Here is a 57,671-nt window from a genome sequence, read left to right as displayed (position 1 = left end):
GAGACGCTTCAAGTTGTTTCTCGATGCCAAATGGGAACGATGCTCGTCAAAAATGAGCGAATTTTATGGGACAACAGCGCGAATAAATTTTTTGATTTTTTAGCATGTGGGTTACCAGTGGTGCTGAATTATCAAGGGTGGCAAAAGCAAGCTTTAGAAGAGTGTGGAGCGGGCAAAGGGTTTTCTCATGAAGAAGTGGATGCATACTGTACGTATGTGGTGAGTTTAGCCGCGGATCAGCGCAGTTGGGAGCAGGCACATCAAGCATCAAAAAAGTTAGCAGAAAAATATGACATAGATCGAATCGCCAATCGTATTTGGCGAGTTATTATGAATACGAGGAGTGTTCCAGTTGAAACGTTGGATTGATATTTATTTTGCTACTGTATTACTCATTCTTACAGGCCCGATTATTTTGATAGGTGGTACTATTTTTTACGTTTTATATAAAGAAAAGCCATTCTATATTAGTCAACGCGCAGGGAAAGAAGGATATCCCTTTACAATTTATAAATTGAAATCGATGCGTACGCAATATGATAGAGATGGGCAACTACTTCCAGATGCAGAGCGTTTGACGAAGTACGGTAGCTTAATTCGCAAACTAAGTATCGATGAGTTACCGCAATTGCTTAATATTTTAAAAGGTGAGATGAGCTTTATCGGACCGAGGCCGCTACTCTTAGAATACAATGCACTGTATACAGAGGAGCAAAGAAAGCGTCTGACCGTTTTACCAGGTATTACTGGTTTGGCACAAGTCAAGGGAAGAAATAGCCTTAGTTGGGAAGAAAAATTTATCTTTGATTGCCATTACGTATACCACCAATCGCTTTTGCTCGATTTGAAAATAGCGATATTAACGATTTACAAAGTAGTACAACGAGACGGTATCTCACAGGAGAGCCAAGCAACAATGTCTAAGTTCACAGGATTGACGCCTTAAAATGAAAGGAAAGTAGAGATGAATCAAATCCCCTTAGCAGTCCCCCATATGAGTGGAAACGAACAAAAATACATTCAGCAAGCTTTCGATACGAATTGGATTGCACCACTTGGACCGAATGTTGATCAATTTGAAGCAAATTTAGCGACATATACTGGCGCGAAAGATGTTGCCGTGACAAATTCTGGAACGAGTGCGATTCACTTAGCGCTCACCCTTTTAAACGTACAAAACGGCGATACGGTTTTCTGCTCCACATTCACGTTCATCGCGAGCATTAATCCAGCGCTATACCTTGGTGCGAAACCGGTCTTCATTGATTCTGAAATGGATACGTGGGGGATGAGCCCAATCGCGTTAGCCAAAGCATTAAAAGACGCAGCAGCTAAAAATAAACTTCCAAAAGCGATTATCGTCGTACACCTCTATGGCCAAAGCTGCAAAATGGACGAGATTATGGCACTTGCGAATCGTTATAGCATCCCGGTGATTGAGGATGCTGCAGAATCCTTAGGCTCCACGTATAAAGGGCGCCAACTAGGAACGATTGGAACATTTGGCATCTACTCTTTTAATGGCAATAAAATCATCACAACGTCTGGTGGTGGAGCTCTCGTGTCAAACGATGCTAAACAGATTGAAAAAGCGCGTTATCTGGCTTCACAAGCAAAAGAGGCTGCACCGTACTATTCCCATAGCGAAGTCGGTTTCAATTATCGCTTAAGCAATGTATTAGCTGGAATTGGTATCGCGCAACTAGATGTTTTAGACGAGCGAATAGCGAAGAAGCGAGCGATATTTGATGCATATGAAACCACATTTAAAAACAATGCAGCACTCACTTTCTTATCAGAGTGGCAGGAAACATTCAATAATCGCTGGTTAACCACAGTTTTATTAGAGGATATTTTACCAGAAAAAATAATAGAAAAATTGGCGGAAAAAGGTATCGAAAGCAGGCGCTTATGGAAGCCGATGCACACACAAGAACTATTTCAAGACGCCACGTATTATAGCGAAAATAAAGAAGGAAGCAATGCCGATATACTATTTCAGAAAGGGATTTGTTTACCATCTGGAACACAAATGACGCATACTCAAATAGCACTTGTTTGTCAGGTGTTAGGGCAAATCTGCAAGTGAATATTTCTGGTCAGGGCCGTGCTTATACAGATGGTCTTACATACAAAGAAAGTTAAATCTGTGACTTTGGAAGGTTATCAGGTTTTTATATAGATAGATAGTAAAAAGGAGGAGAAGTATGAAAAAAATAGCTAGAATACTAATCATCTTAGTTTTACTTATGGGAAGCGTTCCAAATATATCCAAAGCTGTAACGTCTACACATGCGGTAGTGAATACAAGCATTATAGAAGATACATCAGTGAACACGATTAGCGTTCCGATAAAAAAAGCACCTCGAGAAAAGAAATTGGATTTAGTCATTGTGCAAGATTTATCGGGAAGTTTCCGCGATACTTACCCTAACGTGGCGAGTAAGTTAAAAGAAGCCATCGATTTAATGAGCCCAGTGATTGACCGCTCGCAGTTCATTGGCTACACATCAATCAAGAGTAGCGATACAGGATTACCACTATATAGCGACCCAAAAACAATTTTGGAAGCGCAAAACGAAGGGCAGTATAATGAGTTTTTTAATGTTATCTATAAAAATGAAATGACGCATTCGCTTACGGATACAAAAGCAACGATTGATAATGTAACGTCGAAGCAATTGTATGGTAATGGGACGCCTACAGCTTATGGGATTCAAGAAGCATTAGAAGATTACCAAACGAATAATCAAGTTAAAGAAGCGGAACGTGAAACGCTATTTCTTGTTGTGACCGACGGATTTCCGAATGGTGACATAAAAGGAGAAGCATTGACACCGAGTATATCGATGGCACAGCTTCTAGGTCCAACAACAGGTATTAACGCAGCACTAAGTAATATTACATCTGCAGGGTACTTATCTTCTTTTGGATTATGGCAGAATAAAGCTTCGCTAGAAAGTGAATGGGGTACAAGTCTATACAACAATTACAACAATTATATCAACACGAATGTACCGAATTTTGTTTCCCGAAATGAGTTTTTTTTCAATATGAATAGTGACGATAATTCCATTGGAGAGTTTTCGTCCGCAGTGAAAGACATTATTCAAACAAACCTGAATGACCAATTGAGTATCTCAGAAAAAGTAAGTGTGGGGCAAACATATGTTACTAGTAGCGCGAAAGTAAAGAATAGCGCTGGGGAAATAGTAGCTATCCCATCGCCATACCAAGAACCAACATTCGCCAACCAAAATTTAACGTGGAATTTAGATGCTTTGCCAGAAGGGGATTACACAGTCACTTTTGATGTTACTGGAAAAATTCCAGTAAGTAGTACACCTAGTATTACAGCACAAGGTATGACGCTTTCAGAGGGTGCCTTTTTTGATCCAATTCAAACGGTGAAGCCAATAGCTACAGACACAAATTTTAACAATTTAACGTCGGAAATTAAGGTAATAGCAAATGATGTAGACACGAGTAAACCAGGTGTATATCATGTGACTTATGACGTAATGGGAGAACTTCCTGCTAACAATAATAAAGCTATCTCACTCATAGATTCAGGCGAAATTACGTACAGAGGTACTTTGTTAAAAACTTTAGAAAAATTAGATTTCACGCCAAGCGTAACTGCAAGAATTGCCACAAAGACAATTAAGATTACCGTGACCAGCAGGCCGACGATTACAGCGGTAGATAAGAAAATTTATGTGGGAGATGCGTACGATGCTAGAAAAGACGTCCGAGCAAACGATGCATCTGATGGAGACATTACTGGTGATATTGAAATTATCAAAAATGATGTGGACAACACGAAACCGGGCGTATATGATGTGACGTATAAAGTAACAAATAGCGTAGGAGAAAGCACGACGAAAACCATCCAAGTAACAGTTCTAAGTAAACCAGTCATTGAAGCGATAGATCATACAATTTACGTAGGAGACGCATTCGATCCAATGGCAGAAGTTAGCGCGAGGGATGCAAAAGATGGAGATATCACCGACAAAATAGAAATTTTAAAAAGCGGAGTAAATACAAATAAACCAGGCATGTACAAAATAACATATAAAGTAATAAATAGCATTGGGGAAAGTGCTGTCGTTACAGTCAAAGTAACTGTGCTTAAAAAAGTAGATCTAGAGAAAACGATAACGCCAAAAAAAATCGTAAAGTCAATACCACCAGTTAAATTAACAAAGCCAGTTTTTGAAGTGACGGGAAATTCGGTAGAAAAAGTTCCATCTATTGAGCGAGCCTACGAAAAAATCAGCATGGAATCAGAGAGCAGACTACCGAGAACCGGAGATAGCAACGGCTTATCAGTATTAGTTGGTCTTGGATTTGTAGTATGTACAGCATTATTTTTAAGGAGACGAAATCAATAAGTAATTACAAATAGACCGATAGAAAGCATATGTTCAATATGTAATCCATCGGTTTTTTTGTAGTTGTGAGTGAGTTATGATTATATTAATTGTGGATGGCCCGAGCGAGTACTCTGTTACACGTAAACGATGATACTTTTATTATCGGAAATATCGCACCAGAAACGTATGCATGTGATATCACGCAATGAGATCTTGCTGAATATTAACTAATTTATTTCTTAGCGCAGAAATACGCGCTGTGCGAAAAAATCATTTTATGGAAAAAGTGATTGATACAGAAAAAATATCTGAAATGGGGAATTATTTAATGCCCAATCCTGTGCTCTGTATAATATCAATTATCCCTTCTTATCCGACAACAACAACGCCAACCGCAACTTTAGCGAAAAATCCGCATGCGTAATCGGATGATCGAGCAACGCCGCACACTTCGCAATCCTATACTTCACCGTATTCCGATGAATATACAACTGTTTCGCCGTCTCCGTAATCTCGCACTGACAACTCAAATACACCTGCAACGTCCGCCGCAACTCCTGATGCATCTCATTTTGTGGGTAGGCCAGCGTCTTCAATGTGAACAAACAAAAATGCTGAATCTGCTCCACTGGAATAAACTGCATCAACTCCATAATTCCCTTCGACTCATAAAAATGCACAAACGAGTGATAGTGGTCCTTCTCACTTTGCCGATACGTATCCACAGCCTCCATATAAGAATAATGAATCGAAGCCGTCTCATACACCTCATTGCCCGCCGCAAACGAAATCGAAATCGGGAACAACCGATCAAGCGCCGTCTGAATCGCAGTCAACCGCTCCTTCAATTCCGCCTCATGCTGCTGCAACAAAATAATAAACTTATCCTCCGTCGGGTGCGGAAATATCAACGCGTTCTCAAAATTCCGATGCAATTCCCGCTCCAACCACTCATACGTCAGCGAATAAATCTCTTCCTGCAACGTCAAATTCTTCAGCGCCATCGAACTCTCATCAATTCCCGCGACCAAACACCGATAATAATCCGACGGCAACAACCCGTAACCCTTCCCATAATCCAGCAAGTTCCGCGTATATTCCGCGTCATCCTCACCCTTTTGCAACAACTTCGTGAAAAATTTCCCACGCAATGTTCGGTTACCTTCCGCCAATTTCTGATTCTTATAAATCGTAAACGAAATAATCGTGTTCGCCTGCTCAATCGCCAGTTGCGAGAACGGATACGGAATCTGATCCGCCTTCAAAATCACCAGAAAATAAGGATAGTACGTCGTCACTTTCACCGGGAAAACCGAAATCAGCAGCGTATCATCTTCCAGCAAAAACGTCATTTCACTCGAAAGCTCAGGCGTCTTTTTCAGTTTCTCGTGAATATCATCCAGCGTCGTCGCATAACTCGGCTGTTTAAAATGCTGCGTGCTCGCGACAACCTCCAAAAACGGATTAATCAACACCACCGGACGCTTCAAAATCCCACCCAAATTCTGAATCAGCGACTGCAGCGACGCGCCTTTAATCATCATTTTTGAAAATTTCTGCTGAATATCAATCGCATAATGGAACTTCTCCGTTTGATGATCCCAAATATAAGACAACAACTGGTGCGAAATCGTGCCCAGCGTCACCGTAAGTGGAATCCGCAAAATCGGAAACTTCAACCGGTTCGCCGTCTCGATCACCATCGGATCCAATTTATCAATAAAACGCCCCAACTTAATCCCAAGCCCAGCAGCCGGCAAACGATGCAAATCTTCAATCAATTTACAAAGCGCTTCCGGATCATTCTGAAAAGCCATCGCAGTCGTGAGCAAAAACGTATTTTTGGGCAGATAAGCAACAATATCAGGCGTCTCCGAAATCTCAATCGTATCGACCATATTCTCCAAATCGGCCTCCGCATTTATCACTTCAATATTAGAAAACCTTGGCGTTAGTAGCAGTTCAGACATCGTTGTCATTGTAAAAACCCCTTCCATTGGCAGGACGAACAAGCATCGGGCCACACCAAAGTTTAGTCCTCTCAATTGTACTATAGAAATGCTCTGTTTGTCGTTAGAAAATATTGTCTACTATGTACAAAACGACCATCTCTTTTCGTGCTAGTTGGCTAATGTTTCCCGTTTAGAATTATCTTAAAATAAAAGCATAAGCATAGCTATTGTGGCGGTCGGTCAATGGAGAGTGTATGATGAATTCCCAAGTAATGTTGTGAATAAATGTACATAAACGACCAACCGCTCTTTTTTAATAACGAAGGAGGAACATAATATGGTAAAAGAACTGCAAGCATCGATCCGAACAATCATGACTCCAGGCCCGGTAGAGGCCGAACCACGCGTATTAAGAGCAATGAGCACGCCAATTTTAGGGCAATACGATCCAGAATTTTTCGCGATGATGAACGACGTAACGAATCTTTTAAAAATGCCATTCCAAACAGAAAACGAATGGGCGCTCGCCGTTGATGGCACAGCCCGCGCAGGACTCGAAGCAGCCGTTTGTGGCATCATCGAACCCGGCGACAAAGTACTCGTACCATCATTTGGCCGTTTTGGCTTTTTAATGGCAGAACTCGCGCAACGTGCAGGCGCGCAAGTCAAAATCGTCGAGCAAGAATGGGGCACAATTTTTGATCCGAAAACGGTTATTGACGAAATCAAAGCCTACAATCCAAAAATGCTGATCATGGTTCACGGCGAAACATCCACGGGCCAAATGCAAGACTTGAAGGAAATCGGGTTATTCTGTAAGGAAAACGACGTCCTATTCATGGTTGATGCGGTCGCAACATTCACCGGCGCTGACTTCCAAACCGACGCGTGGGGAGTAGACATCGCGGTTGCTGGAACACAGAAATGCCTCAGCGTCCCAACCGGAATGGCACCCGTAACCTACAACGCAAAAGTCGAGAAAATCCTCGCATCCCGTTACCAAGTCGAACTTGGCCTAACAAAAGACGTCCGAAATGACCGCTTCATTTCGAGCAACTACCTAGACCTTAGCCAAATTCAACAATACTGGGGACCAAAACATATCAATCACCATACCGAAATGACATCGATGATTTACGCGCTACGTGAAGGTTTGCGAATCGTTCACGAAGAAGGTCTAGAAAACCGTTTTGCCCGTCACCGCAAACACGAAAAAGCGATGATGACAGGTCTTAACGCGATGGGCTTGACGCTATTCGGCGACATGTCTAGCAAAATGCCGACTGTAACCTGCGTGAATATCCCCGAAGGCCTTGACGGAGAAGCTGTTCGCGCGACACTACTCCACCATTACGGCGTCGAAATCGCGAGCTCATTCGGTTCCCTTGCCGGCAAGATTTGGCGCATCGGAAACATGGGCTTCAGCAGCCGCAAAGAGAACGTCCTGCATACACTGAACGCGCTAGAAGCCTCGATCACATTCCACGGCGGCAAAATCGCAAAAGGCGAAGCAGCACAAGCCGCGTTGAAATTTTATAGCGAGAATTAAATACGAAGACGAATCCCTGCTTGCGAGAGTGGGGATTTTTACATTGGAGGGATAAACCGTTATAATAAAGGGAGTTAGGAGGGTGAGTCGAATCATGAATAGAACGCTGTCAAAGGAGTATTTGCAGGATGTGCTAGTTCGCTTAGCCCATCACTCTAGCGCGATAGAAGGAAATACTATTTCGCTTGGAAGAACAGATGCCAATCAGTATAGCACTGGTGAAAGAGATTCACGCCAATCTTGCCGACAAACTACAATACGATAGAGGCGAATTCAAAACTGGTGAGAACGCTATTTTAGGCGCTGATTTTCAAACAGCCAGTCCAACAGAAACCCCCATCCTAATGCAACAATGGGTGTATAATCTTAATTATAGGCTAGAGCAGGACTCGCTAGATGAGAAATTGCGAGCCGTTGCGGAGAGTCATATTGACTTTGAACGCGTTCATCCATTTAGCGATGGAAATGGCAGAACCGGCCGAATGCTCATGAATTATGCACTACTTGAAAATGACTTCCCACCATTAATCATACGAGTAGATGAACGCGCGCAATACATACAATATTTAGCGACACAGGATTCAGAGGCATTTTTCCGATTTGTAAAAGATAAATTGGAAGAAGAGAAAGAGCGTGCCAAACGTTTTCAGAATAGTGAAGACCAAAAAATACCGCGTAACAAAAATAGAAACGCAGACTGATTATCAAAAAATCAATCGACGTTTCTATTTTTTTAGTCCAATGCATCCAAAAGCAACATCAATATAATAAAACACATACCTGCAATCAGCACGATTTTAAACGGAGAAATCTGCTTGGCGGCGGGTTTATCCGTTTTTGTTTCCGTCTGGACTTGAGGCGGATCTGGTTGCGGCATCGATTTTTGAATAATGGGTTGCTGCACACGCTTAGGGACCACAACCGCCTCCTGCACATATTGATCGATGATTTCACTAGGGTCACCTAGCAAAGCGATGGCGTCAGCTTCTGAAATCCTGTTCTCTAAGCTTACCGCAATGTGTTCATCCAAATCTTTGATAATACTGGCACGCTCGTCTTCCGGCAGAGAACGCAGACCGTGATGTAGCGTTTCAAAAAAATCTGATCTATTCATTTGGGTTGATCTCCTTTCGTAAAGCTGCGATACTTGCCGTGAATTCATCCCATTCTTGCAATGTCTCTTTCAAAAAAATCCGACCTTGATGCGTGATGTGATAATATTTCCGCTGTGGCCCAGTTGGCGATTCCACTGTGTATGTCGCGCAATAACCTTCTTTCACAAGCCGACGCAAAAGCGGATACAGCGTACTTTCCGTGATGGGTATATGTTTTTTTATTTGTTGCGTTAAATCATAGCCATAAAAATCATCCGTCTGCAAAATGTAAAGCACACACATGTCTAGCGCACCTTTTCGAAACTGTGTCGTTACGCTCATATTCGGCCTCCAATAAATCATAATTTAGCTACCTCAAGTATAACAGCAACGCACCAAAAATAAAACAGACTCTGCGAAAATACACAGAACCTGCTAAAAAATCCTTATTGAACGGTTTCTTTCGCGTTTTGAAGTACGAACGCGCCTTCATGTGTATCGCGAACACCGTTTTCTTTGTCATAAATCACGGAACCGCGAAGTACCGTTGCCACGACTTGTGCGCCGATTGTGCGACCGATATATGGGCTGACTTTGTGACGATACTCCAAGTCTTCAGCGGCAAGCGTATACGGTGCATTTGGCTGGATCAACGCGAAATCGGCGTCTTTACCAATCGCGATGTGGCCTTTGTCCGCTAACTTATAAAGATCTGCTGGATTCGAGGCGATCAGTTTTGCGAATTGTGTTAGCTCCATACCACGCTTTTGAACCGCTTCATCGAACATGATGTCGACGTTATTTTGCAAGCCGGAAATGCCGCCCCAAGCTGTGAATGCATTGCCGATTTTCATGTCTGGTGGGCAAGGTGAGTGATCCGAAGTTACGAAATCAATTTCTCCCGCGAAAAGTTTCTCCCAAAGGCGATCTTGGTTGGCTTTATCTCGTAATGGTGGGGCACATTTCGCTGTCGTGCCAATCGTTTCGAACTGTTCTTCGTCAATCGCGAAGTAATGCGTACAAGATTCGCACGTCACTTTTTGGCCTTCGTTGCGAGCACGAGTGACTTCTTCCACGCCTTCTGGAGTACTCAAGTGGCAAATATGGATTTGGCAACCAGCGATTTTAGCAAGATAAATGGCGCGGCGTACAGCTTCCACTTCTGTGAAAACAGGGCGTGATGCGACGTAATCTTTCGCGGATGTTTTGCCTTCTGCTTGTGCGACTTTGCCTAATTCATCGCATATTAACGCATTTTCAGCGTGGATTGCTAGAATTTTATCCATTTTCGCGATTTTTTGCATGCCGGCGAAGAACGAATAATCATCCACGTTACGGAAATCATTGTCGACACCATCGAAGCCACACGTTGCTAGGAAACACTTGTAAGCCGCAACGCCATCTTCATTTAGCTCATTTAGACGGTCTAAGTTATGGGGAACAAGTCCACCAAAAAGCGCTACATCGACGCTAAGTTTACCTTTTGCCGCGTCAAATTTAAGATTTAGAGATTCACGGTCAATCGTTGCGGGTAATTGGTTCAGCGGCATTTCGATGAAGGACGTCACGCCACCCTTTGCAGCAGCTTTTGTGCCAGTTTCGTAGCCTTCCCATTCCGTACGGCCAGGCTCAGAAATGTGCACGTGTGCGTCAACCATACCTGGTGAAACAACGAGCCCGCTTGCATCGATGACTTCTTTCGCCTCGCCAAGATCCGCGCCAATTGCCACGATTTTTCCATTCGTTACCGCCACATCTGTCACTACCGCTTCCGTGTCTAAAATCACTTTTCCATTTTTGATAATTAAATCATAACTCATTTCCTTCAACTCCTATTTTTTTAATCTGAACTTCTGTATTTTCGTCATAAAACGATGGATTTTTCTTGCGGTGAAGCGAGGCAAACAGGGCATAAGCGCCGAACGCAACGATCACACCGACGAACCATGAAAGTCTGGAAACTGGCTCTAAAACTGGGATAAACTTACCGCTCAGCGATATAATCACGGCAACAATCGTCACCACAAACGCGAGCGAATTAAAACCATTCTTATAGTAAGAAAATTGACCGGGTTCTGTGTAGAGGCTATCCAAGTTGATTTGTCGGCGCATAATAATGAAATAATGTGCTAGCATCACGCCGATAACCGGACCAAGAATCCCACCGATAATATCGAGGAATAAATAAATACTCGCCTGATTCTCCATCAATTTCCACGGACAAATCAGAACACTAATAATACTCGCAATCATAACCCCATGTTTATACGTCAACTTCTTCGGAAAAATCGCAGCAATCTGATATCCCGCCGGAATAATATTCCCCGTCGCATTCGTCGAAATCGTCGTCATCAAAATAACCAAGACGGCGAAAATCGAGGCAAACAAGCTATCCCATTTTTGCACAATATCAAGCACATTCCAAGTCTCCGTCCCGTAATGAATGCTCGCGCCCGCCAAAATACAAACACTGGCTATGGCGAATAAAACATAAGCTACCGCGAGGCCGAACGTTTGCCCAGTCGCCTGCGCTTTAAAACTTTTCGCGTTTTGCGTGAAATCCGATGCGCTGACAGCAGGCGCCGCCCAAACCGCGACAACCGCGTTAATCACGACAAGGAATAGGAAAATAGAGTTTCCACCAGTTTGGACGTTAGCAGGCACGTAATTCACAATGTTGCCAAAGCCCGCCAAATAAATCGCCCAAATCGCCATCCCGCCAAACACGATGTAAATACACGGATTAAGAATCGCGGTAAACTTGTTCAAAACGCCGCCCCCGCCAAATCCAATCGCCACATTGACCGCCCAGAAAAGCAAGAAAGCAATCAAACCAGGAATCGTAATCCCCAAAATACTGACGCCTCCGCCAATCTCCAAAAAGCTCGGCCAAATTTTTCCGATTAAAATCAAAAAGGCGAGCGATCCCGCATAGCACTGCAAGCCAAACCACATAATCGCTGCGACGCAACCTCTTAAAATGCCTGGGAAGAGCGCGCCACGAACGCCGTAAGAAGCCCGCAAAATCATCGCGAAAGGTACGCCATATTTTGAACCAGCAGCCCCATTTAACACCATGACCGCGGCGATAATAAAGGCGCTTACAATAATAGCTGCCATGATACTAACCGTTGACAATCCGAGTATTAGAAACCCACCGACCGCCACATAGTTAGGAACGTTATGTACAGAACCCATCCACAATGTGAAATAGTTAAACGTACCCCATGTCCGTTTGTTCTCTGTTTTAGGCAGTAGATCATCGCTATACCCGCGAGATCGATATTTCTCTAGTTGCGCATTATCCACCTGAACCATACCATTTTTTCCTCCTTCATTTATAAAATAATGCTTAAAAATAAGCGAAAAGCCGAACTGAGTTTGTGAAAGAAAGCGCTTTAAATTAATTGTTGTAAGAAGACGCTTTCTCCTAATATGTTAAATATAGCACGCCCCGAAATGTATTTCCTTAGACGTTTTACATAAACTTTTGAAATGGTTTGTCTGTTTCGAACAAAGTGAAAAGGTGCACAAAATAAGGCGTTAACGGTAGGGAATTTCGCGAATAAATGCTAGAATGAAAGAGTAGGAAAAGCTGCTTGATTTTATGAGGAGAGTGAGAATAGTGGCTAATTATATTAACGAGAAACGTCGCCAAATTGACTTTGATCCATATACATTGCCCATCATCGCCTTACCCGAAGTAATCGCGACGTCTTTTGATCCGATTGGAAAAACGCCAATCATGATTCGTATTGCTGATAAAGATAAAGCGTTTGCGCCGATAAAAGACCCAGGAAAGTATCAAGGGATTCTAGAGATTCAGTTCAATGATATCAATGAAGAAGACGATTATTGGGGACTCAGCAAGAAAGAATCCGATGAAATGCTTCTTTTCAATAAGAAACATGCCGCGATTATTCACGATTTTGTTGACCAATTTGACGATATCAGCCAAATTGTTGTGCACTGTAATGCCGGTGTGAGCAGAAGTAGCGCGGTCGCGATGCAGCTCGCGGAGTACACGAACGACTTGGATACGTACGCCAAACTACGCGAAATCAAGCGATACCTCCCAAATACGCGCGTTCTCGCCATCATGCGCGGGGAAGAATTTTAACGTAATTTTTTTGGCAAAATCTGCGCCATAACCCTGCCCGTCATGTTATAATGTAGAGAAATGATTGGAGGGGTTTTTTCGTGGGACGACAAGCTGATCTGCTAGCGATGCAACCAATCGCGATGCAACTGTTCATCAAAAGTATTCTGACAGACCGATTGGCGCATGGTTATTTGCTAGAAGGCGCGCGTGGAACTGGTAAGAAACGCACTGCCAAATGGCTTTCCCAGACCCGTTTTTGCTTGGAGAAAAGTAATGACGAGTTGGCTTGTGGGACGTGCAATAATTGTCTGCGAATCGAAAACGATAACCACCCTGACGTTCATTGGCTAGAACCAGATGGCAACAGTATCAAAATTGATCAAGTACGGGAATTGAAGCAGGAACTGTCTAAGCGCGGTATGGAGTCGGATCGCAAGGTTTTGATTATCGACAGCGCGGATAAAATGACGGTGCAATCTGCCAATTCTTTGCTTAAATTTATAGAAGAACCGGATGGCGGCATGTTAATTTTATTCTTGACCGCGAATCCACAGCAAATCTTGCCAACAATCCAATCGCGGCTACAACCGGTGAGCTTTCGAGCTTTGCCGTTCGAGGCCTTTGTTAGCGATTTGATAGCGCAAGGCATTTTAGAGCAGAAAGCCCGTGTATTGGCGAGTGTCGCTGGAAATGCGGAACAAGCCGCTACTTGGAACGAGGATGAATGGTTTGCCGAAGCGCGCAACGTGACGGTGAAGCTCTATGAAGGATTGCATCATCAAGGTGTGGATCCCATTTTGCTTATTCAAGAATCATGGATGCCCGTTTTCAAGGATAAAACACAGCTGCATTTAGGCCTAGAGTTGTTGCTATTACTCTATCGCGACCGCTTACATTTATCGCTAAACGACGATTATCGTCCAATCTGCATGGAGCAAGCATCGATGTTAAAGCAGGATATATTGCGGAAATCACTCACAGATACGACTGCTGAAATGGAAATCATACTTGGAGCTAAGCGCAAACTAGATTCCAACATGAATACCCAGCTACTAATGGAGCAACTCGTATTGAAAATTCAAGGGAGGTAGTCCAATTGCCAAAAGTTGTAGGCGTTCGTTTTAAGGAAGCCGGTAAAATATATTATTTTTCGCCTGAGAAACTCAAAATTGTCGAGGGTCAAGGCGTGATTGTCGAAAATGCACAAGGAATTGAGTTCGGAAAAGCGGTTATCGCACCGCGCGAAGTCGATGAAGAGGATGTTGTTATGCCTCTAAAACGAGTGCTACGTGTTGCGACAGACGCAGATTATAAATGTGTCGAAGAAAATGCGGCCTCTTGTCAGCGCGCATTTTTACTCTGTGACGAGAAAATTCAAGAACACAAAATCGAGATGAATCTAGTCGACGTCGATTATACATTTGATCGCAATAAAATCATCTTTTACTTTACCGCAGAAGGGCGCGTCGATTTCCGCGAACTCGTGAAAGATTTAGCGTCGATTTTCCGTACGCGGATTGAATTACGCCAAATCGGTGTCCGCGATGAAGCGAAATTGCTCGGCGGAATTGGCCCGTGTGGCCGGATGCTGTGTTGCTCGACCTTTTTAGGTGATTTTGAACCAGTTTCAATCAAGATGGCAAAAGACCAGAATTTATCGCTCAATCCGACGAAGATTTCTGGACTTTGCGGTCGTTTAATGTGTTGTTTGAAATATGAGAATGATGAATACGAAACAGCGAAGAAAGAAATGCCTGATGTCGGTCAACATGTTGTGACACCTGATGGCAAGGCACGTGTAGTGGGCATTAACCTACTCGGTCGAATTATGCAAGTCAGACTACCAGATCAAGACGCGGTCATTGAATATGCATTAGAAGAATTACGCCCCTTTAATGCTTTTTCAAAAGAACCCGCGAAGTCCTGAGGTGAGCCCATATGGATAAAAAAGCACTTTTTGACTCAGTCAGCAATATGGAAGAACAAATCGGCGAGTTATACCAACAACTTGGCGACCTGAAGCAAAATCTAGGCGATATGTTGGAAGAAAACAACCGTCTGAACCTAGAAAACGAACATTTGCGTCGCCGTTTGGAAGAACTCGACGGCAAGCAACATGTGAGCACAATCCCCGCCGAAAAAGAGTTGGGCGCGATGGCTCCAGCTCGCAAAGAAGCGATGCGCCAGATGATAGAAGTTGGCGAAGGGTATGATAATTTAGTCAAACTGTATAAAGAAGGTTTCCATATTTGCAACGTGCATTTCGGAAGCCCGCGCGGAAACGATGAAGATTGTCTTTTCTGTATGTCGTTATTGAATAAGAAATAAAACGCGGCTTTCTCTTTCGTAGAGAGAGCCATTTTTTTAGGGAGAGGTTTGGATGTTAGTTGGAGATGAGAGGCTAGATCATTTATTGGCGGAGAACTTGCGAATTATTCAGAGTCCGTCTGTATTTTCTTTTTCGCTAGATGCAGTATTGCTCGCAAGATTTAGCTACATACCTTATCAAAAGGGTGGGCGGATTATTGATTTGTGTAGCGGCAATGGCATTATTCCGTTGTTGATTAGCTCGAGAACAAAAGTGCCAATTATTGGTATAGAGATTCAGGAACGATTGGCGGATATGGCGCGGCGTAGCATTGAATACAACGAACTCGAGAATCAGATTGAAATTTTGCAACAAGATTTACGTGAGGTTGTGCCGATTCTTGGAAAAGGAAAAAATAGCTTCGTCATCTGCAATCCGCCGTATTTTGCGCTTGAATCGACCAGCATCAAAAATGAAAATGAACATTTGCGAATTGCGCGTCATGAAGTACATTGCACGTTGCGCGATACGATTCAAGTCTCGGCGGATTTGCTAAAACAGGGCGGCAAGGCGAGTTTTGTTCATCGTCCAGAGCGCCTGCTGGAAATCATTGATATCATGCGGGAATATGGTTTGGAACCGAAACGCGTCCAGTTTGTGCATCCGCGTTTGGAACGAGAAGCGAATACGATTCTAATCGAGGGCATGAAAGGCGCGAAGCCAGGCGTGAAATATTTGCCGCCAATCATCGTGCAAAATGCAGACGGCGAGTACACGAAACAAGTGAGGGAGTTGCTTTATGGCGAAGAGTGACACGCATTATTTCTACGTATTGGCATGCAAAGATGGCTCCTATTATGGCGGCTACACCACCGATGTGGCGCGTCGCGAAGCCGAACATAACGCTGGGATTCGCTGCAAATACACCCGAAATCGACGCCCAGTTCGAGTCATCCATTCCGAATGCTTCGAGACGCGATCCGAGGCAACGAAAGCCGAAGCCGCTTTTAAGAAACTAGTACGCAAAGATAAGGATCACTATTTACGAGAAAAGAAGGAGGGCGACACACTATGAAAAGCCAGAAAAGCTTTGCAGAATCAGGTGACGCGAAGGGCACGTTATACTTAGTCCCAACACCGATTGGCAACCTAGAAGACATGACGATGCGCGCGATTCGAATTTTGCAAGAAGCGGATTTAATCGCGGCGGAAGACACGCGAAACACGATCAAGCTACTCAACCATTTCGATATACATACAAAAATGGTGAGCTATCACGAACATAACAAAACGACCCGCCAAGAGGAGCTCATCGAAAAATTGGAGGCAGGAACCACGATTGCCGTCGTGAGCGATGCAGGCATGCCGTCGATATCCGACCCAGGCTACGAATTGGTAGGCGCCGCGATTGAAGCTGGAATCACCGTTGTGCCACTACCAGGCGCGAATGCAGCGCTTACCGCCCTCATCGCATCAGGCCTCGCGCCACAACCGTTCTTCTTTTACGGTTTCTTGCCGCGAAGCAACAAAGACCGCGAAGAAGCATTGAACCAGCTGAATCTTCGCGAAGAAACGTGGATCATTTACGAATCGCCACACCGCTTGAAAGAAGTTTTAAAAGTGATGAACAAAATACTCGGAAGCACCCGCAAAATTGTATTATGTCGCGAATTGACGAAGAAGTACGAAGAATTTTTACGTGGAACGGTGGAAGAAGCGCTAGAATGGGCAAAAGAAACCGAAATCCGCGGTGAATTTTGCGTCATCGTAGAAGGAAATGAAGGCGCACCGAGCGAGGACGAAGAAATTTGGTGGGCGACAATACCAATCAAGGAACATGTCGAAAAAGTCATGGACGAAGAATCGGTCTCCTCCAAGGAAGCGATCAAACAAGTCATGAAAACCCGCCAACTCCCAAAACGCGAAGTTTACCAAGCCTATCACGAATTATAATAAACTGGACTCGTCATCACGCGGGTCTTTTTTTGGTATAATAACGGTAATAGAAAAGGAGGAATTCGATATGACGAAACTGCCCAATATTGGCAAACCAGCAACAAACGCTTTGGAATTATTAGAGATAACAACACTCGAACAAGTCGCGGCACACGACGAAAAAACGCTATTAAAAATACACGGCGTCGGACCAAAAGCAATTGGAATTTTAAAAGAAGCACTGGCAGATCGAGGCTTAGCATTCAATGAAACATCAACAGAAAGCACAACGTCCGGCGTAGACTTCGCGGTATTCTGCGACTTCAACTGCGACAACGCACCAAAAAAACGCATCATCCGAGACTACCTTATAGCATCCGCGTCAGGCGACAGAACAGCACTCGAAAACGTATTAGAAGCATCGTTCGTGTGGACAGTACCAGGCGAATTCCAAATCAAAGGCCGAGACGAATTCATCGCAGAACTAATCGCGAACCTCCAAGAAGTCAGCGCACTCGAAGTCCAATCCCTGCTAAGCCACGGCAAAGAAGGCTCCGCTCACGGAACCGTCACAAACAAAAAAGGCAAACACGTCTACTTCTCCGACATCTTCACCTTCCAAAGCAACAAACCAGACGCCAAAATCTCCAAACTAACCTCATTCGTGGTGATAGAAAAGTAAGCTATGATCTATTAAGTCTTTAAGTCTTTAAGTCTTTAAGTTTTTATCTTTTTGCGTATCATCTACACCCTGCTTTAAACAAATGCGAACGCTTGCCGCCGATTTACTAGTAAGTAGGCTCAACCCCAAGAAAGGAACGAATACTCACTCGTTCGTACTCATATTGAGGCTCTAATTCAGCAAAGTACGCTTCATAAGAGCCACAACAAAAAAGCATCCTATTTGAGGCTAGCAAGCTTTCAAATAGGATACTTTCTTTAATTGTAGTCTTAGATATCATCGCCGAATTGACGACGGATGTCAGCTACTAATTTCTCAGCTCCATCACGGCTAAGTGTTAATTTACCGTCAACAACTTGTTTGTTTTGATCGGAAAATTCACCAGTGATGTCACAAAGGTTGCTAGCTGTATATTTCTTTAGGATAATTTCATCTTCATTGATGTAAATTTCTAAAGCATCTTTAACAGCAACGCCTAGGTTACGACGGATTTCAACTGGGATTACGATACGTCCTAGTTCGTCAATTTTTCTTACCATACCTGTAGATTTCATATTCTTACCTCCTAACTCTTTGGTCTATTACCTATAATACCAAGAATTTCCTAGAAAAGCTAGACGAAAATATCAATAAATACAAAAAAAATGATTATCGTTTCAAAAAAAGGGTATAAACCTAGTTGGGGCGCTATTTGTGATATAAAAGTTCTACAATTGCAAATTTTGCTTCTTTAGCTTAGATGGATGATTTTACAGATTTGAGAGGAGTTTTTTGATGGATATTTTAATTGCGCTCATTCCAGCAGTGATGTGGGGGATAATGCCACTCATTGTTTCAAAAATTGGTGGGAAGCCATATCAACAAACGCTCGGGGTAACGTTCGGTGCGCTTATTTTTGCGATTGGGATGTATTTCCATTCTACGCCACAATTTACCGTCACGATTTTATTGGTGAGCTTTGTATCGGGGATTTTCTGGACCGTTGGGCAACTGAACCAATTCCGCGCATTTACGCATATTGGTGTTTCCAAAGCGATGCCGCTATCAACCGGGATGCAACTCGTTGGGACTTCGCTGTTTGGTGTATTCGTATTTCAAGAATGGGGAACGACGGCAAAACTAGTACTTGGATTTTCGGCGTTATTCTTCATTATCGTCGGGATTTCGCTAACATCCTATCAGCAGCATAAATCGAAAGGCAGCAATATGAAGCAAGGCATGGTCGCGCTTATTGTTTCTTCGCTTGGCTACGTCGCCTATGTTGTCATTCTAAAAGCATTCGATATCAGCGGTTGGGAAGCGATTCTACCGCAGGCTGTTGGGATGGTCGTCGCGGCTGTTGTGTTCTCGTTTAAAGATCGCAAAACCTTCTTTTTAAAAGAAACATGGCTCAGCATTATTCCAGGTTTAATTTGGAGTATCGGGAATTTAGCGTTACTTATTTCTAACACGGTGATTGGCGTCGCGATTAGCTTTTCACTTTCGCAAATGGGCGTCGTCATTTCAACGCTAGGCGGAATTCTCCTTCTAGGCGAGAAAAAAACGAAACGCGAACTTATCTTAGTTATCATCGGAATTATTCTAGTCAGTGCCGGTGGTTTCATGATTGGTCTCACAAAATAGTGAAATTTGGCAGTACGGGATAACATTCTGTGCTGTCTTTTTCAAATTTTTCGGGCTTGCGGTATTTTGTTTTGCGTAGAAAATGATATAATAGAAGGTAATTGTGAATTTAACACCGGAAAAACTGATTTTCGGCAGAGGAATGGGAGAGGATTAGATTGCCAAAAGAGAATAATACATTTTATATTACGACTCCGATTTATTATCCAAGTGGAAAGGCTCATATTGGGCATGCTTATACAACGGTTGCAGGAGACGCAATGGCGCGTTACAAGCGTTTACGAGGATTCGACGTTTTCTATTTAACGGGAACAGACGAACACGGCCAAAAAATCCAACAAAAAGCCGAGGAACAAAATATTTCACCGCAAAGCTATGTGGACGATATCGCGGCAGGATTCCGAGATTTATGGGAGAAACTCGAGATTACCAACACGGATTTTATTCGGACGACAGAACCGCGTCATAAAGACGGCGTCGCGAAAATTTTTCAACAACTGCTGGATCAAGGCGATATTTATCTTGGGCAATATGAAGGTTGGTATTCCGTTTCAGATGAAGAATATTTCACAGAAACCCAACTAGAAGAAGTGTACCGCGACGAAAATGGCAAAGTTATTGGCGGAAAAGCACCGAGCGGCAATGAAGTCGAGCTCGTGAAAGAAGAATCGTATTTCTTCCGCATGAGTAAGTACGCCGATCGTTTGCTCGCTTACTATAATGACAATCCAGAATTCATCCTACCAGAATCGCGCAAAAACGAGATGATTAACAATTTCATCAAACCAGGCTTAGAAGATTTGGCTGTTTCCAGAACGACTTTTGATTGGGGAATTAAGGTTCCAGGAGACGCGAAACATGTTGTTTATGTGTGGATTGATGCGCTTTCTAACTACATAACCGCGCTTGGCTATGGTTCAGAAGACGATGCGAATTTCAACAAATACTGGCCGGCAGACGTGCATATCATCGGAAAAGAGATTGTGCGCTTCCATACGATTTATTGGCCGATTATCCTGATGGCGCTTGATTTACCGCTACCTAAGAAAATTTTCGGGCACGGTTGGATTCTAATGAAAGACGGCAAAATGTCGAAATCTAAAGGTAACGTTGTCGATCCATACATGCTGATTGACCGCTATGGCTTGGATGCGCTGCGTTATTACCTTCTACGCGAAGTTCCATTCGGATCTGACGGCTTATTCACGCCAGAAGATTTTGTCGATCGCGTCAACTATGATTTAGCAAATGATCTAGGCAACCTACTAAACCGAACTGTTGCGATGATAAATAAATATTTTGACGGTGAAATTCCAGCTTATCAAGGCAATGTAACACCTTTTGACGGCGAATTAGAGGTTTTTAAAGATAATGTTTTGAAAGAATATGAAACAAACATGGAAACGATGCAATTTTCAGTGGTCCTTTCTCAACTATGGACATTTGTCAGCCGCACGAATAAATACATCGATGAAACAGCGCCATGGGTTCTAGCAAAAGAAGAAGCGAACCGCGGGGAACTAGCAAGTGTTATGACCCACCTAGCTGAGAATTTGCGAATCATCGCGGTGATGTTGAAACCATTCTTAACGCAATGTCCAGAAGGTATTTTCACGCAACTAGGCATTACGGACGAATCGCTAAAAGACTGGGCATCGATCACAGGATACGGCAAAATTCCAGCAGGCACAAAAGTAGTCGCAAAAGGCACACCAATATTTCCTCGTCTCGACGCAGCGGAAGAAGTAGCCTATATCCAAGACCAAATGAAAGCAACAGCCCCAACGCCAGTAGCAGAAGAACCAACCGTTGTTGCGCTTGAAACACCAGAAATCGGCATTGAAGACTTCGACAAAATCGATTTACGCGTCGGAGAGGTAAAGCAAGTCGAGAAAGTCAAAAAAGCTGACAAACTACTGTGCTTCCAATTAGACCTAGGCGAAGGAAAACTGCGCCAAGTTCTATCAGGTATCGCAGAATTCTATGAACCAGAAGAACTCCTCGGCAAAAAAGTAATTGTCGTCGCGAATTTAAAACCAGTCAAATTACGCGGTTTAATGAGCGAAGGCATGATTCTATCCGGCGAAAAAGATGGCAAACTACAAATCATCGAAGCAAGCAGCGCCCTTCCAAACGGTGCAAAAGTGAAATAATAACAACGAGGTGGGTTTCCTAGGAACTCACCTCACTTTTTTCGAATCTTACTTAGCGAATAAACAAGCACCAGCAACATACGATGTTATTAAAAAGGTAGATTAAACGACTAAAAAAACGACTTTCTTCTATAGTAATACGACACATTCACAAAATAGGAAAAGCAGTTGTATTATTATATAGAAGAAAGCTGACATTCACGCGTTAAAAATAAAGAAATGAGGGATAAAAATGCTTTTTGATACACATGTGCACTTAAATGATGACGCATTTAACGAAGATCTTGAAGAGGTTATCACACGTGCCAAGGAAAATGATGTTTCGCGCATGGCGGTCGTCGGTTTTAATGAAGAAACAATCAATCGCGCGCTGGAACTTGCCGATAAATATGATTTTATTTACCTCATTGTCGGATGGCACCCAACAGACGCAATCACTTTTACTCCAGAAAAACTAGAATGGTTACGCGAACTAGCCAAAAATCCGAAAGTTGTCGCGCTCGGCGAAATGGGATTGGATTATCATTGGGATACGTCACCAAAAGAAACTCAGTTTGAGGTCTTCCGTCAGCAAATCAGATTAGCAAAAGAAGTACAACTTCCAATCGTGATTCATAATCGGGAAGCAACAGAAGATGTCGTTCGTATTTTGCAAGAAGAAAACGCGTCAGAAGTTGGCGGAATCATGCACTGTTTTGGCGAAACCGTAGAGGTAATGGAAGCGTGTTTAGCAATGAATTTCTACATCTCATTCGGCGGCACAGTTACCTTTAAAAACGCAAAATTACCAAAAATTGCAGCAGAATCTGTACCGTTAGACAAGATTTTAATCGAAACTGACGCTCCATATCTCGCTCCGCACCCAAATCGCGGTAAAAGAAATGAACCGAGTTACGTCAAGCTTGTTGCCGAAAAGGTCGCAGAATTAAAAGAACTGAAATATGAGGAAATCGCCCGCTACACAACAGAAAATGCAAATAGGCTATTCCGATTAAGCTGATTTTCGTCATCAAACTGTAACAATACCTGAACTCTGTAACGGAATCTTAAGCAAGCGAAAAATAAAATTTAAGAAATCTTTAAAAACCCGCGCTATTATGCCTACGACTAGAGGCTGAATTCCCTGAAATATAACTGACACATTAGACACGGAATGTAATGAAAAGGTTTTACAATGGCTCTATACCAACGATAAAGTCATTGCATTTGGTCTAGACACCTATTTTTGATAATTCGTTGACAGTTCTTTCGTCCCCCGTATATAATCACAACAGAAGTTAGAAAGGGGAGAAATACATGACCATGGAAACTAGCAGTAACGCAAGCCAGAAATCAAAATGGCGTTTACCAATTATGATTGGCGCGTTTGTTATTGTCATAGCTTTGGTTTTTTATTTCGTTTTCGAGGGAACTAAAAACGATATCACGATTGTAAAAGCAGGCGAGGTTACAAAAGTTAGCACGCACGCAAAAACAGTTGGAGAAGTATTAAATGACGAAGGTGTAAAAATTGGAAAACATGACGAATTGTCTTATTCCAAAAATACAGCTGTAAAAGACGGAATGAAGATTGCTTACATTCCAGCGAAACAAGTGACAATTAATGACGAAGGTAAAGAAGCAAGTGTATGGACAACAAAAGATACAGTTGCCGAAGTACTGAAGGATGAAAATATTACGACACGTCCGCAAGATGCTTTAAACGTTTCATTGAATGACAAAGTAACAGCAAACATGGAAGTTAAAATCGACCGCGCTGTCGCTCTAGCTATTCAAAATGGACCGAAAAAAGAAGTCACGTGGACAACAAAAGACACAGTAGCAGATTTATTAGCAGAGAAGAAAATTAAATTAGACGCTCACGATAAAGTATTGCCAGCAAAAACGGCGAAACTTACTCCAAATATGACGGTTGTTGTTACATATGTAGACAAGAAAACCGACGAAAAGAAATCTAAAGTCGCTTTCAAAACCGTAGTAAAAGAAGATGCTTCCCTTGAAAAAGGAGAAGAAAAAGTAGTACAACCAGGGAAGGCTGGCGAGAAAGTAGCCAAGTATGATGTTGTTATCGAGAACGGTAAAGAAAAACAACGCAAACTCCTTGCAGAACAAGTAACAGCAAAACCAGAAGATAAAATCATTGTTCGTGGTACAAAAGAAGAGCCAGTGGTAACTGCAATCAGCAATGCCCCAGCTAAATCTTCTAAAAAAGCTACAACATCGAGTGCATCATCTTCTAACAGTAGCGCTTCCAAAGTAAGCAGTAAACCATCATCAGGCGGTAAAACGTTCACGATGGAATCAACAGCGTATTCAGGTGGCGGTACAACGGCGACAGGTATTAACTTAACAGCAAACCCAGGTTTAAAAGTAGTTGCGGTAGATCCAAGCGTGATTCCATTAGGCTCTAGAGTCTACGTATCAGGTTACGGAGAAGCAATTGCAGGAGATACTGGTGGCGCGATTAAAGGCAATATCGTAGACGTTTATTTTGCAGACGAAAGCCAATGTTACACATGGGGACGCCGTCAAGTTACGGTAACCATTTTAGATTAAGAATTCATACAAAGCAGGAAGCATACCAGAAATGGTGTTCTTCCTGCTTTTTTTGCGGGTTCTGCTTTTTCGAATTTTATGGTATGATAGAAGAACTGATTAAGAGAAGGGACGTTTTGTATGGAGAAGTTAGTGATTCATGAAGTCATTGTTGTCGAGGGGCGAGACGATACAACCGCAATACACCGCGCAGTGGACGCAGACACAATCGAAACGAACGGCTCGGCCTTGTCCGCTATGACCATTGAAAAAATCCGCCATGCAAAAGAAAAACGCGGCGTGATTATACTGACCGATCCCGACTTTCCAGGTGAAAAAATTCGAAAGCAAATCGATGCAGCAGTTCCAGGATGCCATCACGCTTTCATTAAACGCAGTGACGCATTGCCGAAATATGGCCGTGGTTTAGGAGTAGAACATGCGACACCAGAAATTATCCGCGAGGCGCTGGAGCATTTCCATACAAGCGATGAACGCGTCCAGACGAGCGAAATCGATTATGACCGACTTGTGATACTCGGCTTGATGGGCGGAGCGGGTGCCAAAGCGAAACGACAAAAGCTAGGAGAAATCCTTAAAATAGGTTATACGAATGGCAAACAATTGCAAGCGAGACTACGCATGTTTGGCATTACGAGTGAACAATTCGAAGCCGCATGGGGCGAAGTAGTACAGGAGGAGACGAATGAGTAAAGATATCGCAACACCAGGCCGCACAAAAGAAATCCTTAAAAAATATGATTTTCTATTCAAGAAAAGCCTAGGTCAAAACTTCTTGATTGATAGCAATATTTTGAGACGAATCACGGAGACGGCAGAACTGGATAAGGAAACGGACGTTATTGAGATTGGACCAGGTATTGGCGCGCTTACGGAGCATCTAGCGCGTACATCGAAGCGCGTATTGGCTTTTGAGATTGACCAACGCTTGATGTCGATTTTGCCAGATACGCTCGCTGCTTACGACAATGTAGAGGTCGTGAACGAAGACATTTTGAAAGTGGATGTTGGGGTGATGATTACGGAAAAGCTTCCAGATCGGACGAATCCTGTGAAGGTGGTCGCGAACTTGCCATACTATGTAACAACACCGATTATTTTGCAATTGCTTCACGAGGATTTGCCAGTGTCCAGCATGACTTTTATGCTCCAAAAGGAAGTCGCGGATCGTATTTCAGCAAAACCGAGTACGAAGGCGTATGGAAGCTTGTCGATCGCGATACAGTACTACATGGAGGCCGAGCTTTCCTTTATCGTGCCGAAAACGGTATTTATGCCTCAGCCGAATGTCGACTCAGCGATTATTCACTTGAAACGCCGCTCAGAGCCACCAGCACAAGTGAATGATGAAACCTTCTTCTTCGATATCACGCGCTCAGCATTTGCGCAACGTCGGAAAACATTATGGAACAATTTAGTGAACCGCTTCCCAGAATTGAAGCCACAAAAAGAAGAATTAGAGACCGAACTCGCGGCAATTGGCATCGATGTAAAACGACGTGGTGAAACGCTTAACATCCCTGAATTTGCGACTTTAAGTAATTTTCTTGACAATTTCATGAGAAAATAGCGAAAAAATGATAAAAAGCTGATCTTAGTGGTTGACACAGAGGCATTTCGCTGTTAAAATATTTGTTTATTGATTTTCAGCCCCCGTTGTGCTATAATGGAATTTAGTGAGGTGGGGGTACAAAATGTCAAAAACTATTGCAAGCATCAAACAAAATCTTGAATCCAGACTTGGAACAAGACTAACTTTGAAAGCTAACGGCGGACGTAAGAAAACAATCGAGCGTTGTGGCGTTTTAGCTGAAACTTATCCAGCTGTTTTTGTTGTTGAATTAGATCAAGACGAGAACAATTTCGAAAGAGTATCCTATAGTTATACGGACATTTTAACAGACACTGTGGAATTAGACTTTACAGATGATGTAAGTAAAGAATTAGCACTTTAATCACTAATATCTCAAGACCAGCCAACTTTGGCTGGTTTTTTGATTGTCTGTGGATGTTGAGCCTATAACGGATAAATCGGCGACAAGCGCTCGATTTGTGTAAAGCAGAATGTACGTATTACGCGAAAAAAGAATGATTGGCGTTATCTGGTCACATCTTGAGTAAGCTTCGAAATGGATCTAGTCTTCCTGTTTTTACAGTATGCTCAGAAGTCTTTTCGAGTTTGGAGTACATATTTAGGCTTTGCTATGGTAGAATAAACAAAGAAGATTTGAGGAGCTGTGACCAAATTTGAAGTCAGGCAAAATCACCTACTTTATTACTTTGGGGTGAACGATGGATGTTCCCTGAGAAAGGCTGTAGAAATGATGAAAATAAATGTGAAAGCACCTGCGAAAATTAATTTGTCATTGGATGCGCTATATAAGAGAAAAGATAATTATCATGAGCTTGAAATGGTGATGACGACTATTGACTTGGCGGATCGTCTGCAGTTAGTTTTGTTGGAGAAGGATGTCATCAAACTGGATGTGAAGGCGCACTTTATTCCGGATGATAAGCGGAATCTGGTGTATCAGGCGGCGGCGCTTTTGAAGGAGCGCTTTTCAGTGAAGCAGGGCGTAGCGATAACGCTCGATAAGAGTATTCCAGTTGCGGCTGGGCTTGCGGGTGGTAGTAGTGACGCGGCTGCAGCGCTCAAGGGGTTGAACCAACTGTGGGATTTGCAGTTGACGCTTGAGGAGCTTGCGGACTTAGGTGCTGAACTGGGATCGGATATCCCGTTTTGTTTGTACGGTGGAACGGCGCTTGCGACTGGTCGTGGGGAGATTATTGAGCCACTTCCGATGATGCCGAATTGCTGGATTGTGTTAGCCAAGCCTTCGATTAGTGTTTCGACGCCTGGCGTTTACCGTGATTTGCGTGTTGGCGAAGTGGAGCACCCGAATACGGCTGGAATGGTGCAGGCGATTCGAGATGGCAGTTTTGAAGGGATTTGTGATAATATTGGGAACGTGCTGGAGACGGTGACGCTCGCGAAACATCCAGAAGTGAAGCGAATCAAAGAGAAGATGCTGGAGTTTGGCGCAGATACGGCTTTAATGAGTGGTAGCGGGCCGACAGTGTTTGCCCTTGTAAAACAGTACTCTCGAGCGAAACGCGTCTATAACGGCTTGCGTGGCTTCTGTGAGGAAGTGTACTTAGTTAGACCTTGGCAAGAAGAAAAATGATAAAGGAGTCGTGAAGTGATGAAAGTTATTTTTAATGCGGATGATTTTGGTTTGTCAAAAGGTGTCGTTTACGGAATTTTGGAAGCGTATAAACATGGTGTTGTAAAATCGACCACGATGCTCGCGAATTCACCGGCGTTCGATTTAGGCGCTGAGGTAGCGAAAGAAAATCCGGGACTCGATATCGGGGCGCATTTGACGCTGACGTTTGGTAGCCCGATTTTGAAGGATGTTCCGAGTCTTACTGCTGAATCCGGGAAGTTCCTCGCGCAAGACGTGTTGAGAAGTTCTGCGGATGCGATTGATTTTGATGAAGTAGAGCGTGAGTTCACGGCCCAAATCGAAAAAATTCTCGCAGCCGGCATTACCATCTCCCATTTTGATACGCATCATTTAATCGAACCTATCGTTTTACCTGTGTTGCAAAAATTAGCGAAAAAGTACCAAGTTGGATTGCGTCGTTCTGTGCATGATGCGGACTATACTGGCATTCCGACCACGGATCGTTTTTCTGATCAATTTTATGCGGATGGGATTACGGCGGATGTTGTCAAGCAGGTCGTGAAGGCGCATGAGAAGGACACGGAGACATTGGAATTTATGTGTCACCCAGCGTTTATCGATGAAACATTGCTCAGCTTGACATCGTACACGGATTACCGAATCAAAGAGCTGACTTTCCTAACATCAGATGAGGTGCAGGAAGCGTTGAAATCAGTTGGAGCCGAAGTAGTTAGTTTTAAAGAGGTTATGAAATAAGAGGAATCTAGCGAGTGATGATTTTGAGTAGCAGGCTATGACTATCTTTTCCTCTAAAAAGCCTTTATAATGATGTTAAACACGTACAAAAAGGGCGAAATAGGTTCTAATGTTTGGAAAAGCTATTTTTAAAAAGAGGAGAAGAAGCAATATGAAAATTCGGCGTAGTGAACGTTTGATTGATATGACACAGTTTTTGCTGAGCCATCCACGAAAACTTGTGCCACTGACTTTGTTTGCTGAGCGTTATAGTTCTGCGAAATCATCTATTAGCGAAGATTTGGTTATTATAAAGAAAACATTTGAAGATAGAGGCATCGGTACGCTTGAGACCGTTCCAGGCGCTGCTGGTGGCGTGAAATACATTTCGATTGCGGATAACGCGGATGTGCTGGATTTCGTTCAGACGCTCTGTAATCGCATCGCTGAGCCTGATCGTTTGCTCCCAGGTGGTTATCTATACTTATCGGATTTACTTGGTGAGCCCGTGACGCTAAGCCAAATCGGCAAAATTTTAGCGACGAAATTTAACAAGCAAAAAATCGACGCGATTATGACGGTGGCGACAAAGGGTATTCCGATTGCGCAAGCCGTGGCGGAACACCTGAATGTCCCGTTTGTTATTGTGCGTCGTGACAGTAAAGTAACAGAGGGCTCGACGGTTAGCATTAACTACGTGTCGGGTTCGAGCAAGCGTATCGAGAAAATGGAGCTGTCAAAACGCAGCTTACCGGAAGGGTCGAACGTTGTCATTGTGGACGATTTCATGAAAGCCGGCGGAACGATTAATGGGATGAAGAACTTGCTAGAAGAGTTCAATGCCAAATTAGTCGGTATCGGTGTTTTGGTGGAGTCAGAGTATGCAGAAGAACGTTTGGTGGACGACTATGTTTCCTTAGTGAAAATTAAGAATGTAGATGTCAAAGAGAAACAAATCGAAGTGGTAGAAGGCAATTATTTTAACTACCCAAATCAATAAGGAACGACTAGAATCTGGAGCAGCGAGTCATGCTGTTTTGGCGTTCTAGTTTTTTTATATGAATGGAATATGAACAGATAAATACGACCTCCGAATGACTGGTTTTGGTTTTATCTATGCTACAATAGGGACTTGTAGAAGGAGCATGAACATTTCGGTAAGTGAATATTTATGTTTGTGAATTTTTTCTAGCATTGCTTGCCTACATACTGGGAGCTAACAAACAATTACTTAATTTGGAAGGAGCAACACACATGAAGAAATGGATTAAATGGTTGATTGCCATCGTGATTATCGCGGCAATCGTAGTGGGAGCAGTATTATTTTTAGGATCTAAATCAGGATCAGATACAACAGCGACGAAGGACCTTGTGACGACAAAAGTGAAACAAGGAGACATGAAAATCAACGCAACAGCAACGGGGGCTATTGTTCCGCAAAACCAACAAGCGCCTGACTACAAAGAATTAGAGTTGCAAGTGCAAATGGACGAATTAGATGTGCCAAACGTGAAGGAAGACCAAGGAGCTAAGATTTCCGTGACGGCTGTTCCCGACAAAACATACACAGGTAAAGTGAAGGAAATCGCAGAACAAGGAACCGTGATGAACGGCGTATCTTCTTTCTTAGTAACGATTTCGATTGATGATACTACAGATTTGAAATCAGGGATGACAGCAGACGCCTCTATTTTAGTCGATGAAAAAGCAGACGCGTTATACGTTCCAATCGAAGCAGTTCAGAAGAATGATGACGGTAAATATTATGTGCTCGTTCCTAAAAAAGGGAAAAATGAGACGACAAAAGAAGTAAAACAATACGTAACGACTGGGCTTCACAACGAAGATAACATGGAGATCACGAAAGGTCTAGAAAAAGGCGATGAAGTCATTTTGCCAACGAAATCGAACTCATCCCAACAACCAGGATTTTAAAAACTAGACCAAACAAGGAGGTGATCGCATGACGAGTCCACTTATTGATATGAGAAATTTAACAAAAACATATACACTTGGCGGCGAGACTTTTAAAGCATTGGACAATGTGACGCTTGCCGTTGAACAAGGCGAATTTTTAGCGATTGTCGGACCTTCTGGCTCTGGTAAGTCAACCTTGATGAACATGATTGGTTGCCTAGATGTGCCGGATTCGGGTGAATATCATTTAGACGGTGTCGATGTGGCAACGCTAAACGATAACAAACTGTCCGCTATTCGTAATAAGAAAATCGGATTTATTTTTCAACAGTTTAATTTATTGACGAAATTGTCGGCGCTTGAGAACGTCGAATTACCGCTGATTTATGGTGGTATGGGTGTTGCAAAAAGAGAGGAAATCGCGCTAGATTGTCTTCGCAAAGTTGGGCTGACAGATAAGAAACGTAATTTACCGACACAATTATCTGGTGGTCAACAACAACGTGTCGCGATTGCACGTGCGCTTGCGGCTAACCCGCAAATTTTGCTAGCTGACGAACCAACAGGAGCGCTTGATTCCAAAACAGGTAAAGAAGTTATGGGCATCTTGCAAGAGCTGAATCAGGCTGGCAACACAATCGTAATGATTACACATGATCTTGACATCGCGAATTACGGAACGAGAACGATTCGAATTCAAGACGGTCAACTTTTCAATGAGGGGGTAGCAAAATGATCCGCCAAAGTATGAAAATGGCCTGGAAGCAACTAAAAACAAGTAAGATGCGTTCCTTTCTGACAATGCTAGGAATTATTATCGGGGTATCATCGGTTATTTTGCTAGTATCGCTCGGTAAGGGGGTAACGGATCAAGTCAACAGCCAAATGGGAGACCTGGGCTCGAACTTGGTGACAGTAATGAATACATCGACGAATCCTAACGATAAATTTACGTACGATGATGTCCTGAAATATAAAAATATTGATGGCGTCAAAAGCGTTTCTCCTGAACTCTCGGGACAAGTCAAGGCAACATTTGACTATAAATCAAAAGACTTGAAGCTTATCGGTACAAATGAGCAATATAAAGATGCTCGCGGCTTGAAGCTAGATAAAGGACGCTTCTTGCTACCGATTGATGTCGAGTACGGACAAAAAATTGCTGTCATCGGACCGAATGTAGCAAGTGATTTATTCGGTTTTTCAAATCCAATAGGAGAATATATCCGCGTAAATGGTATGCCGTATAAAGTGGTAGGTGTGCTTAAAGAAAAAGGTGCGTCGATGATGGGTTCTAGTGACGACCAAGTATTTGTGCCTCTAACTGCGGCGCAACGTATGTTGAAGGATACAAATGTCCGGACGTTTTATGTGGAAACAGACACAGCGGAAGATGTAGATCGCGTTGTTAACACGTTAGAATCACGCCTATCTATCCACTTTGACTATAACGCGGCGGATTCAGCAAGCGGTGAATCTGCGCCATATCAAGTTATAAATCAGCAAGAAATCTTGAATGCGTTTGACACGATCAGCTCGACCCTTACAACAGCGCTTGGAGCCATTGCAGGTATATCGCTTGTTGTCGGTGGTATTGGAATCATGAACATCATGTTAGTCTCCGTATCTGAGCGGACGAGAGAAATTGGAATCCGCAAAGCCTTAGGTGCAAAAAAACGAGATATCCTAACCCAGTTCTTAATTGAATCTATCGTTATTAGTGTTGTCGGTGGTCTAATTGGAATCGCGATTGGTGTATCAGGGGCCCTTGCATTTGGCTCTATCGCAGGTATACCATCAGGAATTACTGCATCAACCATCATTGGTGCCTTCCTATTCTCGATGTTCATTGGTGTTATCTTTGGTATTACACCAGCAAATAAAGCATCCAAATTACGCCCAATTGATGCATTACGATCAGAATAATGCATATGAAAAAAGAGGATTTATGTATAATAATCCTCTTTTTTTATTATTCACTTGTATAAATATATATCTAAAACCCCTTTTTTTGATTCAAATAATCAAATTCACGTCACAATTGATGTTGTCATATATTTTTAATCTGTTTGTCATAATTGTGATGAAAAGGATTGTAAAAAGAGGATTTTATAGCATGGTGAAACAGCGATTTTGCATTAAATAACCTTACATATCAGCACTTAACGGAGTGAAATAGATGGCGTTATTAGCTGTCATAATTCAGGTGGGATTGTAAAGAAAATTAAAAAATGATGTGCAAAAAGAGACGAAAAAAATGAAGGATGAACCAATTTTTGTATACTAAAAAACAGCTTATTTTTAATTTCTCATCATAAAATGCTCAGAAATAAAAGAGATAACACATAGCAAATAATACAGATAAACGTTGTATCAGCGCCTTTTTGTATCGAACCTTTTTAGTTCAAGGATTTATAGTATACAATTATTTATTTATAAAAAACAATTCATTTTTGTCAATAAAAAATGCACTATAAACAGTGTTTTTATACGCGAAGTCACAAAGTTGTCAAATTTAGCTTTTTTTATTATGATGTTGTTAGAGAAAAATTCTGGGCTTTCCTTTTTTGGGAACAAGGAGTGATTGAAGAATTACTTTTTGTATGGGAGAAATGTCAAGGGAACAATTCTCTAGTGTTATCTTTATGATGTTGCGTGTGTGTTGAATCAACAAGTAGCATGTCAACAAGAGCTAAGGTGGTGAAGAAAATGGAAATTACAGATGTGAGATTACGTCGAGTTGAGACTGATGGAAGAATGAAAGCTATTTCTTCAATTACTATTGACGGTGAATTCGTAGTACATGATATTCGCGTGATTGATGGTAATGATGGATTATTTGTAGCAATGCCAAGTAAACGTACTCCTGATGGGGAGTTTCGTGACATCGCTCACCCAATTAATTCAGATACTCGTGCTAAAATTCAGGACGCTGTCTTAGTTGCTTATGCAGAAGCTGATGAAGTTGTCAGTGAAGTAGAAGAAGCAGCACCAGAAGCGGAAGAAGGAAATGAAGACTAAACACTACTTTTTATAGGACCTGGGTAAAAGCTTGTTGTGAATAGCGGATCTAAAGGGAAACTAATGTTTGTCCCAAGTAACAAGATAAAATAACCCGAAGAAACTATGAGAAGACAAAATGGGATAAGGAGTGACTAATAATGCAAGTAACTGATGTGAGATTACGTCGTGTAGAAACTGATGGAAGAATGAGAGCTATTGCTTCCATAACTTTAGATGAGGAATTTGTTGTTCATGATATTCGTGTCATTGATGGCAACAACGGTTTATTCGTAGCAATGCCAAGTAAACGTGGTGTTGATGGTGAATTCCGTGACATCGCCCACCCAATTAATTCTGATACTCGTGGAAAAATCCAAGAGGTTGTACTTGCTGAATATGTTCGCGTAGGCGAAGAAGAATCAAGTGTTGTATCAGAAGACGTAGCAGTTGAAGAAGAAGTCACTGCTGAATAATTAATAATATAAATCCAAACAACCAGCCCTAGCGCTGGTTGTTTTTTGTTGGGGCTGTGCGAAATGAAATGAGCTACAGCCCCAATATGCCTATGAGTATCGCGAATAGGCGGTCCTTGCGAGCGCTTGCTACGAATTTATTCCGAGTGTGTATAAGATTAGGTTCTATTTACACCTTGAAAAAAAGCGGTTTTTACGGTATTATCATTATGAAGAATAGTGGATAATTGGAGGGTCTTGTCAATGATGAAAAGATATGCGGTTGTTTTAGCGGCTGGGCAAGGTACAAGAATGAAGTCGAAGCTTTACAAGGTTTTGCATCCTGTTTGTGGAAAGCCGATGGTGGAACATGTAGTAGACCAAATCAGTCAGCTTGAACCGGATGAAGTCGTGACGATTGTTGGACACGGCGCGGAACAAGTGCAGACCCATTTGAAAGATAGAAGTGTGTTTGCTTTGCAAGAAGAGCAGCTAGGGACGGCTCATGCGGTTTTACAGGCGAAGAGCGTGCTTGGTGACAAAGAAGGTGTAACGCTGGTTGTGTGTGGCGATACGCCGCTTATTCAAGGGCATACGATGGAAGACTTAATGAAGTACCATCAAGAAAAACGTGCCAAAGCAACCATTTTAACGACTGTTTTAGACGATCCGACGGGATATGGGCGGATTATCCGCGACGACCTAGGAATCGTTGAAAAAATTGTCGAGCAAAAAGATGCGTCCGAAAAAGAGCAGCGCGTGAATGAAATCAATACTGGGACATACTGCTTCGACAATCAAGCGTTATTCGAAGCGTTAGCCAAAGTATCCAATGAAAATGCGCAAGGTGAATATTATTTGCCTGACGTTATCAAGATTTTAAAAGATGAAGATGAGGTTGTTGCGGCTTATCGGATGGAGAATGCGAAGGAATCACTCGGCGTTAACGATCGCGTAGCTTTGGCAGAGGCGCAAGAAATTATGCGTCACCGAATCAATGAGAACCACATGCGCAATGGCGTAACGTTGATTGATCCAGCGAACACGTATATCGATGTCGATGTTGAAATCGGTCAAGACACGATTGTTGGGCCAAACGTTGCGATTCATGGTAAAACAGTAATCGGTGCTGATTGCGAAATTACTGGTGCGAGCGTGCTTGATAATGCGATTCTTGGTGAACGCGTGCAAGTGAGACATTCTTCTATTTATGACAGCAAAGTTGGCGATGATGTTCAAGTAGGGCCTTATTCACATCTGCGTCCTGAATCTGAAATCAGCGAAGGCGTGAAAATCGGTAATTTTGTAGAAACGAAGAAAGCAACAATTGGCAAAAACTCAAAAATCCCGCATTTCATCTACATGGGTGATGCGGAAATCGGCGAAAATGTCAATATTGGCTGCGGTTCTATCGCAGTGAACTACGACGGCAAAAATAAAGCCAAAACAATTATCGGCGATGACGTCTTTATTGGTTGCAACTCCAATCTGGTAGCGCCGGTGAACATTGGCAATCGCGCCTTTGTAGCAGCAGGAACAACGGTTACGAAAGATGTACCAGAAGATGCCCTTGCCATTTCCCGTGTGAAACAGGAAAATAAAGAAGGCTATGCTAAAAAACTGAATTTCGGTAAGTAATCATTTGCAATGGGGTTGTCCCGCGGTTTTTCCGTCCTGCAACCCCAATCGTTCAAAAATTATATAAAATCTATGTGGAGGCTGATTATGTCTAACGATTATTTTGATCCAAAGTTAAAAATTTTCTCTTTAAATTCCAACCCAGCACTGGCGGCGGAAATCGCGGAAGTAGCAGGAATTAATTTAGGGAAGTCCAGCGTGACCCATTTTAGTGATGGTGAAATTCAGATTAATATTGAAGAGAGTATCCGTGGTTGTCACGTTTATGTCGTGCAGTCCACTGGTTTTCCTGTTAACCAAAATCTGATGGAACTTTTGATCATGATTGATGCACTTAAGAGAGCTTCAGCAAAAACAATTAATATTGTGATGCCGTATTATGGTTATGCTCGTCAAGACCGTAAAGCGCGTAGTCGTGAGCCAATCACGGCAAAACTGGTAGCAAACCTAATTGAAAAAGCAGGAGCTACACGCATGATTACACTAGATCTTCATGCACCACAAATTCAAGGTTTCTTTGATATTCCAATCGATCATTTGAACGCGGTTCGTTTGCTATCTAATTATTTCAGCTCGCATCATATAGACGAAGATTTGGTGGTTGTTTCTCCAGATCACGGCGGTGTAACAAGAGCGCGTAAGATGGCTGATCGTTTGAAAGCGCCGATTGCGATTATTGACAAACGTCGTCCTCGTCCAAATGTGGCGGAAGTTATGAATATTGTTGGTAATGTAGATGGAAAAGTAGCGATTTTGATTGATGATATCATTGATACGGCGGGTACAATCACGCTTGCAGCCAATGCATTGATCGAGAGTGGCGCGACGAAAGTCTATGCGTGTTGCTCACATCCAGTCTTGTCTGGCCCAGCGATTGAGCGTATTAACAATTCTGCGATTGAGAAATTAATCGTGACGAATTCACTCGTTTTACCAGAGGATAAATGGATTGACAAAATCGAACAATTATCTGTAGGACCGTTACTTGGCGAAGCAATCGTTCGCGTACACAAGAACGAGTCAGTAAGCCCATTATTTGATTAAAACAGAAAATACATAGCGCAGGCCTCCTTCTTAGGATGTCTGCGTTTTTGTTTAGGAACGTACAAATAGCCTCCCAACTTTTCCTATCCTGAAGATATTATGTTATAATGATGAATGTGATAGTCTATCATTTGATAAACTTTGCCATGACTAGAAATGGGGTCAGGCATGGATTGTTACGTGGGAAATAAAGCATTCCATTATCTCATAAAGAAAGACATTTTTCAGTTGCAACATAAGGGTTATTTCTCAAAAAATATAAGGTATCGCTAATGGAGCGATTTTAGAAATGGGAGGACTGGTTAAAGATGGCCGAAAAGAAAATTCTAGTTGTAGATGATGAAAAGCCGATAGCTGATATTGTGAAATTTAATTTAAATAAAGAAGGATTTGACGTGTATTGCGCGTACGATGGTGATGAAGCAATTGATTTAGTGGAGGAAATTCAACCGGATTTGATTCTACTTGACATTATGTTGCCTGGTCGCGATGGTATTGAAGTATGTCGTGAGGTTCGTAAAAAATATGACATGCCAATTATCATGGTGACGGCAAAAGACTCTGAGATTGATAAGGTGCTTGGTCTGGAGCTTGGTGCGGATGATTACGTGACGAAACCGTTTAGTAATCGTGAGTTGATTGCGCGTGTGAAGGCGAATTTGCGTCGTCATAGTACAGCTGGAAGTGCGGCGGCAGAAGAGGAAGAAAACAGTGAACTGGAAATTGGTTCGCTTATTATTCATCCGGATGCGTATGTTGCTTCTAAGCGTGGCGAGACGATTGAACTGACGCACCGCGAGTTTGAGTTGCTGCATTATTTGGCGAAGCACATGGGACAAGTCATGACGCGGGAGCATTTATTGCAAACGGTTTGGGGTTATGACTATTTTGGCGATGTGCGGACGGTCGACGTGACGGTACGCCGTTTACGCGAAAAAATTGAAGATAATCCAAGTCATCCAGCATGGCTTGTAACACGACGGGGAGTAGGCTACTATTTACGTAACCCTGAACAGGAGTAAAAATTATGCGGAGAATGAAGTTTTTTCAATCGGTTCAATTTAGATTTGTCATGATTTATTTGTTACTTATTTTGGTAGCGATGCAGGTAATCGGGGCTTATTTTGTGCGAGAATTGCAGGACCAATTGGAGAAGAACTTTAAAACAGCGATTACTAATAGTGTGAATTTATTGGAATATAACGTTCGTGAGGAAATGTTGAAATATACGAATGAGGATCAGACGAAACTCGAGAGCAATATTCAAAGCATGTTGCTCGATTTCGTTCGTGGTAGTAATGATTTTGAGAATGTGCTAGTCGTAGATAATAAGTTGAAAATCATTGGGACCTCAGATGTGGATAATCAGGGCATCGTTGGACAGGTCTCGACGAATAAGATGATTAAAAACACGATAAATAGTGGGAATGGCGAAAATAAAATCTTCATGGGGAAGAATCCAAAACGGCAAATTTGGGTGGATGTTACCCCGATTACTTCAAAAGGAGAGGTTATTGGCGCCATCTATTTGGCTACTGATATTGAGTCGGTGTATGAGCAGGTCGATAGTATAACGAGTATCTTTATCACAGGGACGCTGCTTGCGATGATTATTACGGCGATTCTTGGTATTTTACTATCGCGAACGATTACGAAGCCGATTACGGATATGAAACGGCAGGCTTTTGCGATGGCTCGTGGGAACTATACGCGAAAAGTAAAAGTGTACGGCATGGATGAAATTGGCCAATTGGCGGAATCTTTTAATGCGCTCACGAAACGGGTGCAGGAGGCGCAAGCCATGACGGAAGGGGAACGGCGCAAGTTGTCGTCGGTACTTTCTTACATGACGGATGGCGTGATTGCAACGGATCGCCGCGGGAAGGTCATTTTGATTAATACGCCGGCTGAGAAAATGCTGAAAATGGCGCATGAGAGTGCGAATGGGAAGCCAATTATCGACGTGCTTGGCGTGGCGGAGGACTATTCCTTCGATGATTTGATGGAGTTGGAAGAGCCGCTTACGATGGATCGCAGTACGTTTGAGGAGCCGTATATTTTACGAGCAAACTTGTCGGTGATTCAGCGGGAAACTGGTTTTGTGAACGGGATTATTGCTGTTTTACATGATATTACGGACCAGGAAAAAGTGGATCAGGAACGCCGCGACTTTGTATCGAATGTATCGCATGAACTTCGGACGCCGCTTACGAGTATGCGCAGTTATTTGGAGGCGCTCAGCGATGGTGCTTGGCGTGATGAAGAGATTGCGCCGCGTTTCCTTGAGGTGACGCAAAGCGAGACGGAGCGGATGATTCGTTTGGTGAACGATTTGCTGAAATTGTCACGAATGGATAGCGGACGCACGAATTTGGATAAGAATTTTGTGAATTTTAATGACTTTTTCAATCATATTATTGATCGGTTTGAGATGATGAAGAAGGACGGGATTACGTTTAAGCGGCAGTTTACGCGTGAGCCGGTGATTATTGAAATTGATGAGGATAAAATTATGCAGGTGATGGATAACATTATCTCGAATGCGAATAAATATTCACCGGATGGTGGCCGGATTACGTTCTACTTGCGGAAGCGGGAGAATGAGATTGAGGTTAGTATCAGTGATGAAGGTATGGGAATTCCTGAGGAGGACTTGACGAAAGTGTTTGATCGTTTCTTCCGTGTGGACAAGGCGAGGTCGCGGGAAATGGGCGGAACTGGTCTGGGGCTTGCGATTGCGCGTGATGTTATTACAGCGCATGGTGGCGAAATCTGGGCAGAGCGTAATCGCGGGAAAGGTACAACAATCTCGTTTACGTTGCCATACAATGACTTACCGGAGGATGATTGGGAATGAAGGGTACAAAAATAAGAGGAATAATCCTCACTGTTCTTGTAGTTATCAGTATTTTCCTAAGCTACAGCCTCTGGAAAGTGCAGCCGGATTATGAAGTTATCGATAATGAAACGGTGAAAAAAGAGCAAATTGCGAAGTTGCGCCAGCCAGAACAGGTTTTTAGGCCGACGATGGTGTATTATCACCAGAATGACAACCATTACATGACGCAAAATTTAACGATGATTAACGCGCTTGTGAAGGCGGGGACGACGTTTGATTTTTCTGAGTTGGTGCGGACGGATAAAATGACGGCGAGCTATCAGGGAATGATGCATCAGAATAATTCGATGGAACTGGTTTTCCCGAATGCTGTGCCGCTTTCGATTTACAGTCAGGTTTTTAGGCTGAAGGGCGATAATTTTGACTTGAATTCGTTTAATCGGATTACGTTTAATTTGACTAAGTCGGAGAATGGATTGTTCTCTGTGTATTTTGGAAATGATTCGAATGAGCAGATTTATCAGGGCTCGATTCAGCAGGATCAGGTGGATATGTTGAAGCACGTTTTGACGGAGCAGAAAACGGCGCTTGCTCCTGTGAACGAGTTGTATAAGAATAAGCAGTATTTGTTCCTGAGCGACGCGCCGGTGAAGTTGCAGAAGCAGCAGTATGTGATTGAGACGATTGATATTGGATTGTTTAAAAATGCGCTGTTTGGTGACGGTAGCAAGGTGAAGGGGCAGGATAACTCGTTTACGAATGGTTCGAGTTCGATGACGGTGAATCCGGAAGAAAAAGTGCTCACGTATGTGGATCCTGCGCAGGAACGTCGGGATACGTCGCAGCTTAGCAGTGCGATGAAGTCGGAGCAGATTCAGTCGAGCTTTAATTTTGTGAATGATCATTGGGGCTGGACGGGAAATTATTATTATTCTGGTTACTCGGCGGATAGCTCGACAACCGCGTTTTCGTTGTTTGTGCAGGGATTGCCGGTGTTTAACGATGATGGCATGTCGCAGATTCTGGTGACGGAGGGGACGGAAGGCGTGTATAAATACCAGCGCCCGTTCTTCAAGTTAGGTGCGCAAATTACGACGGAGTCAAAAGAAGTGACGCTGCCGAGTTCGGTGAGCGTTTATGAGAACCTGATTAAGACGGTGGATCCGGACGATATTCAGATGATTGTTCCTGGATACGTGATGGGATATGAGCAAAATAATAACAGTTATAATCGTGTTGTGGAGCTAAAGCCGGCTTGGTTTTATAAATACAACGGTACGTGGACGCCTGTAGTGGGAGGCGAATCGTAATGGATTGGAAGAAAACAGAAACGATTTTTATTATCGCCTTCTTGATTTTGGATATTTTCTTATTAGTGTTGTTTATTGATTCGCGGATGTCTTCTTCACCGACGCCGCTCGTGAGTCAGACGTTGGAAGAAAAGTTGAAATCGGAAAATATCACGTATGGCAAAATTCCTTCTAATCCGGAGCAGGGCTCGTATTTAACGACGGAGCCGATTGCTTTTACGCAGAAGGATATCAATTATTTGAAAGGGCAGAAGATTTCAGTTTTGAATGCGGATCAGCGTATTTATTCGGTGCTGACTAAGCCTGTCAAAATTGACCCGGATAAGTATGGCGCGGATTTGATGCCATTTTTGAAAAGTGATGTTTTTGAAGGGGATCGGTACACGTATTGGGATTATGATGCCGAGAATCGTGAAATGACGTTTAATCAGAAAATTGATGGGCGACCTGTGTTGTTCAATACGAATGGGCAGATTGTGTTTACGTTGAATAAGGATAATGAGGTTATTTCGTATCGGCAAACGATGCTCGGTGATACGCAGATGTTCGATGAAAAGGACGATGTGATTTCGGGAACGGATGCGCTGGAGGTACTTCATCAGCATGGTGATTTGAAGCAGAATAGTAAGATTGTGAATACGACGCTTGGTTATTATAACTTGGTGAGTTTGCCGAGTTCGGACGTGTACTTGCCTGTATGGGCTTTTGAGGTGAAACACGATAAGCAGACGACATTTTTTCTTGTGAATGGTTTGGAGGGGTCTGTGATTAATACGAATGATGCGCAGGCGAACGAGGAAGTACCAACCGAGGAAAGTGACGCTGCTCTGAAAGCGCGACAGTAGAATGGAAATTGGGAGAGCCTTGGAAAATGTGAGGTTTCTCCTTTTTTCGTGCAATTGTGTTTTTTTCGTTGTACAATAAGGTTATGGAATTTTTAAGGGGGCTAGAAAGCGATGTTTGCAAAGGAAATTAAGACAGCGAATCAGGCGACGGATCAGCTCCGTTTTAGTATATTGGCAAGTGGTAGTTCAGGAAATGCGACGTTGATTGAGACGGCGGATCAGACGATTTTGGTGGATTGTGGCTTGAGTGGCAAGAAAATCGAGCATTTGTTCAGCGAAGTTGGGCGGAGTATGACGGATGTGGATGCGATTTTGGTGACGCATGAGCATGTGGATCATATTAAAGGGCTTGGCGTGCTGGCGCGGCGTTATGAGGTGCCTGTTTACGCGAATGCAAAGACGTGGGCCGCGATGGAAACGTCGATTGGCGAGATTAACTCAGCACAGAAATTTCAATTTGATATGGAGACGGTGAAATCATTCGGTAGTTTGCAAGTGGAATCGTTTGGTGTGTCACATGATGCGGCGGAACCGATGTTTTATATTTTCCACAGTGGGAAAAAGAAATTCGTGATGATAACGGATACGGGTTACGTGAGTGATCGGATGAAAGGTCATATTGCGAATGCGGATGCGTACCTTTTTGAGAGTAATCATGACGTGGAGATGCTGCGGATGGGGCGTTATCCTTGGAATGTGAAGCGTCGTATTTTGGGCGATGAGGGTCACGTGTCGAATGAGGATGCTGGTATTGCGATGAGTGAAGTGATTGGTGACGCGACAAAGCGGATTTATCTCGGGCATTTGAGCAAAGATAATAATATGAAGGATTTGGCAAGAATGGCCGTTTCGCAAACATTGGCTGGTGAGGGCATCATCATCGGCGAACAAATTGACCTTTTCGACACTGATCCTGAGATTCCAACACCGATTTTTACGATTTAATGTGAGTTATAGCAAAAATTTTAATAAAATTTCATAGTTTTTTCATAATTAGGGTATAGAATAGCTATATGGATACGTCTACAATTTGGAAAGGGATGAATTATGCATGGATGAGAAAAACAAAGATTTGGAAACACATAAAGATGAGCTAGCAAGTGGGGCTTCTCCTGAGAGGTTACCGGAGTCACAATCTTACGAAAAACCTGAGCCAACCGGGGATGCGGCGGTACATACGTCACCTGAGCCGCAAGTTGCGCGTGATATCCCTGTCGAAGCTGTTCATTCTGCAGAAGGCGTAACGCCAGAAGGTGAGCCATTTGCTACAGCGACGAAAGAGGAAGCAGAAGCGAGTTCCACACATGCTTTCTTTGATGCATCGGCTAGTGAACCAGAAGTGAAACCGACACCTGCAAGTAGTGGTGGTGGGAATAATGTGGTTCCACCGGTACCTCCAACGCGTGCTGGCGGAGGTGGAAATGGTAGCGAGCCGCCGAAAAAAGAAGGTAAGAAGAAAACGATGCTAGCCGTCTTTTTAACAGGCCTTTTAGGGGTCTTGATTGGTGCGTTGATCGTGCTCGGTTTCTCATGGGGCGCGCTTCATGATGATAACACCAACACGACTTCGAACACGACATCCACTGGTAGCGGCGAAACGAAGAAAGTAACCGTTGAAAACACGACCAGCACAACAAAAGCACTTGAAAAAGTACAGGATGCGGTTGTCAGTGTTTTGAATTACCAAGCTGGAACGTCGATTAGTACAGATGCATCAGCGGAAGAGGAAGCTTCTTCTGGATCTGGTGTTGTGTATAAGAAAGCGAATGGTAAAGCATATATCGTGACGAATAATCACGTGGTAGAGGGTGCGAACAAACTCGAAGTCAAGTTTTCAAATGGTAAGAAAACGGAAGCTAAGCTTGTCGGAACAGACAAATGGAATGACTTAGCGGTTCTTGAGATTAGCGATAAAAATGTGACGAAGATTGCTGAGTTTGGTAATTCTGATTCGCTTAAAGTCGGCGAAACGGCGATTGCGATTGGTAGTCCACTTGGAACGGAATTTGCTGGAACGGTAACGGAGGGTATTATTTCTGGTCTGAATCGTACGGTGCCTGTTGATACAAATGGCGACGGTACATCAGATTGGGAAGCGGAAGTTATTCAAACCGATGCGGCGATTAACCCTGGTAACAGTGGTGGAGCGCTAGTCAATATTGAAGGCCAAGTGATCGGTATTAACTCGATGAAAATTTCAACGGAAAACGTAGAGGGTATCGGTTTTGCGATTCCAATCAATACGGTTGAACCAATTATCGAACAGTTAGAGAAAAATGGAGAAGTAGAGCGTCCGTCGCTAGGTGTGACATTGCGTGACGTGGATACGATTCCAGAAGTACAACAACAACAAGTGTTAAAATTACCAGATGGCGTGGATTATGGTGCGATGGTTCAACAAGTCGTTTCCGGTTCAGCTGCTGATAAAGCTGGTTTGAAAGAATATGATGTTATCGTTGAAATGAACGGTAAGAAAGTAACAAACTCGATGACACTACGCCAAATTTTGTATTCGAATGATGTGAAAGTTGGAGACAAGATGGAAGTGAAGTACTATCGTGATGGTAAGAAAGAAACAACGACGGTGACACTTACTGCTGCAACATCCACCAACCAGTAACGCAAAAGGCGCGCAAGAACCGAGAAACGCTCACTTTCGTTGTTGGTGTTGTTCGAAATGAGAATGAGTTACAACACCAATATGCAGGTGAACAAAGTGAGGCTGCCATCCTTAATTGGCTCTGTTCCGATGCTCTTCTACACTGCGTTTCGCATAACTTCTCACATGGTCGGGGATAGGACCCCTCTCTGTTTTCAGTCAACGTACAGTCGTACGCTCCGCTTCGGTACTCGCTTTTGCCTAGAAATTAAGCATTTCTCGGTCCTTGCTGGTTTAGTGGTGAATGCGAGATTTAATAGGAAAACACGATTCTCTAGTTTTGGGGAATCGTGTTTTTTTGTTATTCGGTGATTTGGTGGCCGGCGGTTGTTAGTGTCGTGATTGCGCGATCTAAGTCGGCTTGTTTCATTAGGATGTAGTCGGTGTTGTAGGTGGAGACGGCGAAGATGCTGATTTCTTTTTCGGCTAGGGGCGTCGCGATTTTACTTAGGATGCCTGTCAATGAGAAGTCGAGGATTCCTTCGATTTTTAGGAGGAACCAGTCGGATTCTGTGGATTGAGCTTCTGCTGTGTCGAGGCGCTCGGTTGGGAGGATGATGGAGCATTCTTCGTCGGTGTATGTGATGCTTTTGAACTGGGAGGCCTCGGTTTGGAACCATGTAGGTACTGGGAAGTCTGGATGGAATTTGGCGATGGTGTAGTTGGTTTTGTCTAGTTTTAATTGCATTTGGAACATCTCCTTTTTGATAAGCCTATCATGAATTTTAGTGGGTTGCAAAAAGTTTTGACAGACGGGGGTTCGGGTGGTAAAGTTAAGGAAGATTATAATTCTATCTGGTAGAGTAATTTGAGGGGTGATTTTGATTCGTAGTGATATTTTAAGAGGGCATGTGGACTCGATTATTTTGCGGATTTTGGCGGATGGGGATTCTTATGGTTATGAGATCTCGAAGCAAATTAGTGAACGGACGGGTGATCGCTTTCAAATTAAAGAGGCGACGCTGTATGCGGTGTTTCAGCGGTTGGAGAAGAAGTTGTTGATTGAGTCGTATTTCGGGGAACGCTCGCATGGTGGGAAGCGAAAATATTATATGATTACGAGTCTTGGCCGAGCTTATTTGAGTGAGATGGCGCGGGAATGGCGAGAGATTAAGGGCATTATGAACCTTTTTTTGGAGGAGATTGATTAGTGAATAGAATATCGGAATTTGTGGAGAAGTTATTTGAAAATGTACCAGAGAGCGAGCAGGCGGCGCGAATTAAGGAAGAAATTACGTACAATTTAGCGGAAAAAGTGGCGGACTTGATGGAGGAAGGGAAATCTGAAGAGGACGCGGTGAATAAGGCGATTATTGAGTTTGGTGATATCGATGAGATTATTGCGGAATTGGAAGTTGCTAAGCCGAATACGAAGAAAAGACGCGCGCTGGCAAAGGTGAACTTAGGGTTTTCGATTTGGGGTGCGGCGTTGCTGATTATTTTATTCATCGTCGTCAACGTGATGTATTCGCCGGATGTTTTGTGGTGCATTTTCCCTATTTTTGCAGTGCTCTGGTGGCCGCTTGCGATGTTTTATTTTTGGTATCGACGTAAGGCTGAGGATAGGTAAGTACATTTGGAGGAGTCAAAAAGAGATTGATTGGGACGGGCTTACTAGTAATCAGCAGGCGTCTTTGTCTATCGTTTACAATAAAGGAAGTATTCGAACGAAGGAATTGGCTGTGCATTTGGGGAAATCTCCGAATACTGCTAAAAAGATTTTTGATGGCTTAGTGGCTAGTGAGATACTCAAAAAGGTCGCGACTTCTGTTACGGATCGTAATCAATATTATACTTTTTATGCATGAATAACAACCTGAAAAAGGATGGATTTAGCGGTCCAATTTTTCAGGTTGTTTTTGTGTTCATTTTTTGATATGTAAGGCTTGAGATGATGATGCTGCATTCGTATAGGAGGATGAGCGGTTTTGCGACTGGTATCCTTTTATCGTTTCGAAAAAATCAGAACGGGAATATTGGAAGAAACGCGAGGAGGCGAACTTGGATGGGAGAGCGTTATTTGAAGTATTATTTGCAAGAACCGATTCGAAAAAATAGCGTCGTCATTGTGTCGGATCATGAGGGTTTTATTGAAGGCATAATGGAGCATCCGATTTTTGCAGGGATGTCGCTGGAATCGTTGAGTGATAAGACTTTGGCAAGTGCGGCCTATGTTGTTTCGGATGGGGCGATGCCAAGTTATTTTATAAAAAAAGATGGCCAAACGTATAGTCATTTTTATCGCGGCAAGCCATTGGAGCCTTTGTTAGTGCGTAGTTTGCTGCATGCGGATTATATTGTGACGGATGGTGAATTGCCAGCCAATTTACAGGGCGTAATACCGGGCACAGTCATTACCTCGCAGCAATGGGAGACGGGTTCTTTGCCGGCAAAACGTGAGAACGATAGTAAAAAGACGATTTTGATGTATTGCGGTGGTTTTAAAAATAATGGGATTACGACGTCGGCTATCAATTTGTTGCATAATTTGGACTACGAGCGCTATCGGGTTATTGTGATGGATACGGAGGCGCTTCACGATGATTGTAAACGGAATTTTGAAAAATTAGATCCGCGTGTTTTGCGGGTGACGGTGGTTGGTGGTATGTTGCGAACTGCCGCGGAGAGCAAGGCCGAAGAACGGCTTTTTACAGCGAGTCACGAGTTGTATGTGGAGTTTGGGCCAGAAGGTTTTTTAGAGGATGAAGTGAAACGATTATACCAGCGCGAATTGCGACGGATTTTAGGGAAAACGAAGATTGATATAGCGATTGATTTTGATGGATATTTTAAGTATTGGACCTTGTTGCTGGCGACGAGTGGGGCGAATCGGAAGTTGATTTATCAGCATAACGAGATGATGCAAGAATATCGTAAAAAATTAGGCGTGGATTACAAGCATCGCGTAGATTTAAACGTGATTTTCTTACTGTATAATTCTTTTGATAAAATCGTTTCGGTGGCGGAACATACGCGAGATTTGAACGAGGCAAAACTGCGGCATTTAGTGGAGAATAGTTCGGAAAAAATGGTCTATGTGCATAATTCGCTGGATTATGAGGCGGTGCTGAAGGCTGCGGATGAAGCGCCAGATGTTGAGTTGGATAAGGATAGCTTTTATTTTGTGACGATGGGAAGGCTTTCTCCCGAGAAGAATCAGCGGGTGTTGATTGAGGCTTTTAAAGAGGTTGTTGCAAAGCGACATGAAGCGAAATTAGTGTTGATTGGCAATGGCGAACTGAAGGAAGAACTGGCGGAAGTGATTGGGAAACTCGGCTTGGAGAAGCATGTGACGTTGCTTGGGCAAGTGGTCAATCCGTTTCCTCTGTTGAAGCAGTGTGACGTGTTTATTTTGCCGTCGAATCATGAGGGGCAGCCAATGGTATTGTTGGAGGCATTGATTTTGCGGAAGGCGATTGTGGCGACAGATATTCCTGGGTCGCGGAGTATTTTGGAGGACGGATATGGTTTGCTAATCCCAAATTCAAAAGAGCATTTGGAGGACGGGATGTTGCGAGCGCTGAATGGAGAAGTTCCTACGAAAGAATTTGATTATGTGACGTATAATCAGCATGCGATGGAAATGTTTTATGGGATGTTAGAATGAAATGGGTTCAAAATCAGTGTGGTTATGTAGCAGTTGAATGTGACAAAGACAGCGAGACATGGTATACTTAGAGTAATAAAACTCCGCACACCTATCCAATTTCGTTAGAGATTGTGAAGTGGAACAGGCGGGGTCGTTTTTTATATACAGGAGAGTGCTATAATGCTAAAAACAGATAAACCAGCCACCACTTATAGAGAACAAATTGGGATATTAAAGAAAAAAGGTATGTTATTCCCAGATGAAATATTTGCAGAAAACTTCTTGGAGAAGGTACAATACTATCGTTTGAGTGGGTATTGGTTATCTTATTTTGAAGAAAAGGATAAATTTGTTGATGGGTTATCTTTTGAAAAAATAGCATCTATTTATATATTTGATAAGGAGCTCAGAAATAACTTGCTCTACGTTATTGATAATATCGAAACAGAAGTGAAGTCTAAAATAGCATACAGATTTGTACATGATTGTTCTCCGTTAGGCTATATGAATGCTCAGAATTTTCGGAGAGAAGAGTATCATGCAAGTTGGTTAGAGAAATTTTATAGAATTGCCAACATCAAGGATCGGAATAGAGAGCTTTTTGTGTCATGGTACAAAGACAATTACAATAGTAAGTTTCCTTTTTGGATTGTCGTCGAGATGTGCAATTTCAATGATATCTCAAAATTTTATAATAATCTAAAACCGAAAGTTAAAAAAAGGATGCGCGGTTGTTTTCAACATGACTATGAGTATATTGAAAGTTGGCTGCATACTACTGTATTGATACGAAACATCTGTGCTCATAATGGGAGACTATATAATCGTAGTTTAGCAATAACGCCTAAGTTGTTAGCTGAAATGCCTCGAGATTCGAACACAAAAAGGATATTTACACCGATACTTATACTAAAATATTTATGCGCAGATAGAGAAATATGGAATGAATTCGTAAAGCGTATGGAGAAAACTTTCGATAAATATGAAGAATGGATTGAATTAGAGCAAATAGGATTTCCTAGCGATTGGAGAAGTTTATTAAAGTGATACGATGGAATCCTGTGCATGAAAAAATACCACCCCAGACTATTTGGAGTGGTATTTGTCGTGTAACAATGATGTTATTTCAATCCTGACACATTGAATCCCTTCAAAATGTACTTTTGGAACATCATGAAAATCAGGATAATCGGGATGACCATGAACGTTGAGCCGGCCATTTGTAGTGCGTAGTTGCTGGCGTATTGGCCTTTTAGTAAGGATAGCCCGACGGAAAGTGTGTAGTATTTTTCGTCGTTTGCGATGATGAGTGGCCATAGGAAGGAGTTCCAGCCAGCGATGAAGGTTAGGATGCCTTGCACGGCGAGGACTGGTCGCGAAATCGGTAGGATGATTTTCCAAAAGATAAAGAATTCGCTGGCACCGTCTAGTCTCGCGGCTTCCATGAGCTCATCTGGAATCGTCGACATAAACTGGCGGAACAGGAAAATTCCGAAGGCGCCGACAAGGCCTGGTAAGACGATACCGGTCATCGTGTTGGTCAGGTGGAACATGTTGAGAATCAGATAAACTGGAATCATGGTGACTTGTCCGGGAATCATCATCGTTGCGAGAACCATATAAAACATCTGATTTTTACCGCGGAATTTGAACTTGGCGAAACCGTAACCTGCCATGGCATTCAGGAATAGGCCGATGAAGGAAAACAGGACGATGACAAGTGTATTGCGCAAGTAGACGCCGAAATTTAGTTCTGTGAATAGGCTTTTGAAGTTGTCCCATGTGAATGTTTCTGGCCAAATGGTCGGTGGAATTTGCAGGATTTCTGCGTCGGTTTTGACAGAGGAGAGGACCATCCAGATGAATGGAAGGATCATGAAGAATCCGCCAACTGCTAAAATAAGACCTACGAGCCATTTGGCACCGCGTGATTTGTTTGCATATTGATTCATATTTTTCACTCCTCCTACATTTGGGTGTCGTCATGACGGTTTTGAATTTTGAACTGAACGATGGTGATGATGATAATTGCGATGAATAGGATAAATGAGCCTGCTGCGGCGTATCCGAATTTGCTTAGTTGGAAACCGTTTCGATAAATGAACAGCGCCACGGATGTCGTGCTATCAAGTGGTCCGCCCTGTGTCATGACAAACGGTTCTTCGAAAAATTGCAGCCAGCCAATCATCGTTGTAACGGTCACAAAGAAAATCGCAAAACGTAATAGCGGAACCGTCACGTTGGTGAGTTGTTTCCAGCGATTGGCGCCGTCAAGTTGGGCGGCCTCGTAATATTCGCGCGGAATCCCTTGTAATGCCGCTAAAAAGATGATCATGTTAACGCCGATTGCCCGCCATAAAGCAAGTATAATCAAGGAAACTTTGGCGATGGTTGGGTCTTGTAGCCAAGGCACCGCGGGTAAGTCAAGTAAGGATAATAAATAGTTGAATAAACCGAATTGCGGATTGTATAAATAGCTCCAAACGACTGCGACAGCAACAACATTTGTGATAGATGGTGTATAAAAAATCAGCCGGAAGAACTGAAAAATCTTCGCTTGGCTAAAATTAATCATGAGTGCAATTCCGAGTGAACAAACGATGACTAAGGGCACGCCGATGATAACATAAAAAAGCGTATTCCCAATCGATTTTAGGAATATCGGATCGGATAAGACGTTTTTGTAGTTGTCAAAGCCGATGAAATTGATTTTTGACCAATCCGCGAGTCCGACTAGATTAATATCGGTAAAACTGATGACAAAAGCGATGACGATTGGGAAAAGGGAAAACATGATTAATAGCAAAAGTGCTGGTGAAATGAATAGGTATGGTGTTTTTTGATCCATAAAACGACGCAAATTGTAAACCTCCTTTAATATGTAGTTGAGGTGAGGGGGGCTGGGACATAATCCAAATAAATCGGCGGCAAGCGCTCGCATTGTTGGGACTGTTCGGAATGTAATGAGTTACAGTCTCAATATAAGCGTGAACGCAGGGAACGGTTAATCCATCCACCGGTTCTGCTACACAATAGCAGTTTCGCTTAACTTCTCGCATGGTCGAGGAAACTACCCTCTCCCTGCTTTCAGTCATCATGTACAGTCTCGTACACTCCGCTTCCGGCTTCCACCAAATCACCTGAATACAAACGCTTTCGCTCGATTTGTGTGAAGCCCAGTCTTCGTCTTACCCAAAATAACGGGCGAGGCGATTTTTTTCTTATTTGGAGTTTTGTCCCGACCTCTTCACCTCGAACGGTTCATTATTTTTTTAGAATGGTGTTGACTTCATCGTTGAATGTGTCCATCTGGTCTTGGACGTCCGCGCCGCCACGGTAGATTTGTTCGAAGCTCTTCATGTAGGCTTGCGCGATTTCTTCAAATTCGGGAATCAGTGGCATTGGTTCTGCGTTCGCCATTTGTTCGCCGAATATTTTATAGAATGGATCGCCTTTTAGGGTTTTGTTTTCCCATGATTTTTGAGCGGTGGGCAGGGAATTGGTTAGTTCCATCCATTTGAGTTGGGTTTCTGGTTTGCTCATATATTGGAGGAATTTCCCAGCGTCATCTTTATTTTTACCGTATTTGAAAACGGCTAGGTTAGCTCCGCCGAGGCTCGACATGTTGTTTTCTTTTGCGGGAAGTACGGCTGTTGCCCATTTTCCATCGATATCTGGAACGGTGTCTTTGACGGCTTTTACCATCCAGGGACCACTGATGAACATAGGGACAATCGCGTCACCACTGAATGTTTGAGCGACATCTAGACCGAGATCATCTTTTGGCGCCGAGCCGTTTTCGAAAAAGCTATTTAGATAGGATACGGCATCTACGAATGGCTTTTTGTTGAAAACGGGTTTATTGGTGTCATCGAAAAGTGGTGAACCGTTTTGACGGCCAAACATGAAGCCGAGGCTTTGTTCTTTGCCGTCGATGTTAAGGCCATACATATTGTCTTCGCGTTTCGAGAGTTTTTCAGCAACTTCGGATAGTTCGTCCCATGTTTTTGGGGCATGATCGTAGCTGGCTTTTTTTAGTATATCGGTGCGGTAGAAAAGCACGCGCGTGTCGGCGTACCAGGGAACCGCGTAGGTTTTATCATCGAATTGGGTCGTTTTTGCAGAACCGTCAAAGAAGTTTTTAGCGTCTAGTTCGGGATATTTATCTGTGTATGTTGCCAAGTCTTCTAGTGCGCCTGCTGCAACGAATTCGGGCATCCATGTTGTCCCCATTTGAACAACATCTGGGCCGGATTTTGAGGCGACGGCGGTCAGTAGTTTATCATGAGCGTTAGCCCAGGGAATGGCTTGGACCTTCACTTTTATGCCGGTTTCTTTTTCAAAGTCTTTCGCGAGTTTTGGTAATTGTTTGGCTTCATCTCCCATTGCCCAAACGTTTAGAACCTTGGTGTCAGCAGCGTCGTCAGAATTTCCGCAACCTGCTAGTGCCGCTCCTATTACTAAAATAATGGTTAACAACAACATACTCCATTTTTTCTTCATCTTTTTTCCTCCACCTTTTTATTTTTGTTGAAAATTGGCGTTGCAAAAAGTGCTTTGTTATAGAAACGTTTCGATGAAATCATTATAAAACAAAATGTAATCGGTTACAAGTGATAAATATAATAAAATGTAAGGTTTCAGGGATGAATTTAGAGACATTTATAGGAAGAGAAAATTTGAAAAAATATTTATTTTTAGGCTTGCAATGTAATTTTAGGGGGCAAAATAATGATTTATAGAGAAATTTGTTTGACGGAGAAAAAGAAAACGCTTATACTGTTGATATGATTAAATAGAAACGTTTCGAAATATTAGGATAGAGGACGTGTATTATGAAAAAAGTAGAGCTTGGAGAATTATTGGGACAAATGACGGTGTCGGAGAAGGTTGGACAGCTTTTGCAGTTAGCACCGATGTTTTATAAGGGAACGATTACGGAGGGGGAAATCACGGGGCCGATGGCGGAGATGGGGATTACACCGGACATTTCGGAGAATGCGGGATCGGTTTTAGGGTCGGCGACGGCGAGTGAGATGATCGCGATTCAGGAGGCGTATTTGAAAACGAGTCGGCTCGGGATTCCGCTTATTTTTATGGCGGATGTGGTGCATGGCTATAAGACGATTTTTCCAATTCCGCTTGCGATTGGGGCTACTTGGGATGTGGCGCTGGCTGAGAAAATGGCGGCGGTTTCGGCAAAAGAGGCGACGGCGGCTGGCTTGCAGGTTACGTTTTCGCCGATGGTAGACTTGGTTCGCGATCCTCGGTGGGGGCGCGTGATGGAGTCGACGGGTGAGGATCCGCATTTGAATAGTGAGATGGCGGCGAGTTTTGTGCGAGGTTATCAGGGGAATCCGGATGAGTTGGCGGAAAATCATGAAAAAATGGCGGCTTGCGTGAAGCATTTTGCGGCGTATGGTGCGGCGGAGGCTGGGCGTGAGTATAATACGGTGGATATGTCGATGCGGGAGTTGTACCAGAATTATTTACCGGCTTACACGGCGGCGCTTGAAGCGGGTTCGAAGCTTGTGATGACGGCGTTTAATGTGGTGGACGGGGTGCCAGCGACGGGGAACGAGTGGTTGATGCGGGATGTGTTGCGGGACGAGCTTGACTTTGATGGTGTGCTGATTTCGGATTGGGGCGCGGTCAAGGAGATTATCAATCACGGTACGGCGGCGAATTCGGCGGAGGCTGCAGAGGCGGCATTGCGCGCGGGCGTGGATATCGAAATGATGACGACGTGCTACTTGGAAAATGTGGCGCGTTTGATTGAGGATGGTGTGTTGCCTGAGAGCTTGTTGGATGAAGCGGTGATGAGGATTTTGGAGTTGAAACGGGATGTTGGGTTGTTTGAGGATCCGTATCGTGGTTTGAAGGGGGACGCGGATCGGCAGCGGGATATTTTGTCGGCGGAGCATCGGGAGGCGGCGCGCGAGGTTGCGGCGGACGCGATGGTGTTGCTGAAAAATGACGGGGACTTATTGCCGCTTGCGACGACGGGGACGAAAATCGGGCTTGTTGGACCGCTTGCAGAGACACAGGACGTGCTGGGTGCATGGTCGTGGCTGGGCGATAGGAAGGACGCAGTGTCGGTTGCGGATGGCATGAAGGCGCAGTTTGATCAGGTGGAGGTTGCTGGTGCGGCGGATACGGAAAACGTGACGGAAACCGAGATTGCGGAAATGGTTCGTGTGGCACAGGACGCGGATGTGATTGTGCTGGCGCTTGGCGAGTCGGCGAATCGAAGTGGCGAAGCGAACAGTATCGCGACGATTCGTTTGCCGGAGTCGCAGTATCCGATGATTGACGCGATTCGCGCGCTTGGAAAACCAGTCGTGACGGTACTTTTCAATGGTCGACCGCTTGATCTGCATGGTTTGATTGAGGCAAGTGACGCGTTGGTGGAGGCGTGGTTCCCTGGGACGGAGGCTGGAAATGCGGTGGCGGATATTGTAAGTGGTCGCGTGAACCCGAATGGGAAATTGCCGATGTCGTTCCCATACACAACAGGGCAAATTCCGGTGTACTATAATCATTTGAGCACGGGGAGACCCGCGGACGCGGCGGATGCGCAGGAGCATTATGTGTCGCAATACATCGATATCCCGAATCAGCCACTGTTCGATTTTGGCTTTGGGCTGAGCTACACGACTTTTGCACATAGTGATCTCGAGCTTTCGAGTGATACGATGACAAAAACGGATACGCTTACTATCTCGGTGACGGTGAAAAATACCGGGAAAACTGCTGGAAAAGAAACCGTAGCGCTTTACGTGCAGGATATCGTCGGAAAAGTGAGTAGACCGCGCAAGGAATTGAAACGATTTACGAAGATTAATTTGGCGCCAGGCGAGGATCAAACGGTGACTTTTAGTTTGACGGAAGAGGATTTGCGTTATTACAAACCAAACCTAGATTTTACAAGTGATCCAGGTGATTTTAATGTATTTATTGGAACGCATTTACAAGCTGCATTTTGTTTGGTTTAAATGAGGTAGGAAATAGACATATGGCTGTAAAATAGTGCATAATAAAGAAAAGGAAACAAGGAGCGGATCGCAGTGGTTGGGATTAAAGATATAGCGAAAAAAGCGGGTGTCTCGATTTCCACTGTTTCTTATGCGTTAAACGGCAGCCCTAAAGTCACGGACGCAACGAGACAACGAATTGTGGCAATCGCGGATGAGTTAAACTACATTCCGAATATGGCAGCACGGACGCTAAAAACACGGAAAACGAAGATTGTTGGTATTTATTTGGCGAATTATAGCGGTGTATTTTATGGTGAGTTGTTACATGGGCTTACGGATACGCTTTTGGCCAAGGGTTATGAGTTGATTGTTTGCAGTGGCATGAAGGCGCATCGTTTTTTACCGGAGCGAATGATTGATGGCGCGATTATTTTGGATATGGGATTTTCGACGGAGGAATTGTTGGAGTATGCGGATCGTGGTCATAAAATTGTCGTGCTGGATCGTGAAGTGGAACATCCGAATGTGCGGCAGGTCTTGCTCGATAACAAGGCGGGGGCAACACTTGCTGTCGGTTATTTGAAAACCGGTTTTTCGGGCAAGTTCTATATTGTGACGGGGCCTACCAACACGTATGATAGCGAGGAGCGATTACGTGCGGCGCTTTCTGAGTTGGAACGCTTTCGGGATGAGGAGGTTATTGTGATTCCTGGCGATTTCTCAAAAGTGACGGGCGAAAAAGCAGCGCAGCAGATTGAGCAGGAATGGGTTGGCGAGCCAGTAGCTGTTTTTGCGTTAAACGATGAAATGGCGATTGGTATGTATAATTATTTTGCGAAAACGAAGCTTGTGATTGGGCGTGATGTGAAGGTTATTGGCTTTGATAATACAGAAGTCGGGCAATATTTGCAACCGCGATTGGCGACGATTGAGTACTCGAAGTATAAGTGGGGTGCGGTCGCCGCGGAGAAATTGCTGAAGCTACTGGAAGATGAGACGGTGGCGGATGAGATTATTTATACGTCGTTGATTCCAAGTCGGTGAACATATCAAAAAAAGCTACCAAATCATTGTTGGATTTGGTAGCTTTTTGGGCGTTATTCTTCCTCTTCGTCTTTTCTGGATCTTCTGCCAAGTAGGAATACAAGGAGAAGAATCAGCAGTGCGAGTATCGACCCGCCGATAATGTATAACCACGTGTAGTCTTTTTCGATATCAAGTGCGGTTTCGTTCAAGTCATCTGCAGTCTTACCGTCTATTGTGAAATATTCAGACCATTTCCAAAATTTTTCGCCACTCGTTGCTATCATATCTAGGCGGTATTTTCCAGGCTCGAATTCTTGCGTTCCCCAACTAATTGGGAAGTTAAAGTTGGAGTTTGGCGCCATTCGCATGTTTTGTTTAAAGGCTTCGTGCAAAACTTTTGTTCCGTCGCCTTTATAGATCTGTGCTTCGACGTCTAGATCTTTGAGAATCGTGGCCTCGGTATTTTGCAAGTTCGCCGTCACGACATTACGATAGTTGATTTGCGTTGGTGTAATCGCGTTTAGGGTAAGATCGGGTTTGACCTGCGTATCATTTTGTGTGAGTATCATACCGATGACGTACGCGTATTGATTTTCGATTTGAATGTCCTTAGATTGTGATTCTTTCTTCTTGGGTGTCTTTTCTTTGAAATAGATGCCACCAAGGATTGTGCCGTCGAAAGCCTCGTTTGGCATGCTTATTTTGATGGGGTAATTTTTGCTTGAGTTGGCTGGAAGAACGACTTCACCCGCGGATTCTGTGAGCTCAGATATCGGATATTTCAGCGTTTTATCAAGCTTCGGGTTTTCTTGGCTGTAGTCCACAATACCGTTATCGTTCGTCACTGCGGTGTTCACAGAGGTCAGGACGGTAAGCTCTTGATCGGTCTCATTTGTCAGCGTGACATCGACGGTTTGCTCTTTTCCGGGCGCTAATTTCAGATGGAAGTAGCTTTTCGTTTTGTCGATTTGGTTTTCTGGGATGTTTGCGCTTACGGAGAAGTTCATTTCAGATGCATCGCTGTGTACTGGAAATAAGAGCGTTGAGGCCAGTAACGGTACGATTAAAAATAGGGTCATTAGTTTTTTCATGCAGAGTTCCTCCTAAAATATGATAGCTGTACTAAGGACTCTCTAGCGGAGAGGGGGCACGCACTAGAGAGCTTTGAAGGGAAAAAAGGGGGTTATGTCTGGAGGGTTGTGAACTTGTTTACATACTAAGTATATGCTATAAAACTGGGATACTAGGTGTTTTATCATAAACTTTTAGAGGTGGGAAAAAAATGATATTGGAATTTAATGTCGGTTAATAATTATTTAATCTCCAGCTTATTTTGAGTTTAGAATTGAGCGCTATGATGTAGAGAGTATCAATTTCGAAATAAAAAGGAGAATGTAAAAATGACACAATCAAAAAAAGTATTATCTTCTATCTTAGTAGCCACGACGATTATCGCGGGTGTGGCGCCTCAAGTAGCGCCAATTGGTGTATCAGCTGCGGGGACGAGTGCAACCACGGCAAGTGTGGCGGCAATCACTGAATTGCGCTCGCTAAACGCGATGACATTACAAATCAAGTTTGACGGGACGTTACCAGCAGCCGATGTTGCGGATAGTAATTTGGACGCGATAAAGGAACATTTTGAGTTTAGCGGTGGGCTTAGTATTGTTAATGTACCTCGTTTGAAATCGGGTTCCACGGATACGTATATCGTTCCTGTGACGATTCAGAATCCTGGGCAGACCTACACGCTAAGCTATAAGGGTGGCGCGACGCAGACTTTCACGGGAAGCAATGTCAAAGTTGGGATTCGCGATACGAACCAAGTGACGAGTGATACGTTTGAATTGGAATCGTTCCAAGCGGATGGTACGGTGGATTATGCGAATATTATCGCGGCTTATGCTGGTGGGCGCGGGGACCAAGCGTTTGTAGTCGATGATGATAACAAAACTGCGGCTGGTCAAGCGCTCCAAGTGATTTCGTCATTACGTGATCGAAGCGTGACGCTGACTGGGTCGAATGGTGATATCTATACGGCAAACTATGTACCATTTACGCAAGCATCGGATCGCCGTCAAGCGCCGAAATTCCGCTTACCTGCTGGGGAAACGTT

Annotated in this window: 56 protein-coding genes (2 of these 56 running past the window's edge); 45 read left to right on the top strand and 11 right to left on the bottom strand. The window is 43.4% G+C overall.

Annotated features, from left to right (window positions below; genetic code table 11):
• From DUK53_RS10760 to DUK53_RS10745, 4 genes are all read left to right on the top strand, one after another.
• Nucleotides 1-369 carry the final stretch of a glycosyltransferase family 4 protein gene (locus DUK53_RS10760; protein WP_159106230.1) on the top strand. It extends 825 nt beyond the left edge of the window, so only the last 369 of its 1,194 coding nucleotides appear in the window; the start codon falls outside the window, past its left edge; the stop codon is at nt 367-369.
• Nucleotides 353-946, top strand: a complete 594-nt coding sequence (locus tag DUK53_RS10755) for a sugar transferase (protein ID WP_221640821.1) — start codon at nt 353-355, stop codon at nt 944-946. The genes DUK53_RS10760 and DUK53_RS10755 overlap by 17 nt, the downstream gene beginning before the upstream one ends.
• A 48-nt stretch (nt 947-994) precedes the next feature.
• Complete coding sequence (locus DUK53_RS10750) at nt 995-2,089, top strand: aminotransferase class I/II-fold pyridoxal phosphate-dependent enzyme (protein WP_273625601.1); 1,095 nt, start codon at nt 995-997, stop codon at nt 2,087-2,089.
• Nucleotides 2,090-2,207: 118 nt separating this feature from the next.
• On the top strand, nt 2,208-4,397 hold the full coding sequence (locus DUK53_RS10745) for an immunoglobulin-like domain-containing protein (RefSeq protein ID WP_052164918.1): 2,190 nt from the start codon (nt 2,208-2,210) through the stop codon (nt 4,395-4,397).
• A gap of 341 nt (nt 4,398-4,738) precedes the next feature.
• On the opposite strand, the gene DUK53_RS10740 is transcribed toward DUK53_RS10745, so the two are convergent.
• On the bottom strand, nt 4,739-6,358 hold the full coding sequence (locus DUK53_RS10740; protein WP_036094649.1) for a PucR family transcriptional regulator: 1,620 nt from the start codon (nt 6,356-6,358) through the stop codon (nt 4,739-4,741).
• A gap of 310 nt (nt 6,359-6,668) precedes the next feature.
• Between DUK53_RS10740 and DUK53_RS10735 the strand changes: the two genes are divergently transcribed.
• Together DUK53_RS10735 and DUK53_RS10730 are read left to right on the top strand one after the other, a co-directional pair.
• Nucleotides 6,669-7,880 carry a pyridoxal-phosphate-dependent aminotransferase family protein gene (locus DUK53_RS10735; RefSeq protein WP_036094648.1) on the top strand — a complete coding sequence of 404 codons (1,212 nt, stop codon included), beginning with the start codon at nt 6,669-6,671 and terminating at the stop codon, nt 7,878-7,880.
• Between the two features lie 197 nt (nt 7,881-8,077).
• Entirely contained in the window at nt 8,078-8,581 is a 504-nt protein-coding gene (locus tag DUK53_RS10730; protein WP_236637298.1) for a Fic family protein, read from the top strand.
• Between the two features lie 32 nt (nt 8,582-8,613).
• Here DUK53_RS10730 and DUK53_RS10725 read toward each other — a convergent pair whose 3' ends face one another.
• The 4 genes from DUK53_RS10725 to DUK53_RS10710 form a co-directional block, all read right to left on the bottom strand.
• On the bottom strand, nt 8,614-8,994 hold the full coding sequence (locus DUK53_RS10725) for a DUF1700 domain-containing protein (protein ID WP_052164917.1): 381 nt from the start codon (nt 8,992-8,994) through the stop codon (nt 8,614-8,616).
• Nucleotides 8,987-9,316, bottom strand: a complete 330-nt coding sequence (locus DUK53_RS10720) for a PadR family transcriptional regulator (RefSeq protein ID WP_036094647.1) — start codon at nt 9,314-9,316, stop codon at nt 8,987-8,989. Before DUK53_RS10720 ends, DUK53_RS10725 begins: the two co-directional genes overlap by 8 nt.
• A 104-nt stretch (nt 9,317-9,420) precedes the next feature.
• Nucleotides 9,421-10,794: an allantoinase AllB gene (gene allB, locus DUK53_RS10715; protein WP_036094646.1), complete on the bottom strand. Its 1,374-nt coding sequence runs from the start codon at nt 10,792-10,794 to the stop codon at nt 9,421-9,423.
• Nucleotides 10,784-12,292, bottom strand: coding sequence for an allantoin transporter (locus DUK53_RS10710; RefSeq protein ID WP_036131966.1), 1,509 nt, complete (start codon nt 12,290-12,292; stop codon nt 10,784-10,786). Before DUK53_RS10710 ends, allB begins: the two co-directional genes overlap by 11 nt.
• Nucleotides 12,293-12,599: 307 nt before the next feature.
• Between DUK53_RS10710 and DUK53_RS10705 the strand changes: the two genes are divergently transcribed.
• The 8 genes from DUK53_RS10705 (at nt 12,600) to DUK53_RS10670 (ending at nt 18,001) form a co-directional block, all read left to right on the top strand.
• On the top strand, nt 12,600-13,094 hold the full coding sequence (locus DUK53_RS10705) for a dual specificity protein phosphatase family protein (RefSeq protein ID WP_036094644.1): 495 nt from the start codon (nt 12,600-12,602) through the stop codon (nt 13,092-13,094).
• Nucleotides 13,095-13,174: 80 nt separating this feature from the next.
• Nucleotides 13,175-14,167, top strand: a complete 993-nt coding sequence (holB, locus tag DUK53_RS10700) for a DNA polymerase III subunit delta' (RefSeq protein WP_036131964.1) — start codon at nt 13,175-13,177, stop codon at nt 14,165-14,167.
• Between the two features lie 5 nt (nt 14,168-14,172).
• A complete protein-coding gene (locus DUK53_RS10695; RefSeq protein WP_036094642.1) occupies nt 14,173-15,003 on the top strand; it encodes a PSP1 domain-containing protein in 831 nt (276 codons plus the stop codon).
• 11 nt (nt 15,004-15,014) lie between these two features.
• Complete coding sequence (gene yabA, locus DUK53_RS10690; protein ID WP_036082139.1) at nt 15,015-15,404, top strand: DNA replication initiation control protein YabA; 390 nt, start codon at nt 15,015-15,017, stop codon at nt 15,402-15,404.
• Nucleotides 15,405-15,456: 52 nt separating this feature from the next.
• Nucleotides 15,457-16,197, top strand: coding sequence for a tRNA1(Val) (adenine(37)-N6)-methyltransferase (locus DUK53_RS10685; RefSeq protein WP_036094641.1), 741 nt, complete (start codon nt 15,457-15,459; stop codon nt 16,195-16,197).
• Nucleotides 16,184-16,459 carry a GIY-YIG nuclease family protein gene (locus DUK53_RS10680; protein WP_036094640.1) on the top strand — a complete coding sequence of 92 codons (276 nt, stop codon included), beginning with the start codon at nt 16,184-16,186 and terminating at the stop codon, nt 16,457-16,459. Before DUK53_RS10685 ends, DUK53_RS10680 begins: the two co-directional genes overlap by 14 nt.
• Nucleotides 16,456-17,337 carry a 16S rRNA (cytidine(1402)-2'-O)-methyltransferase gene (gene rsmI, locus DUK53_RS10675; protein WP_036131962.1) on the top strand — a complete coding sequence of 294 codons (882 nt, stop codon included), beginning with the start codon at nt 16,456-16,458 and terminating at the stop codon, nt 17,335-17,337. Before DUK53_RS10680 ends, rsmI begins: the two co-directional genes overlap by 4 nt.
• A 70-nt stretch (nt 17,338-17,407) precedes the next feature.
• The gene (locus DUK53_RS10670; protein ID WP_036131961.1) at nt 17,408-18,001 is read left to right on the top strand and encodes a DNA-binding protein; all 594 of its coding nucleotides are present in this window, start codon (nt 17,408-17,410) and stop codon (nt 17,999-18,001) included.
• 269 nt (nt 18,002-18,270) lie between these two features.
• Here DUK53_RS10670 and DUK53_RS10665 read toward each other — a convergent pair whose 3' ends face one another.
• Nucleotides 18,271-18,555 carry an AbrB/MazE/SpoVT family DNA-binding domain-containing protein gene (locus DUK53_RS10665; RefSeq protein WP_036060638.1) on the bottom strand — a complete coding sequence of 95 codons (285 nt, stop codon included), beginning with the start codon at nt 18,553-18,555 and terminating at the stop codon, nt 18,271-18,273.
• Between the two features lie 220 nt (nt 18,556-18,775).
• Here DUK53_RS10665 and DUK53_RS10660 point away from each other — a divergent pair, with 220 nt between their 5' ends.
• The 23 genes from DUK53_RS10660 to DUK53_RS10550 all read left to right on the top strand — a co-directional run bounded on the left by DUK53_RS10660 (nt 18,776) and on the right by DUK53_RS10550 (nt 43,924).
• Entirely contained in the window at nt 18,776-19,624 is an 849-nt protein-coding gene (locus DUK53_RS10660) for a GRP family sugar transporter (RefSeq protein ID WP_036131959.1), read from the top strand.
• A gap of 158 nt (nt 19,625-19,782) precedes the next feature.
• Nucleotides 19,783-21,777 (top strand): methionine--tRNA ligase, encoded by a 1,995-nt coding sequence (gene metG / locus DUK53_RS10655; protein ID WP_036094636.1) that lies wholly within the window; start codon nt 19,783-19,785, stop codon nt 21,775-21,777.
• Nucleotides 21,778-22,009: 232 nt separating this feature from the next.
• Complete coding sequence (locus DUK53_RS10650) at nt 22,010-22,777, top strand: TatD family hydrolase (protein ID WP_036094635.1); 768 nt, start codon at nt 22,010-22,012, stop codon at nt 22,775-22,777.
• A gap of 296 nt (nt 22,778-23,073) precedes the next feature.
• A complete protein-coding gene (locus tag DUK53_RS10645) occupies nt 23,074-24,333 on the top strand; it encodes a G5 and 3D domain-containing protein (protein ID WP_036094634.1) in 1,260 nt (419 codons plus the stop codon).
• Between the two features lie 120 nt (nt 24,334-24,453).
• Nucleotides 24,454-25,026: a ribonuclease M5 gene (gene rnmV, locus DUK53_RS10640; protein ID WP_036094633.1), complete on the top strand. Its 573-nt coding sequence runs from the start codon at nt 24,454-24,456 to the stop codon at nt 25,024-25,026.
• Nucleotides 25,019-25,903, top strand: a complete 885-nt coding sequence (gene rsmA / locus DUK53_RS10635; RefSeq protein ID WP_036094632.1) for a 16S rRNA (adenine(1518)-N(6)/adenine(1519)-N(6))-dimethyltransferase RsmA — start codon at nt 25,019-25,021, stop codon at nt 25,901-25,903. Before rnmV ends, rsmA begins: the two co-directional genes overlap by 8 nt.
• 124 nt (nt 25,904-26,027) lie before the next feature.
• Complete coding sequence (gene veg, locus DUK53_RS10630; RefSeq protein WP_036060632.1) at nt 26,028-26,288, top strand: biofilm formation stimulator Veg; 261 nt, start codon at nt 26,028-26,030, stop codon at nt 26,286-26,288.
• A 369-nt stretch (nt 26,289-26,657) separates the two neighbouring features.
• Complete coding sequence (gene ispE, locus DUK53_RS10625) at nt 26,658-27,518, top strand: 4-(cytidine 5'-diphospho)-2-C-methyl-D-erythritol kinase (protein ID WP_036094677.1); 861 nt, start codon at nt 26,658-26,660, stop codon at nt 27,516-27,518.
• 18 nt (nt 27,519-27,536) lie between these two features.
• The gene (chbG, locus tag DUK53_RS10620) at nt 27,537-28,277 is read left to right on the top strand and encodes a chitin disaccharide deacetylase (RefSeq protein WP_036094631.1); all 741 of its coding nucleotides are present in this window, start codon (nt 27,537-27,539) and stop codon (nt 28,275-28,277) included.
• A gap of 151 nt (nt 28,278-28,428) precedes the next feature.
• Nucleotides 28,429-29,256: a pur operon repressor gene (purR, locus tag DUK53_RS10615; RefSeq protein ID WP_036094630.1), complete on the top strand. Its 828-nt coding sequence runs from the start codon at nt 28,429-28,431 to the stop codon at nt 29,254-29,256.
• Nucleotides 29,257-29,510: 254 nt separating this feature from the next.
• Complete coding sequence (locus tag DUK53_RS10610) at nt 29,511-30,191, top strand: efflux RND transporter periplasmic adaptor subunit (RefSeq protein ID WP_036094629.1); 681 nt, start codon at nt 29,511-29,513, stop codon at nt 30,189-30,191.
• A 28-nt stretch (nt 30,192-30,219) separates the two neighbouring features.
• Nucleotides 30,220-30,909 carry an ABC transporter ATP-binding protein gene (locus DUK53_RS10605; RefSeq protein ID WP_036094628.1) on the top strand — a complete coding sequence of 230 codons (690 nt, stop codon included), beginning with the start codon at nt 30,220-30,222 and terminating at the stop codon, nt 30,907-30,909.
• Nucleotides 30,906-32,099: an ABC transporter permease gene (locus DUK53_RS10600; RefSeq protein ID WP_036131957.1), complete on the top strand. Its 1,194-nt coding sequence runs from the start codon at nt 30,906-30,908 to the stop codon at nt 32,097-32,099. The genes DUK53_RS10605 and DUK53_RS10600 overlap by 4 nt, the downstream gene beginning before the upstream one ends.
• 783 nt (nt 32,100-32,882) lie before the next feature.
• The gene (gene spoVG, locus DUK53_RS10595) at nt 32,883-33,194 is read left to right on the top strand and encodes a septation regulator SpoVG (RefSeq protein WP_036082159.1); all 312 of its coding nucleotides are present in this window, start codon (nt 32,883-32,885) and stop codon (nt 33,192-33,194) included.
• Nucleotides 33,195-33,334: 140 nt separating this feature from the next.
• A complete protein-coding gene (gene spoVG, locus DUK53_RS10590; protein ID WP_036131955.1) occupies nt 33,335-33,649 on the top strand; it encodes a septation regulator SpoVG in 315 nt (104 codons plus the stop codon).
• Nucleotides 33,650-33,892: 243 nt separating this feature from the next.
• The gene (gene glmU / locus DUK53_RS10585) at nt 33,893-35,266 is read left to right on the top strand and encodes a bifunctional UDP-N-acetylglucosamine diphosphorylase/glucosamine-1-phosphate N-acetyltransferase GlmU (protein WP_036131953.1); all 1,374 of its coding nucleotides are present in this window, start codon (nt 33,893-33,895) and stop codon (nt 35,264-35,266) included.
• Between the two features lie 87 nt (nt 35,267-35,353).
• Nucleotides 35,354-36,310 carry a ribose-phosphate diphosphokinase gene (locus tag DUK53_RS10580; protein WP_036082163.1) on the top strand — a complete coding sequence of 319 codons (957 nt, stop codon included), beginning with the start codon at nt 35,354-35,356 and terminating at the stop codon, nt 36,308-36,310.
• A gap of 308 nt (nt 36,311-36,618) precedes the next feature.
• Nucleotides 36,619-37,332, top strand: coding sequence for a response regulator YycF (gene yycF / locus DUK53_RS10575; RefSeq protein WP_036082165.1), 714 nt, complete (start codon nt 36,619-36,621; stop codon nt 37,330-37,332).
• A gap of 5 nt (nt 37,333-37,337) precedes the next feature.
• The gene (walK, locus tag DUK53_RS10570; protein WP_036094624.1) at nt 37,338-39,167 is read left to right on the top strand and encodes a cell wall metabolism sensor histidine kinase WalK; all 1,830 of its coding nucleotides are present in this window, start codon (nt 37,338-37,340) and stop codon (nt 39,165-39,167) included.
• Nucleotides 39,164-40,459 (top strand): YycH family regulatory protein, encoded by a 1,296-nt coding sequence (locus DUK53_RS10565; protein WP_036094623.1) that lies wholly within the window; start codon nt 39,164-39,166, stop codon nt 40,457-40,459. The genes walK and DUK53_RS10565 overlap by 4 nt, the downstream gene beginning before the upstream one ends.
• Nucleotides 40,459-41,304: a two-component system regulatory protein YycI gene (locus DUK53_RS10560; RefSeq protein WP_036131951.1), complete on the top strand. Its 846-nt coding sequence runs from the start codon at nt 40,459-40,461 to the stop codon at nt 41,302-41,304. The genes DUK53_RS10565 and DUK53_RS10560 overlap by 1 nt, the downstream gene beginning before the upstream one ends.
• A 111-nt stretch (nt 41,305-41,415) precedes the next feature.
• Entirely contained in the window at nt 41,416-42,249 is an 834-nt protein-coding gene (locus DUK53_RS10555) for an MBL fold metallo-hydrolase (RefSeq protein WP_052164916.1), read from the top strand.
• 106 nt (nt 42,250-42,355) lie between these two features.
• Entirely contained in the window at nt 42,356-43,924 is a 1,569-nt protein-coding gene (locus DUK53_RS10550) for a S1C family serine protease (RefSeq protein ID WP_081964432.1), read from the top strand.
• 340 nt (nt 43,925-44,264) lie between these two features.
• On the opposite strand, the gene DUK53_RS10545 is transcribed toward DUK53_RS10550, so the two are convergent.
• Complete coding sequence (locus DUK53_RS10545; protein WP_036094620.1) at nt 44,265-44,651, bottom strand: ACT domain-containing protein; 387 nt, start codon at nt 44,649-44,651, stop codon at nt 44,265-44,267.
• Between the two features lie 133 nt (nt 44,652-44,784).
• Here DUK53_RS10545 and DUK53_RS10540 point away from each other — a divergent pair, with 133 nt between their 5' ends.
• The 5 genes from DUK53_RS10540 (at nt 44,785) to DUK53_RS10525 (ending at nt 48,599) form a co-directional block, all read left to right on the top strand.
• A complete protein-coding gene (locus DUK53_RS10540) occupies nt 44,785-45,114 on the top strand; it encodes a PadR family transcriptional regulator (protein ID WP_036094675.1) in 330 nt (109 codons plus the stop codon).
• A complete protein-coding gene (locus tag DUK53_RS10535) occupies nt 45,114-45,533 on the top strand; it encodes a permease prefix domain 1-containing protein (RefSeq protein ID WP_036094619.1) in 420 nt (139 codons plus the stop codon). The genes DUK53_RS10540 and DUK53_RS10535 overlap by 1 nt, the downstream gene beginning before the upstream one ends.
• A gap of 64 nt (nt 45,534-45,597) precedes the next feature.
• Nucleotides 45,598-45,771: a hypothetical protein gene (locus tag DUK53_RS17505; RefSeq protein WP_156110595.1), complete on the top strand. Its 174-nt coding sequence runs from the start codon at nt 45,598-45,600 to the stop codon at nt 45,769-45,771.
• A gap of 197 nt (nt 45,772-45,968) precedes the next feature.
• Nucleotides 45,969-47,570, top strand: coding sequence for a glycosyltransferase (locus DUK53_RS10530; RefSeq protein ID WP_052164915.1), 1,602 nt, complete (start codon nt 45,969-45,971; stop codon nt 47,568-47,570).
• Between the two features lie 162 nt (nt 47,571-47,732).
• A complete protein-coding gene (locus DUK53_RS10525; protein WP_036131945.1) occupies nt 47,733-48,599 on the top strand; it encodes an Abi family protein in 867 nt (288 codons plus the stop codon).
• A 74-nt stretch (nt 48,600-48,673) separates the two neighbouring features.
• Here DUK53_RS10525 and DUK53_RS10520 read toward each other — a convergent pair whose 3' ends face one another.
• From DUK53_RS10520 to DUK53_RS10510, 3 genes are all read right to left on the bottom strand, one after another.
• The gene (locus DUK53_RS10520) at nt 48,674-49,504 is read right to left on the bottom strand and encodes a carbohydrate ABC transporter permease (RefSeq protein WP_036131943.1); all 831 of its coding nucleotides are present in this window, start codon (nt 49,502-49,504) and stop codon (nt 48,674-48,676) included.
• 14 nt (nt 49,505-49,518) lie between these two features.
• On the bottom strand, nt 49,519-50,400 hold the full coding sequence (locus DUK53_RS10515) for a carbohydrate ABC transporter permease (protein ID WP_373862728.1): 882 nt from the start codon (nt 50,398-50,400) through the stop codon (nt 49,519-49,521).
• 416 nt (nt 50,401-50,816) lie between these two features.
• The gene (locus tag DUK53_RS10510; RefSeq protein WP_036131941.1) at nt 50,817-52,055 is read right to left on the bottom strand and encodes a sugar ABC transporter substrate-binding protein; all 1,239 of its coding nucleotides are present in this window, start codon (nt 52,053-52,055) and stop codon (nt 50,817-50,819) included.
• A 332-nt stretch (nt 52,056-52,387) separates the two neighbouring features.
• Between DUK53_RS10510 and DUK53_RS10505 the strand changes: the two genes are divergently transcribed.
• Together DUK53_RS10505 and DUK53_RS10500 are read left to right on the top strand one after the other, a co-directional pair.
• Nucleotides 52,388-54,547, top strand: coding sequence for a glycoside hydrolase family 3 N-terminal domain-containing protein (locus tag DUK53_RS10505; protein WP_036131939.1), 2,160 nt, complete (start codon nt 52,388-52,390; stop codon nt 54,545-54,547).
• Between the two features lie 72 nt (nt 54,548-54,619).
• Nucleotides 54,620-55,573, top strand: a complete 954-nt coding sequence (locus DUK53_RS10500; protein ID WP_124892726.1) for a LacI family DNA-binding transcriptional regulator — start codon at nt 54,620-54,622, stop codon at nt 55,571-55,573.
• Nucleotides 55,574-55,626: 53 nt separating this feature from the next.
• On the opposite strand, the gene DUK53_RS10495 is transcribed toward DUK53_RS10500, so the two are convergent.
• Nucleotides 55,627-56,646, bottom strand: coding sequence for a WxLIP family cell surface protein (locus DUK53_RS10495; RefSeq protein ID WP_036094613.1), 1,020 nt, complete (start codon nt 56,644-56,646; stop codon nt 55,627-55,629).
• Nucleotides 56,647-56,955: 309 nt separating this feature from the next.
• Between DUK53_RS10495 and DUK53_RS10490 the strand changes: the two genes are divergently transcribed.
• Nucleotides 56,956-57,671, top strand: the start of a protein-coding gene (locus tag DUK53_RS10490) for an LPXTG cell wall anchor domain-containing protein (RefSeq protein ID WP_081964431.1). 1,576 nt of this gene lie beyond the right edge of the window; 716 of the gene's 2,292 nt are visible here — the first part of the coding sequence; it begins with the start codon at nt 56,956-56,958; its stop codon lies beyond the right edge, outside the window.

Origin of the sequence: Listeria sp. SHR_NRA_18 (assembly GCF_003856515.1) — a bacterium.
GTDB lineage: Bacteria > Bacillota > Bacilli > Lactobacillales > Listeriaceae > Listeria_A > Listeria_A newyorkensis.
Note: the sequence above shows the minus strand (reverse complement) of the source record. Positions and strands in the feature narration are given on the sequence as shown.

Excerpts from the sequence above, each read along its gene's own strand:
- rnmV (WP_036094633.1), top strand. The coding sequence starts at position 24,454 with ATGGAGAAGTTAGTGATTCATGAAGTCATTGTTGTCGAGGGGCGAGAC.
- DUK53_RS10530 (WP_052164915.1), top strand. The coding sequence starts at position 45,969 with ATGGGAGAGCGTTATTTGAAGTATTATTTGCAAGAACCGATTCGAAAA.
- DUK53_RS10545 (WP_036094620.1), bottom strand. The coding sequence starts at position 44,651 with ATGCAATTAAAACTAGACAAAACCAACTACACCATCGCCAAATTCCAT.
- DUK53_RS10580 (WP_036082163.1), top strand. The coding sequence starts at position 35,354 with ATGTCTAACGATTATTTTGATCCAAAGTTAAAAATTTTCTCTTTAAAT.
- DUK53_RS10720 (WP_036094647.1), bottom strand. The coding sequence starts at position 9,316 with ATGAGCGTAACGACACAGTTTCGAAAAGGTGCGCTAGACATGTGTGTG.
- DUK53_RS10670 (WP_036131961.1), top strand. The coding sequence starts at position 17,408 with ATGACGAAACTGCCCAATATTGGCAAACCAGCAACAAACGCTTTGGAA.
- DUK53_RS10735 (WP_036094648.1), top strand. The coding sequence starts at position 6,669 with ATGGTAAAAGAACTGCAAGCATCGATCCGAACAATCATGACTCCAGGC.
- DUK53_RS10555 (WP_052164916.1), top strand. The coding sequence starts at position 41,416 with ATGTTTGCAAAGGAAATTAAGACAGCGAATCAGGCGACGGATCAGCTC.
- DUK53_RS10745 (WP_052164918.1), top strand. The coding sequence starts at position 2,208 with ATGAAAAAAATAGCTAGAATACTAATCATCTTAGTTTTACTTATGGGA.
- DUK53_RS10515 (WP_373862728.1), bottom strand. The coding sequence starts at position 50,400 with ATGGATCAAAAAACACCATACCTATTCATTTCACCAGCACTTTTGCTA.
- DUK53_RS10610 (WP_036094629.1), top strand. The coding sequence starts at position 29,511 with ATGAAGAAATGGATTAAATGGTTGATTGCCATCGTGATTATCGCGGCA.
- DUK53_RS10650 (WP_036094635.1), top strand. The coding sequence starts at position 22,010 with ATGCTTTTTGATACACATGTGCACTTAAATGATGACGCATTTAACGAA.
- purR (WP_036094630.1), top strand. The coding sequence starts at position 28,429 with ATGAAAATTCGGCGTAGTGAACGTTTGATTGATATGACACAGTTTTTG.
- spoVG (WP_036131955.1), top strand. The coding sequence starts at position 33,335 with ATGCAAGTAACTGATGTGAGATTACGTCGTGTAGAAACTGATGGAAGA.
- spoVG (WP_036082159.1), top strand. The coding sequence starts at position 32,883 with ATGGAAATTACAGATGTGAGATTACGTCGAGTTGAGACTGATGGAAGA.
- DUK53_RS10525 (WP_036131945.1), top strand. The coding sequence starts at position 47,733 with ATGCTAAAAACAGATAAACCAGCCACCACTTATAGAGAACAAATTGGG.
- DUK53_RS10505 (WP_036131939.1), top strand. The coding sequence starts at position 52,388 with ATGAAAAAAGTAGAGCTTGGAGAATTATTGGGACAAATGACGGTGTCG.
- walK (WP_036094624.1), top strand. The coding sequence starts at position 37,338 with ATGCGGAGAATGAAGTTTTTTCAATCGGTTCAATTTAGATTTGTCATG.
- ispE (WP_036094677.1), top strand. The coding sequence starts at position 26,658 with ATGAAAATAAATGTGAAAGCACCTGCGAAAATTAATTTGTCATTGGAT.
- DUK53_RS10520 (WP_036131943.1), bottom strand. The coding sequence starts at position 49,504 with ATGAATCAATATGCAAACAAATCACGCGGTGCCAAATGGCTCGTAGGT.
- DUK53_RS10660 (WP_036131959.1), top strand. The coding sequence starts at position 18,776 with ATGGATATTTTAATTGCGCTCATTCCAGCAGTGATGTGGGGGATAATG.
- yabA (WP_036082139.1), top strand. The coding sequence starts at position 15,015 with ATGGATAAAAAAGCACTTTTTGACTCAGTCAGCAATATGGAAGAACAA.
- DUK53_RS10645 (WP_036094634.1), top strand. The coding sequence starts at position 23,074 with ATGACCATGGAAACTAGCAGTAACGCAAGCCAGAAATCAAAATGGCGT.
- DUK53_RS10665 (WP_036060638.1), bottom strand. The coding sequence starts at position 18,555 with ATGAAATCTACAGGTATGGTAAGAAAAATTGACGAACTAGGACGTATC.
- glmU (WP_036131953.1), top strand. The coding sequence starts at position 33,893 with ATGATGAAAAGATATGCGGTTGTTTTAGCGGCTGGGCAAGGTACAAGA.
- rsmI (WP_036131962.1), top strand. The coding sequence starts at position 16,456 with ATGAAAAGCCAGAAAAGCTTTGCAGAATCAGGTGACGCGAAGGGCACG.
- DUK53_RS10605 (WP_036094628.1), top strand. The coding sequence starts at position 30,220 with ATGACGAGTCCACTTATTGATATGAGAAATTTAACAAAAACATATACA.
- DUK53_RS10685 (WP_036094641.1), top strand. The coding sequence starts at position 15,457 with ATGTTAGTTGGAGATGAGAGGCTAGATCATTTATTGGCGGAGAACTTG.
- DUK53_RS10740 (WP_036094649.1), bottom strand. The coding sequence starts at position 6,358 with ATGACAACGATGTCTGAACTGCTACTAACGCCAAGGTTTTCTAATATT.
- DUK53_RS10710 (WP_036131966.1), bottom strand. The coding sequence starts at position 12,292 with ATGGTTCAGGTGGATAATGCGCAACTAGAGAAATATCGATCTCGCGGG.
- DUK53_RS10495 (WP_036094613.1), bottom strand. The coding sequence starts at position 56,646 with ATGAAAAAACTAATGACCCTATTTTTAATCGTACCGTTACTGGCCTCA.
- rsmA (WP_036094632.1), top strand. The coding sequence starts at position 25,019 with ATGAGTAAAGATATCGCAACACCAGGCCGCACAAAAGAAATCCTTAAA.
- DUK53_RS10565 (WP_036094623.1), top strand. The coding sequence starts at position 39,164 with ATGAAGGGTACAAAAATAAGAGGAATAATCCTCACTGTTCTTGTAGTT.
- veg (WP_036060632.1), top strand. The coding sequence starts at position 26,028 with ATGTCAAAAACTATTGCAAGCATCAAACAAAATCTTGAATCCAGACTT.
- DUK53_RS10725 (WP_052164917.1), bottom strand. The coding sequence starts at position 8,994 with ATGAATAGATCAGATTTTTTTGAAACGCTACATCACGGTCTGCGTTCT.
- yycF (WP_036082165.1), top strand. The coding sequence starts at position 36,619 with ATGGCCGAAAAGAAAATTCTAGTTGTAGATGATGAAAAGCCGATAGCT.
- DUK53_RS10550 (WP_081964432.1), top strand. The coding sequence starts at position 42,356 with ATGGATGAGAAAAACAAAGATTTGGAAACACATAAAGATGAGCTAGCA.
- DUK53_RS10680 (WP_036094640.1), top strand. The coding sequence starts at position 16,184 with ATGGCGAAGAGTGACACGCATTATTTCTACGTATTGGCATGCAAAGAT.
- allB (WP_036094646.1), bottom strand. The coding sequence starts at position 10,794 with ATGAGTTATGATTTAATTATCAAAAATGGAAAAGTGATTTTAGACACG.
- chbG (WP_036094631.1), top strand. The coding sequence starts at position 27,537 with ATGAAAGTTATTTTTAATGCGGATGATTTTGGTTTGTCAAAAGGTGTC.
- DUK53_RS10730 (WP_236637298.1), top strand. The coding sequence starts at position 8,078 with ATGCCAATCAGTATAGCACTGGTGAAAGAGATTCACGCCAATCTTGCC.
- DUK53_RS10510 (WP_036131941.1), bottom strand. The coding sequence starts at position 52,055 with ATGAAGAAAAAATGGAGTATGTTGTTGTTAACCATTATTTTAGTAATA.
- DUK53_RS10560 (WP_036131951.1), top strand. The coding sequence starts at position 40,459 with ATGGATTGGAAGAAAACAGAAACGATTTTTATTATCGCCTTCTTGATT.
- DUK53_RS10750 (WP_273625601.1), top strand. The coding sequence starts at position 995 with ATGAGTGGAAACGAACAAAAATACATTCAGCAAGCTTTCGATACGAAT.
- DUK53_RS10600 (WP_036131957.1), top strand. The coding sequence starts at position 30,906 with ATGATCCGCCAAAGTATGAAAATGGCCTGGAAGCAACTAAAAACAAGT.